Annotated in this window: 66 protein-coding genes, 1 tRNA gene, 4 rRNA genes and 3 pseudogenes (2 of these 74 only partly in view); 57 read left to right on the forward strand and 17 right to left on the reverse strand. The window is 53.2% G+C overall.

Annotated features, from left to right (window positions below; all coding sequences use genetic code 11):
* Nucleotides 1-800 carry the 5' portion of a hydrolase gene (locus ABOC21_RS27380; RefSeq protein WP_426815591.1) on the reverse strand. The gene continues 160 nt to the left of window position 1, outside the view, so 800 of the gene's 960 nt are visible here — the first part of the coding sequence; the start codon lies at nt 798-800; its stop codon lies off the left edge, out of view.
* Nucleotides 801-1062: 262 nt separating this feature from the next.
* Complete coding sequence (locus tag ABOC21_RS27385) at nt 1063-2967, reverse strand: ABC transporter ATP-binding protein (RefSeq protein ID WP_426813971.1); 1905 nt, start codon at nt 2965-2967, stop codon at nt 1063-1065.
* Nucleotides 2968-3139: 172 nt separating this feature from the next.
* Between ABOC21_RS27385 and kefG the strand changes: the two genes are divergently transcribed.
* The 4 genes from kefG to slyD all read left to right on the forward strand — a co-directional run bounded on the left by kefG (nt 3140) and on the right by slyD (nt 6397).
* The gene (gene kefG, locus ABOC21_RS27390) at nt 3140-3706 is read left to right on the forward strand and encodes a glutathione-regulated potassium-efflux system ancillary protein KefG (protein WP_045854058.1); all 567 of its coding nucleotides are present in this window, start codon (nt 3140-3142) and stop codon (nt 3704-3706) included.
* Nucleotides 3693-5498, forward strand: coding sequence for a glutathione-regulated potassium-efflux system protein KefB (gene kefB / locus ABOC21_RS27395; RefSeq protein WP_426813972.1), 1806 nt, complete (start codon nt 3693-3695; stop codon nt 5496-5498). Before kefG ends, kefB begins: the two co-directional genes overlap by 14 nt.
* A gap of 13 nt (nt 5499-5511) precedes the next feature.
* Nucleotides 5512-5712: a YheV family putative zinc ribbon protein gene (locus ABOC21_RS27400; protein ID WP_013364433.1), complete on the forward strand. Its 201-nt coding sequence runs from the start codon at nt 5512-5514 to the stop codon at nt 5710-5712.
* Nucleotides 5713-5806: 94 nt separating this feature from the next.
* Nucleotides 5807-6397 carry a peptidylprolyl isomerase gene (gene slyD / locus ABOC21_RS27405; protein ID WP_426813973.1) on the forward strand — a complete coding sequence of 197 codons (591 nt, stop codon included), beginning with the start codon at nt 5807-5809 and terminating at the stop codon, nt 6395-6397.
* A gap of 81 nt (nt 6398-6478) precedes the next feature.
* Here the strand turns inward: slyD and ABOC21_RS27410 are convergent, their stop codons facing one another.
* Nucleotides 6479-6697, reverse strand: coding sequence for a protein SlyX (locus ABOC21_RS27410; RefSeq protein ID WP_426813974.1), 219 nt, complete (start codon nt 6695-6697; stop codon nt 6479-6481).
* 222 nt (nt 6698-6919) lie between these two features.
* Here ABOC21_RS27410 and fkpA point away from each other — a divergent pair.
* From fkpA to bfr, 11 genes and pseudogenes are all read left to right on the forward strand, one after another.
* Nucleotides 6920-7752, forward strand: a pseudogene (gene fkpA, locus ABOC21_RS27415) (FKBP-type peptidyl-prolyl cis-trans isomerase).
* A gap of 367 nt (nt 7753-8119) precedes the next feature.
* Nucleotides 8120-8842, forward strand: coding sequence for a helix-turn-helix transcriptional regulator (locus ABOC21_RS27420; protein WP_004868391.1), 723 nt, complete (start codon nt 8120-8122; stop codon nt 8840-8842).
* Nucleotides 8842-9228 carry a sulfurtransferase complex subunit TusD gene (gene tusD / locus ABOC21_RS27425; protein ID WP_426813975.1) on the forward strand — a complete coding sequence of 129 codons (387 nt, stop codon included), beginning with the start codon at nt 8842-8844 and terminating at the stop codon, nt 9226-9228. Before ABOC21_RS27420 ends, tusD begins: the two co-directional genes overlap by 1 nt.
* Nucleotides 9228-9587 (forward strand): sulfurtransferase complex subunit TusC, encoded by a 360-nt coding sequence (gene tusC, locus ABOC21_RS27430; protein ID WP_426813976.1) that lies wholly within the window; start codon nt 9228-9230, stop codon nt 9585-9587. Before tusD ends, tusC begins: the two co-directional genes overlap by 1 nt.
* Before the next feature lie 7 nt (nt 9588-9594).
* The gene (gene tusB, locus ABOC21_RS27435) at nt 9595-9882 is read left to right on the forward strand and encodes a sulfurtransferase complex subunit TusB (RefSeq protein WP_426813977.1); all 288 of its coding nucleotides are present in this window, start codon (nt 9595-9597) and stop codon (nt 9880-9882) included.
* Nucleotides 9883-10006: 124 nt separating this feature from the next.
* Nucleotides 10007-10381 (forward strand): 30S ribosomal protein S12, encoded by a 375-nt coding sequence (gene rpsL / locus ABOC21_RS27440; RefSeq protein ID WP_045854063.1) that lies wholly within the window; start codon nt 10007-10009, stop codon nt 10379-10381.
* A 96-nt stretch (nt 10382-10477) separates the two neighbouring features.
* The gene (gene rpsG / locus ABOC21_RS27445; protein WP_004106370.1) at nt 10478-10948 is read left to right on the forward strand and encodes a 30S ribosomal protein S7; all 471 of its coding nucleotides are present in this window, start codon (nt 10478-10480) and stop codon (nt 10946-10948) included.
* 96 nt (nt 10949-11044) lie between these two features.
* Nucleotides 11045-13159: pseudogene (fusA, locus tag ABOC21_RS27450) on the forward strand (elongation factor G).
* A 69-nt stretch (nt 13160-13228) separates the two neighbouring features.
* Nucleotides 13229-14413: an elongation factor Tu gene (gene tuf / locus ABOC21_RS27455; RefSeq protein ID WP_047663733.1), complete on the forward strand. Its 1185-nt coding sequence runs from the start codon at nt 13229-13231 to the stop codon at nt 14411-14413.
* A gap of 179 nt (nt 14414-14592) precedes the next feature.
* Nucleotides 14593-14787 (forward strand): bacterioferritin-associated ferredoxin, encoded by a 195-nt coding sequence (gene bfd, locus ABOC21_RS27460; RefSeq protein WP_071844856.1) that lies wholly within the window; start codon nt 14593-14595, stop codon nt 14785-14787.
* 73 nt (nt 14788-14860) lie between these two features.
* Nucleotides 14861-15337 (forward strand): bacterioferritin, encoded by a 477-nt coding sequence (bfr, locus tag ABOC21_RS27465; protein WP_041142971.1) that lies wholly within the window; start codon nt 14861-14863, stop codon nt 15335-15337.
* On the opposite strand, the gene ABOC21_RS27470 is transcribed toward bfr, so the two are convergent.
* A complete protein-coding gene (locus tag ABOC21_RS27470; RefSeq protein WP_426813978.1) occupies nt 15314-15793 on the reverse strand; it encodes a prepilin peptidase in 480 nt (159 codons plus the stop codon). The genes bfr and ABOC21_RS27470 overlap by 24 nt on opposite strands.
* 377 nt (nt 15794-16170) lie before the next feature.
* Between ABOC21_RS27470 and rpsJ the strand changes: the two genes are divergently transcribed.
* The 31 genes from rpsJ to ABOC21_RS27625 all read left to right on the forward strand — a co-directional run bounded on the left by rpsJ (nt 16171) and on the right by ABOC21_RS27625 (nt 30998).
* Complete coding sequence (rpsJ, locus tag ABOC21_RS27475) at nt 16171-16482, forward strand: 30S ribosomal protein S10 (protein ID WP_001181005.1); 312 nt, start codon at nt 16171-16173, stop codon at nt 16480-16482.
* Nucleotides 16483-16514: 32 nt separating this feature from the next.
* Nucleotides 16515-17144: a 50S ribosomal protein L3 gene (gene rplC, locus ABOC21_RS27480; protein WP_004868374.1), complete on the forward strand. Its 630-nt coding sequence runs from the start codon at nt 16515-16517 to the stop codon at nt 17142-17144.
* Between the two features lie 10 nt (nt 17145-17154).
* A complete protein-coding gene (gene rplD / locus ABOC21_RS27485; RefSeq protein ID WP_015960716.1) occupies nt 17155-17760 on the forward strand; it encodes a 50S ribosomal protein L4 in 606 nt (201 codons plus the stop codon).
* Complete coding sequence (gene rplW / locus ABOC21_RS27490; RefSeq protein ID WP_004868363.1) at nt 17757-18059, forward strand: 50S ribosomal protein L23; 303 nt, start codon at nt 17757-17759, stop codon at nt 18057-18059. Before rplD ends, rplW begins: the two co-directional genes overlap by 4 nt.
* A gap of 17 nt (nt 18060-18076) precedes the next feature.
* Nucleotides 18077-18898 (forward strand): 50S ribosomal protein L2, encoded by an 822-nt coding sequence (gene rplB / locus ABOC21_RS27495; RefSeq protein WP_002919786.1) that lies wholly within the window; start codon nt 18077-18079, stop codon nt 18896-18898.
* 16 nt (nt 18899-18914) lie between these two features.
* Nucleotides 18915-19193: a 30S ribosomal protein S19 gene (gene rpsS / locus ABOC21_RS27500; RefSeq protein ID WP_001138115.1), complete on the forward strand. Its 279-nt coding sequence runs from the start codon at nt 18915-18917 to the stop codon at nt 19191-19193.
* 14 nt (nt 19194-19207) lie between these two features.
* Nucleotides 19208-19540, forward strand: a complete 333-nt coding sequence (gene rplV / locus ABOC21_RS27505) for a 50S ribosomal protein L22 (RefSeq protein WP_002919773.1) — start codon at nt 19208-19210, stop codon at nt 19538-19540.
* A 17-nt stretch (nt 19541-19557) separates the two neighbouring features.
* Entirely contained in the window at nt 19558-20256 is a 699-nt protein-coding gene (gene rpsC, locus ABOC21_RS27510) for a 30S ribosomal protein S3 (protein ID WP_045854067.1), read from the forward strand.
* A gap of 12 nt (nt 20257-20268) precedes the next feature.
* A complete protein-coding gene (gene rplP / locus ABOC21_RS27515; protein WP_002919759.1) occupies nt 20269-20679 on the forward strand; it encodes a 50S ribosomal protein L16 in 411 nt (136 codons plus the stop codon).
* A complete protein-coding gene (rpmC, locus tag ABOC21_RS27520; RefSeq protein WP_002919754.1) occupies nt 20679-20870 on the forward strand; it encodes a 50S ribosomal protein L29 in 192 nt (63 codons plus the stop codon). Before rplP ends, rpmC begins: the two co-directional genes overlap by 1 nt.
* Nucleotides 20870-21124, forward strand: a complete 255-nt coding sequence (gene rpsQ, locus ABOC21_RS27525) for a 30S ribosomal protein S17 (protein ID WP_095105716.1) — start codon at nt 20870-20872, stop codon at nt 21122-21124. Before rpmC ends, rpsQ begins: the two co-directional genes overlap by 1 nt.
* Before the next feature lie 160 nt (nt 21125-21284).
* A complete protein-coding gene (gene rplN / locus ABOC21_RS27530; RefSeq protein ID WP_002919748.1) occupies nt 21285-21656 on the forward strand; it encodes a 50S ribosomal protein L14 in 372 nt (123 codons plus the stop codon).
* A 10-nt stretch (nt 21657-21666) separates the two neighbouring features.
* The gene (rplX, locus tag ABOC21_RS27535) at nt 21667-21981 is read left to right on the forward strand and encodes a 50S ribosomal protein L24 (RefSeq protein WP_041142967.1); all 315 of its coding nucleotides are present in this window, start codon (nt 21667-21669) and stop codon (nt 21979-21981) included.
* Between the two features lie 14 nt (nt 21982-21995).
* Entirely contained in the window at nt 21996-22535 is a 540-nt protein-coding gene (gene rplE, locus ABOC21_RS27540) for a 50S ribosomal protein L5 (RefSeq protein ID WP_041142966.1), read from the forward strand.
* Between the two features lie 14 nt (nt 22536-22549).
* Nucleotides 22550-22855 (forward strand): 30S ribosomal protein S14, encoded by a 306-nt coding sequence (rpsN, locus tag ABOC21_RS27545; protein ID WP_002919667.1) that lies wholly within the window; start codon nt 22550-22552, stop codon nt 22853-22855.
* 33 nt (nt 22856-22888) lie between these two features.
* Complete coding sequence (gene rpsH / locus ABOC21_RS27550; protein ID WP_004106343.1) at nt 22889-23281, forward strand: 30S ribosomal protein S8; 393 nt, start codon at nt 22889-22891, stop codon at nt 23279-23281.
* Between the two features lie 12 nt (nt 23282-23293).
* On the forward strand, nt 23294-23827 hold the full coding sequence (gene rplF / locus ABOC21_RS27555; RefSeq protein ID WP_041142965.1) for a 50S ribosomal protein L6: 534 nt from the start codon (nt 23294-23296) through the stop codon (nt 23825-23827).
* 9 nt (nt 23828-23836) lie between these two features.
* The gene (gene rplR / locus ABOC21_RS27560) at nt 23837-24190 is read left to right on the forward strand and encodes a 50S ribosomal protein L18 (RefSeq protein WP_000358960.1); all 354 of its coding nucleotides are present in this window, start codon (nt 23837-23839) and stop codon (nt 24188-24190) included.
* A 14-nt stretch (nt 24191-24204) separates the two neighbouring features.
* A complete protein-coding gene (rpsE, locus tag ABOC21_RS27565; RefSeq protein WP_004106339.1) occupies nt 24205-24708 on the forward strand; it encodes a 30S ribosomal protein S5 in 504 nt (167 codons plus the stop codon).
* 3 nt (nt 24709-24711) lie between these two features.
* Complete coding sequence (gene rpmD, locus ABOC21_RS27570) at nt 24712-24891, forward strand: 50S ribosomal protein L30 (RefSeq protein ID WP_001140434.1); 180 nt, start codon at nt 24712-24714, stop codon at nt 24889-24891.
* A 3-nt stretch (nt 24892-24894) separates the two neighbouring features.
* A complete protein-coding gene (rplO, locus tag ABOC21_RS27575; protein ID WP_041142964.1) occupies nt 24895-25329 on the forward strand; it encodes a 50S ribosomal protein L15 in 435 nt (144 codons plus the stop codon).
* Between the two features lie 7 nt (nt 25330-25336).
* Complete coding sequence (gene secY, locus ABOC21_RS27580; RefSeq protein WP_132731662.1) at nt 25337-26668, forward strand: preprotein translocase subunit SecY; 1332 nt, start codon at nt 25337-25339, stop codon at nt 26666-26668.
* A gap of 31 nt (nt 26669-26699) precedes the next feature.
* Nucleotides 26700-26816: a 50S ribosomal protein L36 gene (rpmJ, locus tag ABOC21_RS27585; RefSeq protein WP_000868187.1), complete on the forward strand. Its 117-nt coding sequence runs from the start codon at nt 26700-26702 to the stop codon at nt 26814-26816.
* A 146-nt stretch (nt 26817-26962) separates the two neighbouring features.
* Entirely contained in the window at nt 26963-27319 is a 357-nt protein-coding gene (rpsM, locus tag ABOC21_RS27590) for a 30S ribosomal protein S13 (protein ID WP_004106333.1), read from the forward strand.
* Nucleotides 27320-27335: 16 nt separating this feature from the next.
* Nucleotides 27336-27725 (forward strand): 30S ribosomal protein S11, encoded by a 390-nt coding sequence (gene rpsK / locus ABOC21_RS27595; protein WP_004138423.1) that lies wholly within the window; start codon nt 27336-27338, stop codon nt 27723-27725.
* A gap of 33 nt (nt 27726-27758) precedes the next feature.
* On the forward strand, nt 27759-28379 hold the full coding sequence (gene rpsD, locus ABOC21_RS27600) for a 30S ribosomal protein S4 (protein ID WP_004868345.1): 621 nt from the start codon (nt 27759-27761) through the stop codon (nt 28377-28379).
* A gap of 25 nt (nt 28380-28404) precedes the next feature.
* Nucleotides 28405-29394, forward strand: a complete 990-nt coding sequence (locus tag ABOC21_RS27605; RefSeq protein ID WP_002919219.1) for a DNA-directed RNA polymerase subunit alpha — start codon at nt 28405-28407, stop codon at nt 29392-29394.
* Between the two features lie 40 nt (nt 29395-29434).
* On the forward strand, nt 29435-29821 hold the full coding sequence (gene rplQ, locus ABOC21_RS27610; RefSeq protein ID WP_002919206.1) for a 50S ribosomal protein L17: 387 nt from the start codon (nt 29435-29437) through the stop codon (nt 29819-29821).
* A 107-nt stretch (nt 29822-29928) separates the two neighbouring features.
* Entirely contained in the window at nt 29929-30297 is a 369-nt protein-coding gene (locus ABOC21_RS27615) for a DUF1992 domain-containing protein (protein ID WP_426815592.1), read from the forward strand.
* A 2-nt stretch (nt 30298-30299) separates the two neighbouring features.
* A complete protein-coding gene (zntR, locus tag ABOC21_RS27620) occupies nt 30300-30725 on the forward strand; it encodes a Zn(2+)-responsive transcriptional regulator (RefSeq protein ID WP_426813979.1) in 426 nt (141 codons plus the stop codon).
* 57 nt (nt 30726-30782) lie between these two features.
* The gene (locus tag ABOC21_RS27625; protein ID WP_095105708.1) at nt 30783-30998 is read left to right on the forward strand and encodes an alternative ribosome-rescue factor A; all 216 of its coding nucleotides are present in this window, start codon (nt 30783-30785) and stop codon (nt 30996-30998) included.
* On the opposite strand, the gene mscL is transcribed toward ABOC21_RS27625, so the two are convergent.
* From mscL to def, 5 genes and pseudogenes are all read right to left on the reverse strand, one after another.
* Nucleotides 30999-31412, reverse strand: coding sequence for a large-conductance mechanosensitive channel protein MscL (gene mscL / locus ABOC21_RS27630; RefSeq protein ID WP_095105701.1), 414 nt, complete (start codon nt 31410-31412; stop codon nt 30999-31001). It abuts the gene before it with no gap.
* 144 nt (nt 31413-31556) lie between these two features.
* Nucleotides 31557-32934: pseudogene (gene trkA, locus ABOC21_RS27635) on the reverse strand (Trk system potassium transporter TrkA).
* A gap of 13 nt (nt 32935-32947) precedes the next feature.
* On the reverse strand, nt 32948-34243 hold the full coding sequence (gene rsmB / locus ABOC21_RS27640; protein WP_426813980.1) for a 16S rRNA (cytosine(967)-C(5))-methyltransferase RsmB: 1296 nt from the start codon (nt 34241-34243) through the stop codon (nt 32948-32950).
* A 52-nt stretch (nt 34244-34295) separates the two neighbouring features.
* On the reverse strand, nt 34296-35243 hold the full coding sequence (gene fmt / locus ABOC21_RS27645; RefSeq protein ID WP_426813981.1) for a methionyl-tRNA formyltransferase: 948 nt from the start codon (nt 35241-35243) through the stop codon (nt 34296-34298).
* Between the two features lie 14 nt (nt 35244-35257).
* Nucleotides 35258-35767: a peptide deformylase gene (gene def, locus ABOC21_RS27650; RefSeq protein ID WP_041142954.1), complete on the reverse strand. Its 510-nt coding sequence runs from the start codon at nt 35765-35767 to the stop codon at nt 35258-35260.
* 129 nt (nt 35768-35896) lie between these two features.
* On the opposite strand from def, the gene dprA reads away from it, so the two are divergent.
* The 6 genes from dprA to ABOC21_RS27680 are packed head-to-tail and all read left to right on the forward strand — an operon-like array spanning nt 35897 to nt 39688.
* Nucleotides 35897-37021 carry a DNA-protecting protein DprA gene (gene dprA / locus ABOC21_RS27655; RefSeq protein WP_426813982.1) on the forward strand — a complete coding sequence of 375 codons (1125 nt, stop codon included), beginning with the start codon at nt 35897-35899 and terminating at the stop codon, nt 37019-37021.
* Complete coding sequence (gene smg / locus ABOC21_RS27660) at nt 36993-37466, forward strand: DUF494 family protein Smg (protein ID WP_426813983.1); 474 nt, start codon at nt 36993-36995, stop codon at nt 37464-37466. Before dprA ends, smg begins: the two co-directional genes overlap by 29 nt.
* A gap of 26 nt (nt 37467-37492) precedes the next feature.
* Entirely contained in the window at nt 37493-38047 is a 555-nt protein-coding gene (locus ABOC21_RS27665) for a topoisomerase DNA-binding C4 zinc finger domain-containing protein (protein WP_426813984.1), read from the forward strand.
* A complete protein-coding gene (gene tsaC, locus ABOC21_RS27670; protein ID WP_426813985.1) occupies nt 38040-38612 on the forward strand; it encodes an L-threonylcarbamoyladenylate synthase type 1 TsaC in 573 nt (190 codons plus the stop codon). Before ABOC21_RS27665 ends, tsaC begins: the two co-directional genes overlap by 8 nt.
* 3 nt (nt 38613-38615) lie before the next feature.
* Complete coding sequence (gene aroE / locus ABOC21_RS27675) at nt 38616-39434, forward strand: shikimate dehydrogenase (protein WP_426813986.1); 819 nt, start codon at nt 38616-38618, stop codon at nt 39432-39434.
* Nucleotides 39431-39688, forward strand: a complete 258-nt coding sequence (locus tag ABOC21_RS27680; protein ID WP_426813987.1) for a DUF1488 domain-containing protein — start codon at nt 39431-39433, stop codon at nt 39686-39688. The genes aroE and ABOC21_RS27680 overlap by 4 nt, the downstream gene beginning before the upstream one ends.
* Here the strand turns inward: ABOC21_RS27680 and ABOC21_RS27685 are convergent.
* Nucleotides 39664-40218, reverse strand: a complete 555-nt coding sequence (locus ABOC21_RS27685) for a gamma carbonic anhydrase family protein (protein WP_045854074.1) — start codon at nt 40216-40218, stop codon at nt 39664-39666. The genes ABOC21_RS27680 and ABOC21_RS27685 overlap by 25 nt on opposite strands.
* A gap of 470 nt (nt 40219-40688) precedes the next feature.
* Between ABOC21_RS27685 and ABOC21_RS27690 the strand changes: the two genes are divergently transcribed.
* The 5 genes from ABOC21_RS27690 to rrf (ABOC21_RS27710) all read left to right on the forward strand — a co-directional run bounded on the left by ABOC21_RS27690 (nt 40689) and on the right by rrf (ABOC21_RS27710) (nt 45902).
* A 16S ribosomal RNA gene (locus ABOC21_RS27690) occupies nt 40689-42228 on the forward strand.
* 203 nt (nt 42229-42431) lie between these two features.
* Nucleotides 42432-45339: ribosomal RNA gene (locus ABOC21_RS27695) — 23S ribosomal RNA — on the forward strand.
* A gap of 90 nt (nt 45340-45429) precedes the next feature.
* A 5S ribosomal RNA gene (gene rrf, locus ABOC21_RS27700) occupies nt 45430-45545 on the forward strand.
* Nucleotides 45546-45675: 130 nt separating this feature from the next.
* Nucleotides 45676-45751: transfer RNA gene (locus tag ABOC21_RS27705), tRNA-Thr, on the forward strand.
* A 35-nt stretch (nt 45752-45786) separates the two neighbouring features.
* Nucleotides 45787-45902: ribosomal RNA gene (gene rrf / locus ABOC21_RS27710) — 5S ribosomal RNA — on the forward strand.
* The 16S, 23S and 5S rRNA genes sit together here with 1 tRNA gene alongside, the layout of an rRNA operon.
* A gap of 244 nt (nt 45903-46146) precedes the next feature.
* Here rrf (ABOC21_RS27710) and ABOC21_RS27715 read toward each other — a convergent pair.
* From ABOC21_RS27715 to accC, 7 genes are all read right to left on the reverse strand, one after another.
* Entirely contained in the window at nt 46147-46368 is a 222-nt protein-coding gene (locus ABOC21_RS27715; protein WP_041147475.1) for a lipoprotein, read from the reverse strand.
* 806 nt (nt 46369-47174) lie between these two features.
* Nucleotides 47175-47471: a DNA-binding transcriptional regulator Fis gene (gene fis / locus ABOC21_RS27720; protein ID WP_003855228.1), complete on the reverse strand. Its 297-nt coding sequence runs from the start codon at nt 47469-47471 to the stop codon at nt 47175-47177.
* A gap of 25 nt (nt 47472-47496) precedes the next feature.
* The gene (gene dusB / locus ABOC21_RS27725) at nt 47497-48462 is read right to left on the reverse strand and encodes a tRNA dihydrouridine synthase DusB (RefSeq protein WP_041147471.1); all 966 of its coding nucleotides are present in this window, start codon (nt 48460-48462) and stop codon (nt 47497-47499) included.
* Between the two features lie 358 nt (nt 48463-48820).
* Entirely contained in the window at nt 48821-49702 is an 882-nt protein-coding gene (gene prmA / locus ABOC21_RS27730; RefSeq protein WP_426813988.1) for a 50S ribosomal protein L11 methyltransferase, read from the reverse strand.
* 10 nt (nt 49703-49712) lie between these two features.
* Nucleotides 49713-51164 carry a sodium/pantothenate symporter gene (gene panF, locus ABOC21_RS27735; RefSeq protein WP_426813989.1) on the reverse strand — a complete coding sequence of 484 codons (1452 nt, stop codon included), beginning with the start codon at nt 51162-51164 and terminating at the stop codon, nt 49713-49715.
* The gene (locus ABOC21_RS27740; protein ID WP_426813990.1) at nt 51154-51396 is read right to left on the reverse strand and encodes a YhdT family protein; all 243 of its coding nucleotides are present in this window, start codon (nt 51394-51396) and stop codon (nt 51154-51156) included. The genes panF and ABOC21_RS27740 overlap by 11 nt, the downstream gene beginning before the upstream one ends.
* Before the next feature lie 110 nt (nt 51397-51506).
* Nucleotides 51507-52538, reverse strand: the 3' portion of a protein-coding gene (gene accC, locus ABOC21_RS27745; protein ID WP_426813991.1) for an acetyl-CoA carboxylase biotin carboxylase subunit. The gene runs 318 nt beyond the window's last position; 1032 of the gene's 1350 nt are visible here — the last part of the coding sequence; its start codon lies beyond the right edge, outside the window; its stop codon occupies nt 51507-51509.

Below are 52538 nucleotides of genomic sequence, written 5' to 3' on the forward strand. Positions count from 1 at the left end.
GAGTGATGGTCCATGAACGGATCGTCTTTCGCGTGGATGATCAGCGTGGGTTTCGTGATATCGCTCAGGCGCGGCATCGCGCTGCACTGGCGATAGTAGTCCAGCGCATCGGCAAAGCCGTGAATTTTGGCGGTGATGGTATCGTCAAATTCGCGAATGCGCCGCATGCCTTTTAGCTGGCGTAAATCAACCGGCAGCGAGCCCGGGTAGGCTTTTAGCTTGCGCGCGGCGTTGGCTTTTAACAGATTGAGCAGATAGCGCTGGTAGACGCGGGAGAAGCCTTTATCCATATGATAGCTACAGGCTTCCAGCATGAACGGGGCCGACACGATGACCGCCGCGTCGAGCGGGATGCTATCGCCCTCGTTTGCCAGCAGACAGCCGAGCATATTACCGCCCAGCGAATAGCCGACGGCGGCGGTAGGCGCGGGTCCAAATTCGCGCTGCAGCCAGCGCAGGAACCAGGTGCCGTCTTCCGTCTCTCCGGAGTGATAGATGCGGTTATTACGGTTAGGCTCGCCGCTACAGCCGCGAAAATGCATCACCACGCCAAGCCAGCCGCGCTGCATGGCGGCGTGGATCAGACCGTGAGCGTAAGGGCTGTGCAGGCTCCCTTCCAGACCGTGAAAAACGACCAGCCGCGGTTTATTCCGGGCCAGCTCAGGATCTTCGCTCCAGGCCAAATCGATAAAGTCGCCGTCGGGGAGTTCAAGGCGCTGCCAGTGCGGAGTAAAGCCCAGTTTGCGGCGGATCAGCCGCGGCAGCATGGTTTGCAGATGACGATTGCCCACGCCGCGCATCGGGTGAAACTCGCGCGAATCGTCTTCGGGGGGCGTCATTTCTGTGGGGATGATTTCAACCATAGCACCAGAACAATTAAGAATCTTATAAATACTATACCGCGCATGCCGTGCGCAGGTTAGCCAATATGTGGTCTTGTGGCCCGTCGGCAGAGGTTACGCGAAAAGGAGCGGGCGCGATATGGCCTCCGGCGGCATGCAGAGAGGCCCCGAAAGTTCACTGTCTGTGAACCGTCGGGGCCGCGCGCTCAACCAGCAGGGCTTAGCCTTCCTGCAGCATCTGCTCCAGCTGTTCCTGCGCATCCAGCCAGGCCATTTCGCACTCTTCCAGCCCTGATTTCGCGTTGGCCTGCTGCTGCAGACACGCGGTCAGATCCGCTTTGCGGGATGCGTCATACAGGCTGCTGTCGCCTAATGTCTCTTCCGCCTGCGCGAGCTGGGCGTTGAGCTTATCCATCTCTTTCTCAAGACGGGTAATCTCTTTACGCAGCGGCTGCGTCAGGGTGCGCAGCTCCGCTTCCCGGCGCTTCTGGTCCTTGCGGGACTGGGCGCTGTTGCCGTTATCTTTTATCGCCTCGGACGACTGACTCTCCTGCTTCTGCGAGTCGCTCAGCCACTGCTGATAATCTTCCAGATCGCCGTCGAACGGCTCAACTTTGCCGTCGTGGACCAGATAGAGATCGTCGGTGGTCGAACGTATCAGGTGGCGATCGTGCGAGACCACCACCAGCGCGCCTTCGAAATCAATCAGCGCTTCGGTTAACGCCTGGCGCATATCGAGGTCAAGGTGGTTAGTCGGTTCATCGAGCAGCAGGAGATTAGGCCGCTGCCAGACGATAAGCGCCAGCACCAGGCGCGCTTTTTCGCCGCCGGAGAAACGCTGGGTCGCTTCGTTGACCTTATCGCTCTGGAAACCGAAGCCGCCAAGATAGTCGCGCAGCTTCTGCTCCAGCTCCTGCGGCGCCAGGCGCGCCAGGTGCTGCAGCGGCGATTCATCCGCCCGCAGGAACTCCAGCTGGTGCTGGGCGAAGTAGCCAAGCTTAATCCCTTTGGCCAGCCCCACTTCACCCTGCAGCGGCTGCAGCTCGCCGGCCAGCAGTTTGATGAGCGTCGATTTGCCAGCGCCGTTGCGCCCCAGCAGGCCGATGCGCGAACCGGGAACTAAATTCAGCTTGATCGAGTCGAGGATGATGTGTTCACCGTAGCCGGCGCTGACTTTTTCCATCTTCAGCAGCGGGTTGGGCAGGCTTTCCGGCGCGCGGAAGCTAAAGTGGAACGGGTTATCGACGTGGGCCGGGGCGATAAGCTCCATGCGTTCCAGCATTTTAATGCGGCTCTGGGCCTGCTTTGCCTTGGTGGCCTTGGCGCGGAAGCGATCGATATAGCTTTGCAGATGGGCGACGCGCAACTGCTGGCTCTCATACATCGACTGCTGCTGCGACAGGCGGGTGGCGCGCTGGATTTCGAACGAGCTGTAGTTGCCGGTGTACTCGAATATGCTCTGCTGTTCGATATGAATAATTTTATCGACGATCGGATCGAGAAAATCGCGATCGTGCGAGATCAGAATCAGCGTGCCGGTGTAGCTTTTGAGCCACTTTTCCAGCCAGATCACCGCATCGAGATCGAGGTGGTTAGTCGGTTCATCCAGCAGCAGCAGGTCAGAGCGGCAAATCAGCGCCTGCGCCAGGTTCAGGCGCATGCGCCAGCCGCCGGAAAAGTCGCTCACCGGGCGCTCCAGCTGTTCGTTGCTGAAGCCCAGGCCGTGCAGCAGGCTCGAGGCGCGCGAGCGGATGGTCCAGGCGTCAATGGCGTCCAGCTTGCCGTGCACCGTCGCAATGGCGTGACCGTCATTACGCTCGTTGGCCTGATTTAAATCGACCTCGAGCTGGCGATATTCCCGATCGCCGTCAATAACATAATCAATGGCCGGCTGCGCCAGAGCAGGGGTTTCCTGATTAACCCACGCCAGCTGCCAGTTGCCCGGAAAGGTCATACTGCCGCCGTCGGCGCTAATCTCGTTTTTCAAAAGCGCTAGCAGCGTGGATTTACCGCAGCCGTTTTTGCCCACCAGACCGACCTTTTGGCCAGGGTTGATGGTAGCGGTGGCGTTGTCCAGCAGGACGCGTACGCCGCGACGAATTTGTAACGAGGAGAAAACAATCATAAGGCGCCGTATGTTCAGACTATGTTAATTTGTCATTATGATAATGTAATGTGGTAGCAAATTGCTCCACCGGGCCGCAATGGTAGCCCAAAATGAAGACGATACACAAAGTCATTCTGGTTGCGCTGAGGCGCAGCCGTTGTTCAGGCCACCAGAAGACATTGGGAGGGGAATGATGTCTCAGACAGCGAAGGTTTTGCTGCTGTATGCCCACCCAGAATCTCAGGATTCCGTGGCCAACCGGGTTTTGCTTGAACCGGCCTTACAGCTGCCGAACGTCACCGTGCACGATCTGTACGCACACTATCCAGATTTTTTTATCGATATTGCCTGGGAGCAGGATCTCCTGCGTCAGCATGAGGTGATTGTTTTCCAGCATCCGCTCTATACATGGAGCTGCCCGGCGCTGCTAAAAGAGTGGCTGGACAGAGTTCTCAGCCGCGGTTTTGCCAGCGGCGCAGGGGGAAATCAGCTGGCGGGAAAGTACTGGCGTAGCGTGATCACCACCGGCGAGCCGGAAAGCGCCTACCGCCGCGACGCTAACCGCTATCCAATGAACGATATTCTGCGTCCTTTCGAGCTGACCGCCGGCATGTGCCGGATGCACTGGATGAGCCCGATAATTGTCTACTGGGCCCGTCGGCAATCGCCTGCCGATCTGAAAAGCCACGCGCGCGCCTATCGTGACTGGCTGGCCAACCCCATCGCGGCAGGAGGAGTCATAAATGGAGGGAGCTGATCTGCTTTTGGCTGGCGTGCTGTTTCTGTTCGCCGCCGTCGTCGCGGTGCCGCTGGCCGCCCGGCTGGGGATTGGCGCGGTACTCGGCTATCTGCTCGCCGGGATCGCCATTGGCCCGTGGGGGCTGGGGTTCATCAACGACGTTGATGAGATTCTCCATTTTTCCGAGCTGGGCGTGGTGTTCCTGATGTTTATCATCGGGCTTGAGCTCAATCCGTCGAAGCTCTGGCGTCTGCGAAGCTCTATCTTTGGCGTTGGGGCGGCCCAAGTTTTGTGCAGCGCGGCACTTCTCGGCGGCCTGCTGATGGTCACCGGATTTTCGTGGCAGGCGGCGGTTGTCGGCGGGATTGGCTTAGCGATGTCCTCCACGGCGATGGCGCTGCAGCTGATGCGCGAGAAGGGGATGAGCCGCAGTGAATCCGGCCAGCTGGGGTTCTCCGTGCTGCTGTTTCAGGATTTAGCGGTGATCCCCGCGCTGGCGCTGGTGCCGCTGTTGGCCGGATCTGGCGGCGATCGCTTTGATTGGGTCACCATCGGGATGAAGGTATTGGCCTTTGCCGGCATGCTGATCGGCGGTCGTGTTTTGCTGCGGCCGGTGTTCCGCTTCATCGCTGCCTCCGGCGTGCGTGAGGTCTTTACCGCCGCGACGCTGCTGCTGGTTTTGGGCTCGGCGCTCTTTATGGATGCGCTCGGCCTGTCGATGGCGCTGGGGACCTTTATCGCCGGGGTGCTGCTGGCTGAAAGCGAGTATCGCCACGAGCTGGAAATCGCCATTGAGCCGTTTAAAGGGCTGCTGCTCGGCCTGTTCTTTATCTCCGTTGGCATGGCGCTGAATCTCGGCGTTCTCTACACCCATCTGCTGTGGGTGGCCGCCAGCGTCGCGGCGCTGGTGATGGTGAAAGCCCTCGTGCTGTACGTTCTGGCGCGGGTATATGGCCTGCGCAGCTCGGAGCGTATGCAGTTTGCCGGGGTCCTGAGCCAGGGCGGGGAGTTCGCCTTTGTGCTGTTCTCGTTGCCGGCTTCGCTGCGGCTGTTCGAAAACGACCAGATGGCGCTGCTGCTGGTGACGGTTACGCTGTCGATGATGACCACGCCGCTGCTGATGACCCTGATTGATTACGTGCTCTCCCGACGCTTTAACCAGCCGGAGGAGGAGGACGAAGCGCCGTGGGTTGAGGACGATAAGCCGCAGGTGATTATCGTCGGCTTCGGCCGCTTTGGTCAGGTCATTGGCCGTTTGCTGATGGCCAACAAAATGCGCATTACCGTGCTGGAGCGCGATATCAGCGCGGTTAACCTGATGCGCAAATATGGCTATAAGGTCTATTTCGGCGATGCGACGCAGCTGGAGCTGCTGCGCTCGGCGGGCGCGGAAGATGCGCAATCCATCGTGATTACCTGCCACGAGCCGGAAGATACCATGAAGCTGGTTGAGATGTGTCAGCAGCATTTTCCGCATCTGCATATTCTGGCGCGCGCGCGCGGCCGCGTAGAGGCCCATGAGCTGCTGCAGGCCGGCGTAGCGCAGTTCTCGCGCGAAACCTTCTCCAGCGCGCTGGAGCTGGGGCGCAAGGCGCTGATCAGCGTCGGAATGCATCCGCATCAGGCGCAGCGCGCGCAGCTGCACTTTCGTCGTCTGGATATGCGAATGCTGCGAGAGTTAATGCCGGTACATACTGATACTCTGCAGATATCGCGCGTGCGGGAAGCCCGGCGGGAGCTGGAGGAGATTTTTGAGCGTGAAATGCAGAAAGAGAGCAGACAGCTTGACGGCTGGGATGAGTTTGAATAAAGGGTAAATCACTATGGCAGTGCGTAAACGTTTTATCGCCGGAGCAAAATGCCCGGCGTGCCAGGCCCAGGATTCGCTGGCGATGTGGCGTGAGAATAATGTCGATATCGTTGAGTGCGTTAAGTGCGGACACCAGATGCGCGAGGCGGATAAAGAGGCCCGCGAGCACGTACGTAAAGACGAACAGGTTATTGGCATTTTTCATCCGGACTAGCGTTATCCGTCGCCTTTTTTTAAGCTAGAGGGTACACGGCTGCAGAATTCCGCTACAATCTGCGCCACTATTCTTCCCATGCTCAGGAGATATCATGAAAGTAGCAAAAGACCTGGTGGTCAGCCTGGCCTATCAGGTACGTACAGAAGACGGTGTATTGGTTGATGAGTCTCCGGTAAGCGCGCCGCTGGACTACCTGCATGGTCACGGCTCCCTGATTTCCGGCCTGGAAACTGCGCTGGATGGTCATGAAGTGGGCGACAAATTTGACGTTGCGGTCGGCGCCAACGATGCGTACGGCCAGTACGACGAAAACCTGGTTCAGCGCGTTCCTAAAGACGTCTTCATGGGCGTTGATGAGCTGCAGGTCGGCATGCGTTTCCTGGCGGAAACCGATCAGGGTCCGGTACCGGTTGAAATCACCGAAGTTGATGACGAGCACGTTGTTGTTGACGGTAACCACATGCTGGCGGGTCAAAACCTGAAGTTCAACGTTGAAGTTGTGGCGATTCGTGAAGCGACCGCTGAAGAGCTGGAGCACGGCCATGTACACGGCGCGAATGGTCACGATCACGACCATGACCACGATCATGACGGATGCTGCGGTGGCCACGGTCACAGCCATGACCACGGTCACGAACATGGCAAAGGCGGTTGCGATAACGGCGGCTGCGGCTGTCACTAAGACCCGACGTCTTTCAGGCCGCAGGCGCGTTGATTAGCGCTGTCGGCGATAAAAAGCGGGGAAACCCGCTTTTTTTACGCCTCAATAATGGGGCGGCGGCGTTTCTTCAGACTGCGATGCGATATACGATGACTGCGTCGCCTTCAGCTTTTCTACCATCAGACGCATATGTTCACGCATCTTTGCCATTTCGATCTCATGGGCGGTAACGGTCTTGTTGAGGTCTTCAATGGTGATTTCCTGATACGCCAGCCGGCTTTCCAGCTCCGCCAGGCGACTCTCCAGTTTGCTATCGTGCATGAGTAACCTCTTCTGTCTTATCTCGCGGGCGGATTTTACTGAATTTTCAGCATTCGCGCAGCATCGTAACGGCGGACAGGAAACTAATTCATACAAAAATAGTCTCAAAACAGGCGATATTCAGGTACGTCCGTATGTAGATTTGTCCTGCAACGTTCTATAGTACATTTTTTGCTTTTTACGCTAACCCTGGGGTGAGATGCCCCGGCCCTGGAGAAATGGATGAAATCACTGTTTAAAGTAACGCTGCTGGCGACCACGATGGCCGTCGCGCTGAATGCACCGCTGACCTTTGCTGCTGATACCGCAGCAAAGACGGCACCTGCAACGGAAAGCAAATCGGCATTTAAAAATGACGATCAGAAATCTGCTTATGCGCTGGGTGCATCGCTGGGGCGTTACATGGAAAACTCCCTGAAAGAACAAGAAAAGCTGGGCATTAAACTGGATAAAGATCAGCTGATCGCTGGCGTTCAGGACGCATTTGCCGATAAGAGCAAGCTGTCCGATCAGGAAATCGAACAGACTCTGCAAGCGTTTGAAACCCGCGTGAAAACTGCTGCTCAGCAAAAAATGGAAAAAGACGCATCTGAGAACGATGCGAAAGGCAAAGCCTATCGCGACACCTTCGCGAAAGAGAAGGGCGTGAAAACCTCTAAATCTGGCCTGCTGTATAAAATCGAGAAAGCCGGTACCGGTGACGCGCCGAAAGACAGCGATACCGTGGTTGTGAACTACAAAGGGACGCTGATCGACGGTAAAGAGTTCGATAACTCCTATACCCGCGGCGAGCCGCTCTCTTTCCGTCTGGACGGCGTGATCCCTGGCTGGACCGAAGGCCTGAAGAATATTAAGAAAGGCGGTAAAATCCAGTCTGGTCATCCCACCGGATCTGGCCTACGGCAAAACCGGCGTTCCGGGTATCCCGGCTAACTCTACTCTGGTCTTCGACGTAGAGTCTGCTGGATATCAAACCGGCGCCGAAAGCTGACGCGAAGCCTGAAGCTGCCGCTGATGCAAAAGCGGATGCACCGAGCGCAGACGCTAAGAAGTAATGGCATTACTGCCGCCGCCCTCACGGGCGGCGGCTTTTTTATTTGGGGCAGATATAATTAAAACTGGAAAGTGCCTCAAGCGCTGTATTACTTTAGATAGCTTAATCTTATTAATGACGATGAGCCTGCCCTGACAAGCTACACCTCATCCTTCAAGCTGCCTCTGAGCTGGCTGCATTTGCTGACTCCTGCCTCTTACTGGATTCGGCCCTGGGTATCGTTAAGAGACTGCCTGTCTCTTACAGGAGCCAGCCTTCGGCTGGTCAAATTCGCCGTTGACGAATTTGTCTCAGATTTGCCGCCCTGGCGTAACTTGAACGGTTTTGTGTAAAAAATGACAGGCTCCTGAAAAGGAGTGCTTTTTTTCATGTCCAGGTCGCTTTTAACCAACGAAACCAGCGAGCTTGACCTGCTGGATCAACGTCCTTTCGACCAGACCGACTTCGATATCCTAAAATCCTATGAAGCGGTGGTGGACGGGTTAGCGATGCTCATTGGTTCCCACTGTGAAATCGTGCTGCATTCTCTACAGGATCTGAAATGTTCCGCCATTCGCATCGCCAACGGTGAACATACCGGTCGTCAAATCGGCTCGCCAATCACTGACCTGGCGCTGCGTATGCTGCACGATATGACTGGAGCTGATAGCAGCGTTTCCAAATGCTATTTTACTCGCGCTAAAAGCGGAGTGCTGATGAAGTCGGTGACGATTGCGATACGCAACCGTGAGCATCGGGTGATCGGCCTGCTGTGCATTAACATGAACCTCGACGTCCCGTTCTCCCAGATCATGAGCACCTTTATTCCGCCGGAAACGCCGGAAGTGAACTCTCAGGTCAACTTTGCCTCATCGGTTGACGATCTGGTCGCGCAGACCCTCGAGTTTACGATTGAAGAAGTGAATGCCGATCGCAACGTTTCCAATAACGCCAAAAATCGTCAGATCGTCCTGAATCTTTACGAGAAGGGCATTTTTGATATCAAAGATGCCATCAATCAGGTTGCCGATCGCCTGAATATCTCGAAGCACACGGTGTATCTCTACATCCGCCAGTTTAAAAGCGGCGATTTCCAGGGGCTGGATAAGTAATGCGTTTTGCCATTACGGTGACGGGTCCGGCCTACGGTACGCAGCAGGCCAGCAGCGCCTGGCAGTTTGCGCAGGCCGTGCTGGAGGAGGGGCATGAGCTGATTTGCGTCTTTTTCTATCGCGAAGGCGTTTATAACGCGAACCAGTTGACCGCCCCCGCCAGCGATGAGTTTGACCTTGTGCGGGCATGGCAAAAATTGCACGAAGCGCATGCCGTCGCGCTGCATATCTGCGTTGCGGCGGCGCTGCGGCGTGGGGTGACGGACGAGCATGAGGCGCAGCAGCTTGGTTTGCCCGTGCATAATCTGCAGCCCGGATTCACGCTCAGCGGCCTTGGGGCGCTGGCGGAAGCCGCATTAACCTGCGATCGGATGGTGCAGTTCTGATGAAACGCGTGGCCTTTGTTTTTTCCTCCGCGCCTCACGGCTCCGCGGCCGGCCGGGAAGGCCTGGACGCGCTGTTGGCTACCTCGGCGCTGACCGACGAACTCGGCGTTTTCTTTATCGGCGACGGGGTGTTTCAGCTGCTGCCGGAGCAGCGGCCTGGCGCAATCCTGGCCCGGGACTATATCGCCACCTTTAAGCTCCTCTCCCTGTACGATATTGAGCAGCGCTGGATGTGCGCCGCTTCTGCCCGCGAGCGCGGCCTGGCGCCCTCCACGCAGTGGGTCATCGATGGCGAGTGGCTGGAGCCAGAGGCGCTGCGCGCCCGACTCGATGATTTCAACGTAATACTGCGCTTCTGAGGCCACTATGCTCCACACTCTCAGCGTTTCCCCATGGCATGCCGATCTGGCCGCGATGCTGCGTCTGGTAAAGGAGGGCGACGATCTTGTGCTGCTTTCCGATGGCGTCACCGCGGCGGTCGCCGGCGGGCGTTTCCTTGAAATCCTGCTTTCCGCCCCCATAACCATCCATGCGCTGCAGGACGATATCGCAGCCCGCGGCCTGACGGGGCAAATTGCGGACAGCGTCATCAGGGTTGACTATACTGACTTCGTCAGACTGGCGCTCAAACACCCTGGACAGCTGGCCTGGTAATGGCGGGATTGTTGTATATTTCTTGACACCTTTTCGGCACCGCCCTAGAATTCTGCGTCCTCATATTATCTGAGGCGATTTATTACGTGTTTACGAAGCAAAAGCTAAAACCAGGAGCTATTTAATGGCAACAATTAACCAGCTGGTACGCAAACCACGCGCACGCAAAGTTGCAAAGAGCAACGTGCCTGCACTGGAAGCCTGCCCGCAGAAACGTGGCGTATGTACTCGCGTATATACCACCACTCCTAAAAAACCAAACTCCGCACTGCGTAAAGTATGCCGTGTGCGTTTGACCAACGGTTTTGAAGTGACTTCCTACATCGGTGGTGAAGGTCACAACCTGCAGGAGCACTCCGTGATCCTGATCCGTGGCGGTCGTGTTAAAGACCTTCCGGGTGTTCGTTACCACACCGTTCGTGGTGCGCTTGACTGCTCCGGCGTTAAAGACCGTAAGCAATCTCGCTCCAAGTATGGCGTGAAACGTCCTAAGGCTTAATGGTTCTCCGTTAAGTAAGGCCAAACTGTTTTACCTTAATGTCACACTAAACTCTTAGAGTTTTGGACAATCCTGAATTAACAACGGAGTATTCCCATGCCACGTCGTCGCGTCATTGGTCAGCGTAAAATTCTTCCGGATCCTAAGTTCGGATCAGAACTGCTGGCAAAATTTGTAAATATCCTGATGGTAGATGGTAAAAAATCTACTGCAGAAGCTATCGTATACAGCGCGCTGGAGACCCTGGCTCAGCGTTCTGGTAAAAATGAACTGGAAGCTTTCGAAGTCGCTCTCGACAACGTTCGCCCGACTGTAGAAGTTAAGTCCCGCCGCGTTGGTGGTTCTACTTATCAGGTTCCAGTTGAAGTCCGTCCGGTTCGTCGTAATGCCCTGGCAATGCGTTGGATCGTTGAAGCTGCTCGTAAACGTGGTGATAAATCCATGGCTCTGCGTCTGGCGAACGAACTTTCTGATGCTGCAGATAACAAAGGTACTGCAGTTAAGAAACGTGAAGACGTTCACCGTATGGCAGAAGCCAACAAGGCGTTCGCTCACTACCGTTGGTAATCCCTTCGGAGTCATAGTCACCAGACGGGCGCTGCAGATAAGTCGCCCGTTTTGGATAACTTAACTGAACGCCTAAAGAAACAAACGAGGAATCAAATGGCTCGTACAACACCCATCGCACGCTACCGTAATATCGGTATCAGTGCGCACATCGACGCCGGTAAAACCACTACTACCGAACGTATCCTGTTCTACACCGGTGTAAACCACAAAATCGGTGAAGTTCATGACGGCGCAGCAACCATGGACTGGATGGAGCAGGAGCAGGAGCGTGGTATTACTATCACCTCCGCAGCGACTACTGCATTCTGGTCTGGTATGGCTAAGCAGTATGAACCGCACCGCGTCAACATCATCGACACCCCGGGGCACGTTGACTTCACTATCGAAGTTGAACGTTCCATGCGTGTGCTTGATGGTGCAGTAATGGTTTACTGCGCAGTTGGTGGTGTTCAGCCGCAGTCTGAAACCGTATGGCGTCAGGCAAACAAATATAAAGTTCCACGCATCGCGTTCGTTAACAAAATGGACCGTATGGGTGCTAACTTCCTGAAAGTTGTTGGTCAGATCAAATCCCGTCTGGGCGCGAACCCTGTTCCGCTGCAGACTGGCGATTGGTGCTGAAGAAGGTTTCACCGGTGTTGTTGACCTGGTGAAAATGAAAGCCATCAACTGGAACGAAGAAGACGCAGGCGTTACCTTCACCTATGAAGATATCCCGGCAGACATGCAGGACCTGGCTGACGAATGGCACCAGAACCTGATCGAGTCCGCAGCGGAAGCTTCAGAAGAGCTGATGGAAAAATACCTGGGTGGTGAAGAACTGACTGAAGAAGAGATCAAGAAAGCTCTGCGTCAGCGCGTTCTGAACAACGAAATCATCCTTGTAACCTGTGGTTCTGCGTTCAAGAACAAAGGTGTTCAGGCGATGCTGGATGCGGTAGTTGACTACCTGCCATCCCCGGTTGACGTACCTGCGATCAACGGTATTCTGGACGACGGTAAAGATACTCCGGCTGAGCGTCACGCTAGCGATGAAGAGCCGTTTGCTGCTCTGGCATTCAAAATCGCTACCGACCCGTTCGTGGGTAACCTGACCTTCTTCCGCGTGTACTCCGGTGTGGTTAACTCTGGTGATACCATCCTGAACTCCGTGAAAGCTGCACGTGAGCGTTTCGGCCGTATCGTTCAGATGCACGCCAACAAACGTGAAGAGATCAAAGAAGTTCGTGCGGGCGACATCGCTGCTGCAATCGGTCTGAAAGACGTAACTACTGGTGATACCCTGTGTAACCCAGATGCGCCGATCATCCTGGAGCGTATGGAATTCCCTGAGCCGGTAATCTCCATCGCTGTAGAACCGAAAACCAAAGCTGACCAGGAAAAAATGGGTCTGGCTCTGGGCCGTCTGGCTAAAGAAGACCCGTCTTTCCGCGTATGGACTGACGAAGAATCTAACCAGACCATTATCGCCGGTATGGGTGAGCTGCACCTCGACATCATCGTTGACCGCATGAAGCGTGAATTCAACGTTGAAGCGAACGTCGGTAAACCTCAGGTTGCTTACCGTGAAGCAATTCGCGCTAAAGTTACCGATATCGAAGGTAAACACGCTAAGCAGTCTGGTGGTCGCGGTCAGTATGGTCACGTTGTGATCGACATGTACCCGCTGGAGCCGGGCTCAAATCCGAAAGGATATGAGTTCGTCAACGACATCAAAGGTGGTGTAATTCCTGGTGAATACATCCCTGCCGTTGATAAAGGCATCCAGGAACAGCTGAAAGCTGGTCCGCTGGCTGGTTACCCGGTAGTTGATCTCGGTGTGCGTCTGCACTTCGGTTCTTACCATGACGTTGACTCCTCTGAGCTGGCGTTTAAACTGGCCGCTTCTCTTGCCTTTAAAGATGGCTTTAAGAAAGCGAAACCAGTTCTGCTTGAGCCGATCATGAAGGTTGAAGTAGAAACTCCGGAAGAGAACACTGGTGACGTCATCGGTGACCTTAGCCGTCGTCGTGGTATGCTGCGTGGTCAAGAATCCAACGTTACTGGCGTTGTGATTCACGCTGAGGTTCCGCTGTCTGAAATGTTCGGATACGCAACTCAGTGCGTTCTCTGACCAAAGGTCGTGCTTCTTACTCCATGGAGTTCCTGAAGTATGATGACGCGCCGAACAACGTTGCTCAGGCCGTAATCGAAGCCCGTGGTAAATAAGCCGTAGGGTTAAACCAAAATCCCGTGCTCTCTCCTGAAGGGGAGAGCGCTATAGTAAGGAATATAGCCGTGTCTAAAGAAAAATTTGAACGTACAAAACCGCACGTCAACGTCGGTACTATCGGCCACGTTGACCATGGTAAAACTACTCTGACCGCTGCAATCACTACCGTTCTGGCTAAAACCTACGGTGGTTCTGCTCGTGCATTCGACCAGATCGATAACGCGCCGGAAGAAAAAGCTCGTGGTATCACCATCAACACTTCCCACGTTGAATATGACACCCCGACTCGCCACTACGCTCACGTAGACTGCCCGGGCCACGCCGACTATGTTAAAAACATGATCACCGGTGCTGCGCAGATGGATGGCGCGATCCTGGTTGTTGCTGCGACTGACGGCCCGATGCCGCAGACTCGTGAGCACATCCTGCTGGGTCGTCAGGTAGGCGTTCCGTACATCATCGTGTTCCTGAACAAATGCGACATGGTTGATGACGAAGAGTTGCTGGAACTGGTTGAGATGGAAGTGCGTGAGCTGCTGTCTCAGTACGACTTCCCGGGCGACGACACCCCAATCGTTCGTGGTTCCGCGCTGAAAGCGCTGGAAGGCGAAGCTGACTGGGAAGCGAAAATCATCGAACTGGCAGGCTACCTGGATTCTTACATCCCGGAACCAGAACGTGCTATCGACAAGCCGTTCCTGCTGCCGATCGAAGACGTATTCTCCATCTCCGGTCGTGGTACCGTTGTTACCGGTCGTGTAGAGCGCGGTATCATCAAAGTGGGCGAAGAAGTTGAAATCGTTGGTATCAAAGACACCGCGAAATCGACCTGTACCGGCGTTGAAATGTTCCGCAAACTGCTGGACGAAGGCCGTGCGGGTGAGAACGTTGGCGTTCTGCTGCGTGGTATCAAACGTGAAGAAATCGAACGTGGTCAGGTACTGGCTAAGCCGGGTTCTATCAAGCCGCACACCAAATTCGAATCTGAAGTGTACATTCTGTCCAAAGACGAAGGCGGCCGTCATACTCCGTTCTTCAAAGGCTACCGTCCGCAGTTCTACTTCCGTACAACTGACGTGACTGGCACCATCGAACTGCCGGAAGGCGTAGAGATGGTAATGCCGGGCGACAACATCAAAATGGTTGTTACCCTGATCCACCCGATCGCGATGGACGACGGTCTGCGTTTCGCAATCCGTGAAGGCGGTCGTACCGTTGGCGCGGGCGTTGTTGCTAAAGTTCTGAGCTAATTATTTAGTTCTGAATTAAAAAGGGCGCTTCGGCGCCCTTTTTGCTGCCCGTCATTTAGGTCGTAAACGCGAGAGCGGCTAATATAAAAAGTGCCTTATCAGGGTTATTATATAAACAGCCTATTGTAATCATAACTATTCTCATTTACACTTTGAGCATAAATTGAACGGGAGTGAATATGTACGTTTGTTTGTGTAATGGTGTAAACGATAAAAAAATTCGTCAGGCCGTACGGCAATTTCACCCTCAATCTTTTCAGCAGTTGCGTAAGTTTATTCCCGTTGGAAATCAATGTGGTAAATGCGTTCGCGCCGCTCGCGAGATCATGGAAGATGAATTAACTCGCATGCCGGAATATAAAGAGATCGCCTGAGACCTCTGCCTTTTCTTTGACATCTATATAGTGCGAACTACGCTTCAATGAGTGGAAGCGGAGGGACTATATAATGAAAGGTGATGTCAAAGTCATAAGTTATCTCAATAAATTATTGGGAAATGAGCTTGTCGCAATAAATCAGTACTTTCTCCATGCCAGGATGTTCAAGAACTGGGGCCTGATGCGCCTCAACGATGTCGAATACCATGAATCCATTGATGAAATGAAGCACGCCGATAAATATATCGAGCGTATTTTATTTCTTGAAGGGCTGCCCAACCTGCAGGATCTCGGCAAGCTGGGTATCGGTGAAGATGTCGAGGAGATGCTGCAGTCTGATTTAAGACTGGAGCTGGAAGGCGCCAAAGATTTACGAGAGGCTATCGCCTATGCCGACAGCGTCCATGATTATGTCAGCCGCGATATGCTGATCGAAATCCTCGCCGATGAAGAAGGACATATCGACTGGTTGGAAACCGAGCTGGACCTGATCGGTAAAATTGGCCTGCAAAATTATCTCCAGTCACAGATTAAAGTTGCTGACTGACAGCGTTTGCCATCCACAGTAAAAACCCGCTGCAGCCAAAAAAGGGCCAAACGGCAGCGGGTTGTTCAGGACCTCCCGGCGCTTCCAGATAACCACGCGCAGAAGCAGCGCGGCGCAGGCAATTAGCGTCGCCATAAACACCAGCTGTGGCAGCCACTGCCAGCCGTGCCAGGCGCCGAGAGCGGCAAGAAATTTCACGTCGCCATAACCCAACCCCTCATATCCGCGAACCCCTCTGTAAACCCAGTAGACTAAAGCAAATGCCAGATATCCCGCGATAGCTCCCCAGACGGCGTTTTCCAGGCCCATCGGCATGCGACAAAGATAAAACAGCAGGCCAGCCCAGAGCAGGGGGCAGGTCAAGCGATCGGGAAGTAGTCCATAGCGTAGGTCGTGCCAGCAGAGCGCCAGAGAGAACACGCAGTAGAAAAGCAGGAAGGGGAGAGTCATGTACATGGGATACCCCGGCGGATGAATCGTATGCGCCGATTTTGACCCGGCGAGTCGCGAGCGGCAAAGGACGATAGTGGGTTTTGCGCGCGGCGATCCGCTAAGTTTGCTATTTTTCAGCCGGCAACATTGCTCTTCCCGGCAGCCTCGCAAATATAAATGACGATTTTCTACGCAGCCCTTGTGTTGGGTCCGAATTTGCGTATAATGCGCGGGCCCGTCAAAATTGGCGGGCCGGTTCGATATGAACCCTGATAGAGCTTTTAGCTATCAAACAATGTTCCCAATCGGGGAACTATGTAAGAACGGTTACACTCTCCCATCAATCGTAATGGGTATGAGGAGTAATCATTTCGTCTATAAATAATTGGAGCTCTGGTCTCATGCAGAACCAAAGAATCCGTATCCGTCTTAAAGCGTTTGATCATCGTCTGATCGATCAATCAACTGCGGAAATCGTCGAGACTGCTAAGCGCACTGGTGCGCAGGTCCGTGGTCCGATCCCGCTGCCGACCCGCAAAGAGCGCTTTACCGTTCTGATCTCTCCGCACGTCAACAAAGATGCGCGCGATCAGTACGAGATCCGCACTCACAAGCGTCTGGTTGACATCGTTGAGCCAACTGAGAAAACCGTTGATGCTCTGATGCGTCTGGATCTGGCTGCCGGTGTAGACGTGCAGATCAGCCTGGGTTAATCAGGTCATCGAGCGATTGAGAGGTTGAAACAATGATTGGTTTAGTCGGTAAAAAAGTGGGTATGACTCGCATCTTCACTGAAGATGGCGTATCTATCCCAGTAACCGTAATCGAAGTTGAAGCAAACCGTGTTGCACAGGTTAAAGACCTGGCTAACGACGGCTACCGCGCAATTCAGGTTACCACCGGTGCTAAAAAAGCTAACCGTGTAACCAAGCCGGAAGCTGGTCACTTCGCTAAAGCTGGCGTAGAAGCTGGCCGCGGCCTGTGGGAATTCCGTCTTGCCGACGGTGAAGAATTCACCGTAGGTCAGAGCATTAGCGTTGAACTGTTTGCTGACGTTAAAAAAGTTGACGTAACCGGTACCTCTAAAGGTAAAGGTTTTGCTGGTACCGTTAAGCGCTGGAACTTCCGTACCCAGGACGCTACCCACGGTAACTCCTTGTCTCACCGCGTTCCGGGTTCTATCGGTCAGAACCAGACTCCGGGCAAAGTGTTCAAAGGCAAGAAAATGGCAGGTCAGCTGGGTAACGAACGTGTCACCGTTCAGAGCCTGGACGTAGTACGTGTTGACGCTGAGCGCAACCTGCTGCTGGTTAAAGGTGCGGTCCCGGGTGCAACCGGTAGCGACCTGATCGTTAAACCAGCTGTGAAGGCGTAAGGGGATAGCAATGGAATTAGTATTGAAAGACGCGCAGAGCGCGCTGACTGTTTCCGAAACTACCTTCGGTCGTGATTTCAACGAAGCGCTGGTTCACCAGGTTGTAGTTGCTTATGCAGCTGGTGCTCGTCAGGGTACTCGTGCTCAGAAGACTCGTGCTGAAGTAACTGGTTCAGGCAAAAAGCCGTGGCGCCAGAAAGGTACCGGCCGTGCGCGTTCAGGTTCTATTAAGAGCCCGATCTGGCGTTCCGGTGGCGTAACCTTCGCTGCTCGTCCGCAGGACCACAGTCAAAAAGTTAACAAAAAGATGTACCGCGGCGCGCTGAAAAGCATTCTGTCCGAACTGGTACGTCAGGATCGTCTGATCGTTGTCGAGACGTTCTCTGTAGAAGCGCCTAAAACTAAGCTGCTGGCACAGAAACTGAAAGACATGGCTCTGGAAGATGTGCTGATCATCACCGGTGAGCTGGACGAGAACCTGTTCCTGGCTGCGCGCAACCTGCACAAGGTTGACGTACGCGATGCAACTGGTATCGACCCGGTTAGCCTGATCGCCTTCGACAAAGTCGTAATGACTGCTGATGCTGTTAAGCAAGTTGAGGAGATGCTGGCATGATTCGTGAAGAACGTCTGCTGAAGGTGCTGCGTGCACCGCACGTTTCTGAAAAAGCGTCTGCTGCGATGGAAAAAACAAATACCATCGTTCTCAAAGTTGCTAAAGACGCGACTAAAGCAGAAATCAAAGCTGCTGTGCAGAAACTGTTTGAAGTCGAAGTCGAAGTCGTTAACACCCTGGTCGTTAAAGGGAAAGTTAAACGTCACGGACAGCGTATCGGTCGTCGTAGCGACTGGAAAAAAGCTTACGTCACCCTGAAGGAAGGCCAGAATCTGGACTTCGTTGGCGGCGCTGAGTAAGTCGGAGGAGTAATACAATGGCAGTTGTTAAATGTAAACCGACATCTCCGGGTCGTCGCCACGTTGTTAAAGTGGTTAACCCTGAGCTGCACAAGGGCAAACCTTTTGCTCCGTTGCTGGAAAAAAACAGCAAATCCGGTGGTCGTAACAACAATGGCCGTATCACCACCCGTCATATCGGTGGTGGCCACAAGCAGGCTTACCGTATTGTTGACTTCAAACGCAACAAAGATGGTATCCCGGCAGTTGTTGAGCGTCTTGAGTACGATCCGAACCGTTCCGCGAACATCGCGCTGGTTCTGTACAAAGACGGCGAGCGCCGTTACATCCTGGCCCCTAAAGGCCTGAAAGCTGGCGACCAGATTCAGTCTGGCGTTGATGCTGCAATCAAAGCAGGCAACACCCTGCCGATGCGCAATATCCCGGTTGGTTCTACCGTTCATAACGTAGAAATGAAACCAGGTAAAGGCGGTCAGCTGGCACGTTCCGCTGGTACTTACGTTCAGATCGTTGCTCGCGACGGTGCTTATGTCACCCTGCGTCTGCGTTCTGGTGAAATGCGTAAAGTCGAAGCAGACTGCCGCGCTACTCTGGGCGAAGTTGGCAATGCTGAGCATATGCTGCGCGTTCTGGGTAAAGCAGGTGCTGCACGCTGGCGTGGTGTTCGTCCTACCGTTCGCGGTACTGCGATGAACCCGGTCGACCACCCACATGGTGGTGGTGAAGGTCGTAACTTTGGTAAGCACCCGGTTTCCCCGTGGGGCCTGCAGACTAAAGGTAAGAAGACCCGCAGCAACAAGCGTACTGATAAATTCATCGTACGTCGCCGTAGCAAATAATTTTAGAGGATAAGCCATGCCACGTTCTCTCAAGAAAGGTCCTTTTATTGACCTGCACTTGCTGAAGAAGGTAGAGAAAGCGGTGGAAAGCGGAGACAAGAAGCCCCTGCGCACTTGGTCCCGTCGTTCAACGATCTTTCCTAACATGATCGGTTTGACCATCGCTGTCCATAATGGTCGTCAGCACGTTCCAGTCTTTGTTTCCGACGAAATGGTTGGTCACAAACTGGGTGAATTCGCACCGACTCGTACTTATCGCGGCCACGCTGCTGATAAAAAAGCGAAGAAGAAATAAGGTAGGAGGAAGAGATGGAAACTTTAGCTCAACATCGCCATGCTCGTTCTTCTGCTCAGAAGGTTCGCCTCGTAGCTGACCTGATTCGCGGTAAGAAAGTGTCGCAGGCCCTGGATATTCTGACCTACACCAACAAGAAAGCTGCTGTACTGGTCAAGAAGGTACTGGAATCTGCCATTGCTAACGCTGAACACAACGATGGCGCTGACATTGACGATCTGAAAGTTGCGAAAATTTTCGTAGACGAAGGCCCGAGCATGAAGCGCATTATGCCGCGTGCGAAAGGTCGTGCAGATCGCATCCTGAAGCGCACCAGCCACATCACTGTGGTTGTGTCCGATCGCTGAGACTCTGGAGACTAGCAATGGGTCAGAAAGTACATCCTAATGGTATTCGCCTGGGTATTGTCAAACCATGGAACTCTACCTGGTTCGCGAACACCAAAGAATTCGCTGACAACCTGGACAGCGATTTTAAAGTACGTCAGTTCCTGACTAAGGAACTGTCTAAAGCGTCCGTATCTCGTATCGTTATCGAGCGTCCGGCTAAGAGCATCCGTGTGACTATTCACACCGCTCGTCCGGGCATCGTCATCGGTAAGAAAGGCGAAGACGTAGAAAAACTGCGCAAGGTCGTAGCGGATATCGCTGGCGTTCCTGCACAGATCAATATCGCCGAAGTTCGTAAGCCAGAACTGGACGCTAAATTGGTTGCTGACAGCATCACTTCTCAGCTGGAACGTCGCGTTATGTTCCGTCGTGCTATGAAGCGTGCTGTACAGAACGCAATGCGTCTGGGCGCTAAAGGTATCAAAGTTGAAGTTAGCGGCCGTCTGGGCGGCGCGGAAATCGCACGTACCGAATGGTACCGTGAAGGTCGCGTACCGCTGCACACTCTGCGTGCTGACATCGACTACAACACCTCTGAAGCGCACACCACTTACGGTGTAATCGGCGTTAAGGTATGGATCTTCAAAGGCGAGATCCTGGGTGGTATGGCTGCTGTTGAACAACCGGAACCGGCTGCTCAACCTAAAAAGCAGCAGCGTAAAGGCCGTAAATAAGGAGCGTCGCTGATGTTACAACCAAAGCGTACAAAATTCCGTAAAGTGCACAAAGGCCGCAACCGTGGTCTGGCGCAGGGTACGGATGTTAGCTTCGGCACTTTCGGTCTGAAAGCTGTTGGCCGTGGTCGTCTGACTGCACGTCAGATCGAAGCAGCACGTCGTGCTATGACCCGTGCAGTTAAGCGTCAAGGTAAAATCTGGATCCGTGTTTTCCCGGACAAACCGATTACCGAGAAGCCGCTGGAAGTTCGTATGGGTAAAGGTAAAGGTAACGTGGAGTATTGGGTTGCCTTGATTCAGCCGGGTAAAGTCCTGTATGAAATGGACGGTGTTCCGGAAGAGCTGGCCCGTGAAGCCTTCGGCCTGGCAGCAGCGAAACTGCCTATCAAAACCACCTTTGTAACTAAGACGGTGATGTAATGAAAGCAAAAGAGCTGCGTGAAAAAAGCGTTGAAGAGCTGAACGCTGAGCTGCTGAACCTGCTGCGTGAGCAGTTCAACCTGCGTATGCAGGCTGCAAGTGGCCAGCTGCAACAGACTCATCTGCTGAAGCAGGTGCGTCGTGATGTTGCACGCGTTAAGACTTTACTGACTCAGAAGGCGGGTGCGTAATGACCGATAAAATCCGTACTCTGCAAGGTCGCGTAGTTAGCAACAAAATGGAGAAATCCATCGTTGTTGCTATCGAACGTGTGGTGAAACATCCGGTATACGGTAAGTTCATCAAGCGTACGACCAAACTGCACGTACATGACGAGAACAACGAATGCGGTATCGGTGACGTGGTCGAAATCCACGAATGCCGTCCGCTGTCCAAGACTAAGTCCTGGACGCTGGTTCGCGTTGTAGAGAAAGCGGTTCTGTAATAGCGCCGTGTTCTCAACGAATAAACGGCTCAGCGATGAGCCGTTTATTTTTTCTACCCATATCCGATTTCCGGTGTTATAATGCCGCGCCCTCGATATGGGGATATTTAACGGCCCGATTTTGGGTCTCAGTAGTAGTTGACATTAGCGGAGCACTAAAATGATCCAAGAACAGACTATGCTGAACGTCGCCGACAACTCCGGTGCACGTCGCGTAATGTGTATCAAGGTTCTGGGTGGCTCGCACCGTCGCTACGCAGGCGTAGGCGACATCATCAAGATCACCATCAAGGAAGCAATTCCGCGTGGTAAGGTCAAAAAAGGTGATGTGCTGAAGGCGGTAGTGGTGCGCACCAAGAAGGGTGTTCGTCGCCCGGACGGTTCTGTCATTCGCTTCGATGGTAATGCATGCGTTATTCTCAACAATAACAGCGAGCAGCCCATCGGTACGCGTATTTTTGGGCCGGTAACTCGTGAGCTTCGTACCGAGAAGTTCATGAAAATTATCTCTCTGGCACCAGAAGTACTCTAAGGAGCGAATCATGGCAGCGAAAATCCGTCGTGATGACGAAGTTATCGTGTTAACCGGTAAAGATAAAGGTAAACGCGGTAAAGTTAAGAATGTCTTGTCTTCCGGCAAGCTCATTGTTGAAGGTATCAACCTGGTTAAGAAACATCAGAAGCCGGTTCCGGCCCTGAACCAACCGGGTGGCATCGTTGAAAAAGAAGCTGCAATTCAGGTTTCTAACGTTGCACTCTTCAATGCGGCAACCGGCAAGGCTGACCGTGTAGGCTTTAGGTTCGAAGACGGCAAAAAAGTCCGTTTCTTCAAGTCTAACAGCGAAACTATCAAGTAATTTGGAGTAGTACGATGGCGAAACTGCATGATTACTACAAAGACGAAGTAGTTGGTAAACTCATGACTGAGTTTAACTACAATTCTGTCATGCAAGTCCCTCGGGTCGAGAAGATCACCCTGAACATGGGTGTTGGTGAAGCGATCGCTGACAAGAAACTGCTGGATAACGCAGCAGCGGATCTGACAGCAATCTCCGGTCAAAAGCCGTTGATCACCAAAGCACGCAAATCAGTTGCAGGCTTCAAAATCCGTCAGGGCTATCCGATCGGCTGTAAAGTAACCCTGCGTGGCGAACGCATGTGGGAGTTCTTTGAGCGCCTGATCACTATTGCTGTACCGCGTATCCGTGACTTCCGTGGCCTGTCCGCTAAGTCATTCGATGGTCGTGGTAACTACAGCATGGGTGTCCGTGAGCAGATCATCTTCCCAGAAATCGACTACGATAAAGTCGACCGCGTTCGTGGTTTGGATATTACCATTACCACTACTGCGAAATCTGATGAAGAAGGCCGCGCTCTTCTGGCTGCCTTTGACTTCCCGTTCCGCAAGTAAGGTAGGGTTACTTAATGGCTAAGCAATCAATGAAAGCACGCGAAGTAAAGCGCGTGGCTTTAGCTGATAAATTCTTCGCTAAACGCGCTGAACTGAAAGCTATCATCTCTGATGTGAACGCAACCGACGAAGATCGTTGGAATGCGGTTCTCAAGCTGCAGACTCTGCCGCGTGATTCCAGCCCGTCTCGTCAGCGTAACCGCTGCCGTCAAACAGGTCGTCCGCATGGTTTCCTGCGGAAGTTCGGGTTGAGCCGTATTAAGGTCCGTGAAGCCGCTATGCGCGGTGAAATCCCGGGTCTGAAAAAGGCTAGCTGGTAATTGTCACCAATTGAATCACGGGAGTAAAGACAGATGAGCATGCAAGATCCGATCGCGGATATGCTGACCCGTATCCGTAACGGTCAGGCCGCGAATAAAGCTGCGGTCACCATGCCTTCCTCCAAGCTGAAAGTGGCAATTGCCAACGTGCTGAAGGAAGAAGGCTTTATTGAAGATTTTAAAGTTGAAGGCGACATCAAGCCGGAACTGGAACTGACTCTTAAGTATTTCCAGGGTAAAGCTGTTGTAGAAAGCATTCAGCGTGTCAGCCGCCCAGGTCTGCGCATCTACAAACGTAAAGATGAGCTGCCGAAAGTTATGGCGGGTCTGGGTATCGCGGTTATTTCTACCTCTAAAGGTGTTATGACTGATCGTGCAGCGCGCCAGGCTGGTCTTGGTGGCGAAATTATCTGCTACGTAGCCTAATCGGAGGAAAAAATGTCTCGTGTTGCTAAAGCACCGGTCGTTGTTCCTGCCGGCGTTGATGTAAAAATCAACGGTCAGGTTATTACGATCAAAGGTAAGAATGGCGAGCTGACTCGTACTCTCAACGATGCTGTTGAAGTTAAACATGCAGATAATGCACTGACTTTCGGTCCGCGTGATGGTTTCGCTGACGGTTGGGCTCAGGCTGGTACCGCGCGTGCCCTGCTTAACTCAGTAGTTATCGGTGTTACCGAAGGCTTCACTAAAAAGCTTCAGCTGGTTGGTGTAGGTTATCGTGCAGCGGTTAAAGGGGATGTAGTAAACCTGGCTTTAGGTTTCTCTCATCCTGTTGAACATAAGCTGCCGGCCGGTATCACTGCAGAATGTCCGACTCAAACTGAAATCGTGCTGAAAGGCGCTGATAAGCAGGTAATCGGCCAGGTTGCAGCAGATCTGCGCGCCTACCGTCGTCCTGAGCCTTATAAAGGTAAGGGTGTCCGTTACGCCGACGAAGTCGTGCGTACCAAAGAGGCTAAGAAGAAGTAAGGTAACACTATGGATAAGAAATCTGCTCGTATCCGTCGTGCGACCCGCGCACGCCGCAAGCTCCAGGAGCTGGGTGCAACTCGCCTGGTGGTACATCGTACCCCGCGTCATATTTACGCACAGGTAATTGCACCGAACGGTTCTGAAGTTCTGGTAGCTGCTTCTACTGTAGAAAAAGCTATCGCTGAACAACTGAAGTACACCGGTAACAAAGACGCGGCTGCAGCTGTGGGTAAAGCTGTTGCTGAACGCGCTCTGGAAAAAGGCATCAAAGATGTTTCCTTTGACCGTTCCGGGTTCCAATATCATGGTCGTGTCCAGGCACTGGCAGATGCTGCCCGTGAAGCTGGCCTTCAGTTCTAAGGTAGAGGTGTAAGATGGCTCACATCGAAAAACAAGCTGGCGAACTGCAGGAAAAGCTGATCGCGGTTAACCGCGTATCTAAAACCGTTAAAGGTGGTCGTATTTTCTCCTTCACAGCTCTGACTGTAGTTGGTGACGGTAACGGCCGCGTAGGTTTTGGTTACGGTAAAGCGCGTGAAGTTCCAGCAGCGATCCAGAAAGCGATGGAAAAAGCCCGTCGCAATATGATTAACGTCGCGCTGAACCACGGCACCCTGCAGCACCCGGTTAAAGGTGTTCACACGGGTTCTCGTGTATTCATGCAGCCAGCTTCCGAAGGTACCGGTATCATCGCCGGTGGTGCAATGCGCGCCGTTCTGGAAGTTGCTGGAGTTCATAACGTTCTGGCTAAAGCATATGGTTCCACCAACCCGATTAACGTGGTTCGTGCAACTATTGATGGCCTGGAAAATATGAATTCTCCAGAAATGGTCGCTGCCAAGCGTGGTAAATCCGTTGAAGAAATTCTGGGGAAATAAACCATGGCAAAGACTATTAAAATTACTCAAACCCGCAGTGCAATCGGTCGTCTGCCGAAACACAAGGCAACGCTGCTTGGCCTGGGTCTGCGTCGTATTGGTCACACCGTAGAACGCGAGGATACTCCCGCTGTTCGTGGTATGGTCAACGCGGTTTCCTTTATGGTTAAAGTTGAGGAGTAAGAGATGCGTTTAAATACTCTGTCTCCGGCCGAAGGCTCTAAAAAGGCGGGTAAGCGCCTGGGTCGTGGTATCGGTTCTGGCCTCGGTAAAACCGGTGGTCGTGGTCACAAAGGTCAGAACTCTCGTTCTGGCGGTGGCGTACGTCGCGGTTTCGAGGGTGGTCAGATGCCTCTGTACCGTCGTCTGCCGAAGTTCGGCTTCACTTCTCGTAAAGCAATGATCACTGCAGAGATTCGTCTCTCCGATCTGGCTCACGTAGAAGGCGATGTAGTCGACCTGAACACGCTGAAAGCAGCTAACATTATCGGTATTCAGATTGAGTTCGCGAAAGTGATTCTTTCTGGCGAGGTTGCTCGTCCGGTAACTGTTCGTGGCCTGCGCGTGACTAAAGGTGCTCGTGCTGCTATCGAAGCTGCTGGCGGTAAAATTGAGGAATAAGTAGCAGATGGCTAAGCAACCGGGATTAGATTTTCAAAGTGCCAAAGGTGGACTTGGCGAACTGAAACGCAGACTTTTGTTTGTTATTGGTGCGCTGATCGTATTCCGTATTGGTTCTTTTATTCCGATCCCTGGTATTGATGCCGCTGTACTTGCCAAACTGCTTGAGCAACAGCGAGGCACTATCATTGAAATGTTTAACATGTTCTCTGGTGGTGCCCTCAGCCGTGCTTCTATCTTTGCTCTGGGCATCATGCCGTATATTTCGGCATCGATTATTGTCCAGCTGTTGACGGTTGTTTATCAGCCGCTAGCAGAGCTGAAGAAAGAAGGGGAGTCTGGTCGTCGTAAGATCAGCCAGTACACCCGCTACGGTACTCTGGTGCTGGCGATATTCCAGTCGATCGGTATTGCTACCGGTCTGCCGAATATGCCTGGTATGCAGGGCCTGGTGATGAATCCGGGCTTTGCATTCTATTTCACCGCTGTTGTAAGTCTGGTCACAGGAACCATGTTCCTGATGTGGCTCGGCGAACAGATTACTGAACGTGGTATCGGTAACGGTATTTCGATCATTATCTTCGCTGGTATCGTTGCGGGTCTCCCGCCGGCCATCGCCCATACTATCGAGCAAGCGCGTCAAGGCGACCTGCACTTCCTCCTGTTGCTATTGGTTGCAGTATTAGTGTTTGCCGTGACCTTCTTTGTTGTATTCGTTGAACGTGGTCAACGCCGCATTGTGGTGAACTACGCGAAGCGTCAACAAGGTCGTCGCGTCTATGCTGCACAGAGCACACATTTGCCGCTGAAAGTGAATATGGCGGGTGTAATCCCTGCAATCTTCGCTTCCAGTATTATTCTGTTCCCTGCGACCATCGCGTCATGGTTCGGGGGCGGAACCGGTTGGAACTGGCTGACAACAATTTCGCTGTATTTGCAGCCTGGGCAACCGCTTTATGTGTTACTCTATGCGTCTGCAATCATATTCTTCTGTTTCTTCTACACGGCTTTGGTTTTCAATCCGCGTGAAACAGCAGATAACCTGAAGAAGTCCGGTGCATTTGTACCAGGAATTCGTCCGGGAGAGCAAACGGCGAAGTATATCGATAAAGTAATGACTCGCCTGACTTTGGTTGGTGCGCTGTATATTACCTTTATCTGCCTGATCCCGGAGTTCATGCGTGATGCAATGAAGGTGCCGTTCTACTTCGGTGGAACCTCGCTGCTAATTGTTGTCGTTGTGATTATGGACTTTATGGCTCAAGTGCAAACTCTGATGATGTCAAGTCAGTACGAGTCTGCATTGAAGAAGGCGAACCTGAAAGGCTACGGCCGATAACTGGTCGCCCGAGAAGTTACGGAGAGTAAAAATGAAAGTTCGTGCTTCCGTCAAGAAATTATGCCGTAACTGCAAAATCGTTAAGCGTGATGGTGTCATCCGTGTGATTTGCAGTGCCGAGCCAAAGCATAAACAGCGCCAAGGCTGATTTTTTCGCATATTTTTCTTGCAAAGTTGGATTGAGCTGGCTAGATTAGCCAGCCAATCTTTTGTATGTCTGTGCGTTTCCATTTGAGTATCCTGAAAACGGGCTTTTCAGCATGGTGCGTACATATTAAATAGTAGGAGTGCATAGTGGCCCGTATAGCAGGCATTAACATTCCTGATCACAAACATACCGTAATCGCATTAACTGCTATTTTCGGTATCGGCAAGACCCGTTCTAAAGCCATCTGTGCTGACACGGGTATCGCTGAAAATGTTAAGATCAGTGAGCTGTCTGAGGAACAAATTGAATCCCTGCGTGAAGCAGTAGGTAAATTTGTCGTTGAAGGTGATCTGCGCCGTGAAATCACCCTGAGCATCAAGCGTCTGATGGACCTTGGTTGCTATCGTGGTTTACGCCATCGTCGTGGTCTTCCGGTTCGCGGTCAGCGTACTAAGACCAACGCACGTACCCGTAAGGGTCCGCGTAAACCGATCAAGAAATAATCGGGGTGATTGAATAATGGCAAAGGCACCAGTTCGTGCACGTAAGCGTGTAAGAAAACAAGTCTCTGATGGCGTGGCTCATGTCCATGCGTCTTTTAACAACACCATCGTTACCATTACCGATCGTCAGGGTAACGCGCTGGGTTGGGCAACAGCCGGTGGTTCCGGTTTCCGTGGTTCTCGTAAATCAACTCCGTTTGCAGCTCAGGTTGCAGCAGAGCGTTGCGCTGAAGCCGTAAAAGAATACGGCATCAAGAATCTGGAAGTTATGGTCAAAGGTCCGGGTCCGGGTCGCGAATCAACTATTCGTGCTCTGAACGCCGCTGGTTTCCGCATCACTAATATTACTGATGTGACTCCGATCCCTCATAACGGTTGTCGTCCGCCGAAAAAACGTCGCGTATAACGCGCTCGTTTCTAGGATTGTTGGAGAAAGAAAATGGCAAGATATTTGGGTCCTAAGCTCAAGCTGAGCCGTCGTGAGGGCACAGACCTGTTCCTTAAGTCTGGCGTTCGCGCGATCGATACCAAGTGTAAAATTGAACAAGCTCCTGGCCAGCACGGTGCGCGTAAACCGCGTCTGTCTGACTATGGTGTGCAGTTGCGTGAAAAGCAAAAAGTTCGCCGTATGTACGGTGTGCTGGAGCGTCAGTTCCGTAACTACTATAAAGAAGCAGCACGTCTGAAAGGCAACACCGGTGAAAACCTGTTAGCTCTGCTGGAAGGTCGTCTGGACAACGTTGTATACCGTATGGGCTTCGGCGCAACTCGTGCTGAATCACGTCAGCTGGTTAGCCACAAAGCTATCATGGTAAACGGTCGTGTTGTTAACATCGCTTCTTATCAGGTTAAAGCGAACGACGTTGTTAGCATTCGTGAGAAAGCGAAAAAGCAATCTCGCGTGAAGGCCGCTCTGGAGCTGGCTGAGCAGCGTGAAAAGCCAACCTGGCTGGAAGTTGATGCTGGCAAGATGGAAGGTACGTTCAAGCGTCAGCCTGAGCGTTCTGATCTGTCTGCGGACATTAACGAACACCTGATCGTCGAGCTTTACTCCAAGTAAAGCTTAGTACCAAAGAGAGGACACAATGCAGGGTTCTGTGACAGAGTTTCTAAAACCGCGCCTGGTCGATATCGAGCAAGTGAGTTCGACGCACGCCAAGGTGACCCTTGAGCCTTTAGAGCGTGGCTTTGGCCATACTCTGGGTAACGCACTGCGCCGTATTCTGCTCTCATCGATGCCGGGTTGCGCGGTGACCGAGGTTGAGATTGATGGTGTACTGCACGAGTACAGCACCAAAGAAGGCGTTCAGGAAGATATCCTTGAAATCCTGCTCAACCTGAAAGGGCTTGCGGTGAGAGTTCAGGGTAAAGATGAAGTTATCCTTACTTTGAATAAATCTGGCATTGGCCCTGTGACCGCAGCCGACATCACCCATGACGGTGATGTCGAAATCGTCAAGCCGCAACATGTGATCTGCCACCTGACCGATGAGAACGCTGCTATTAGCATGCGTATCAAAGTTCAGCGCGGTCGTGGTTATGTGCCGGCTTCTGCCCGAATTCATTCGGAAGAAGATGAGCGCCCAATCGGCCGTCTGCTGGTCGACGCATGCTACAGCCCCGTAGAGCGTATTGCCTACAATGTTGAAGCAGCGCGTGTAGAACAGCGTACCGACCTGGACAAGCTGGTCATCGAAATGGAAACCAACGGCACAATCGATCCTGAAGAGGCGATTCGTCGTGCGGCAACCATCCTGGCAGAACAACTTGAAGCTTTCGTTGACTTACGTGATGTACGTCAGCCGGAAGTGAAAGAAGAGAAACCAGAATTCGATCCGATCCTGCTGCGCCCTGTTGACGATCTCGAATTGACTGTCCGCTCTGCTAACTGCCTGAAGGCAGAAGCTATCCACTATATCGGTGATCTGGTACAGCGTACCGAGGTTGAGTTGCTGAAAACGCCGAACCTGGGTAAAAAATCTCTTACTGAGATTAAAGACGTGCTGGCTTCACGTGGTCTGTCTCTGGGCATGCGCCTGGAAAACTGGCCACCGGCAAGCATTGCTGACGAGTAACCGGATCACAGGTTAAGGTTTTACTGAGAAGGATAAGGTCATGCGCCATCGTAAGAGTGGTCGTCAACTGAACCGCAACAGCAGCCATCGCCAGGCTATGTTCCGTAACATGGCTGGTTCGCTGGTTCGTCATGAAATCATCAAGACGACCCTGCCGAAAGCGAAAGAACTGCGTCGCGTAGTTGAGCCGCTGATTACTCTTGCCAAGACTGATAGCGTAGCTAATCGTCGTCTGGCATTCGCCCGTACTCGTGATAACGAGATCGTGGCAAAACTGTTTAACGAGCTGGGCCCGCGTTTCGCGAGCCGCGCCGGTGGTTACACTCGCATTCTGAAGTGTGGCTTCCGTGCAGGCGACAACGCGCCGATGGCATACATCGAGCTGGTTGATCGTGCTGAGCCGAAAGCAGAAGCTGCTGCAGAGTAATCTGTAGTAACGTAAAAAAACCCGCTTCGGCGGGTTTTTTTATATCCTCGCCATCTCTGCTTCATTACACTATCTGTATTCTTTTTGTTCATCCCCGGAGCCGTATGATGTGGTTGCTGGATCAGTGGGCAGAACGCCATATCCTTGACGCACAAAATAAAGGTGACTTTGATAATCTTCCCGGCCGCGGCGAACCGCTGACCCTGGATGACGATCTGCACGTGCCACCTGAACTGCGCGTCAGCTACCGTTTACTCAAGAACGCCGGTTGTTTACCTCCTGAGCTGGAACATCGTAGAGAAGCCGTTGCGCTGGTTGATTTGCTTAAAGTCATTCGTCAGGATGACCCACAGTATGTCGAACTGAGCCGAAGGCTTGCGTTGCTTGAGCTGAAGCTGCGCCAGGCTGGGCTAAATACTGATTTTCTCCGCGGCGAGTATTCTGCGAGGCTGCAACACAAGATGAGTGAGGAGTAAGTATGTATCGCATTGGTGAACTCGCAAAGCTAGCGGATGTTACACCCGACACCGTTCGCTACTACGAAAAGCAGCAGATGATGGTCCACGACGTGCGTACTGAGGGAGGATTTCGTCTTTATACCGACAATGACCTTCAGCGCCTGCGTTTTATCCGCTACGCGCGGCAGCTGGGGTTTACGCTTGAATCGATCCGTGAACTGCTGTCGATCCGCATCGATCCGGAGCACCATACCTGCCAGGAATCAAAAGGGATCGTGCAGGCGCGCCTGAGCGAAGTTGAATCGCGTATTAAGGAATTACAAGCAATGCGCCGATCCTTACAGCGACTTAACGATGCATGCTGCGGCAGCGCTCACAGCAGCGTCTACTGTTCCATTCTTGAAGCGCTTGAGCAGGGAGCCAGCGGCAACAATGCAGGGCGTTGATTTTTTGCGCGTGTAGATCTACACTCGCGTCGATCTCATTCACCATCAGGAGTCGCCATGAGTCGCTATCAGCATACGAAAGGGCAAATAAAAGATAATGCCATTGAGGCACTGCTTCATGACCCGCTGTTCAGACAGCGCGTTGAGAAAAATAAAAAAGGGAAAGGAAGCTATCAGCGAAAAGAAAAATATGCAGGACGGAGTGACCGGGAGGCCAGTGGCAAGAGAGTGAATCACTTTTTTACCACTGGCTTTCTGCTTTCTGTAGCCTGATTAAGAACGGTTATTCTGCTCTTTTAACAGGTCACGAATTTCACTCAGCAGCACTTCTTCTTTAGTCGGTGCCGGCGGAGCTGCAGGAGCCTCTGCTTTTTTACGATTCAGATTATTCATCAGCTTAATTGCCATAAAGATGGCAAAGGCTACGATGACGAAGTCAAAAACGTTCTGAATAAACACGCCATAGTGCATCACAACCGCCGGGATATCTCCCTGAGCATCGCGCAGCGTGACGGCGAAGGATTTAAAATCGATTCCACCAATAAGCAGGCCAAGCGGCGGCATAATAATATCGGCAACCAGTGACGATACAATTTTACCGAATGCTGCACCAATGATGACACCCACTGCCAGATCGACCACATTCCCGCGCATCGCGAAATCGCGAAACTCTTTTAAAATACTCATCCTATTCTCCTTGAACCAGCTGACAGAGATAAGTTTATCAAATGTATTTCCATTTTCCATTATTGTTGAATAATTGCATAAAAATATTATCCATTTCTAAATAAAGGTTAATGGACATGGGCGCGTTACCGGCGCCCAAATAAATTACAGGAAGAAAGGGCTTGGCTGGAACAGACGTTCGACATCGGAGATAAATTTTTTGTCGGTCAGAAACATGATTACGTGGTCGCCCTGCTCAATACGTAAATTATTATTGGCGATCATCACGTCATTTCCGCGAACCACGGCGCCAATGATCGTCCCCGGGGGGAGCTTGATCTCATCGATCGAACGACCCACGACCCGTGAGGTGCTTTCATCCCCGTGGGCGACGGCTTCGATCGCTTCAGCTACGCCGCGGCGCAGGGAAGAGACGCCAACGATATCGGCTTTACGAACATGGCTGAGCAGCGCTGAAATGGTCGCCTGTTGCGGGGAGATAGCGATATCAATAACGCTGCCCTGAACCAGATCGACGTAGGCTTTTCGCTGGATAAGCACCATGACCTTTTTGGCGCCCATCCGCTTGGCGAGCATTGCCGACATGATATTGGCTTCGTCATCATTGGTAACGGCAATGAAGAGGTCGACCTGATCAATATGCTCTTCTGCGAGAAGCTCCTGGTCCGAGGCGTCACCATAAAAGACGATGGTGTTTTGTAGCTTTTCCGCCAGCTCGGCGGCGCGCTGCTGATCGCGTTCAATTAGCTTCACGCTATAGTCTTTTTCCAACCGATGAGCCAGACCCGCGCCGATATTTCCGCCGCCAACCAGCATGATGCGCTTATAGGGCTTCTCCAGGCGCTGCAGCTCGCTCATTACGGCGCGGATATGCTGAGATGCGGCGATAAAGAACACTTCATCGCCGGCTTCAACAATGGTGGAACCCTGGGGCCGGATAGGGCGATCGTGGCGGAAAATAGCCGCCACGCGCGTGTCGATATGCGGCATGTGTTCACGCATCGTCGAGAGCGCGTTGCCTACCAACGGACCACCGTAGTAGGCTTTAACAACCGCCAGACTCACTTTCCCTTCGGCAAAGTTTACGACCTGCAGCGCGCCTGGATACTCAATCAGACGGTAAATATTGTCGATAACAAGCTGTTCCGGCGCGATGAGATGGTCAATCGGCACGGCTTCTGAGTGGAAAAGCTTATCGGCGTCACGCACGTAGTCCGGAGAACGAATACGGGCAATGCGATTAGGCGTATTAAACAGGGAATAGGCGACCTGGCAGGCCACCATATTGGTTTCATCAGAGTCTGGTGACGGCAACCAGCATATCTGCATCATCGGCTCCGGCCTCGCGCAGTACCCGCGGATGAGAGCCATGCCCCTGAACAACACGCAGGTCAAACTTATCCTGCAGGCTGCGCAGGCGGTCACCGTTGGTATCGACCAGGGTAATATCATTGTTCTCTCCGACGAGGTTTTCCGCGAGAGTTCCGCCAACCTGTCCGGCGCCCAGAATAATAATCTTCATCAGCAGCGATCCATTATTTCCGATGTTTGATCAGCTTAGCGTAAAAGAACCCATCACCCTCTTCCGCGCCGGGCAGATTTTGCTGTCCAGGCTGCTCAGGCGTCCCGCTAATGCTAAGTTCTGCGTCAGGCGTGCGCGTCAGGAATGCCGCAATTTGCTGACTATTCTCTTCCGGCAGAATTGAGCAGGTCGCATAGACCAGGGTGCCGCCGGGTTTTAAATGTTCCCAGATAGCATCAAGAATCTCAGCCTGAAGCTGCGCCAGCTCCGCGATATCGCGATCGCGGCGCAGCCATTTAATATCCGGATGGCGGCGAATGACGCCAGTTGCAGAGCAGGGCGCATCGAGCAGAATACGATCGAATTTTTCATCATCGCACCACTGCATTGGATATCTGCCGTCACCCTGTTTTACCTGAGCTTTCATCCCCAGACGCTTCAGGTTGTCGTAGACGCGGGATAACCGCAGATCATCGATGTCGACTGCCAGTACGCTGGCCTGCGGCGCGACTTCCAGAATATGGGTTGTTTTACCGCCGGGCGCGGCGCAAAGGTCGAGGATCCTTTCACCATTTTCCGGGGTCAGATAGCGCATACAACCCTGGGCGGAAGCATCCTGAACGGTGACCCAGCCCTGCTCAAAGCCGGGCAGGGCATGTACAGGCGCCGGCGTCGCCAGACGGACGGCATCCGGATAGTCCGGGTGAGAGAACCCCTGCATGCCCGCCTCTTCAAGGAGCGCCAGCCATTCATCGCGCGAGTGGTGGTTGCGATTAACGCGTAGCCACATCGGTGGACGCTGGTTGTTGGCATCCACAATGGCCTGCCACTGCTGCGGCCAGGCTTTTTGGATGCGTTTGAGTAGCCATGCGGGGTGCAGGAAGCGGCTGTCGCTTTCGGCGAATTCGTTAAGCAATTCTTCCTGTTGGCGTTGGAACTGGCGCAGCACGCCGTTGATCAGCCCTTTGAGCTGCGGACGCTTAATAGCTATCGCACCTTCAACTGTTTCCGCCAGCGCCGCATGGGCGGGGATACGGGTGTGCAGCAGCTGATAAAAGCCGACCATAATTAAGTAGTGAACGGTACGCTGTTTTCCCGTCATCGGGCGAGCCATCAGCTTATTGATCAGCCATTCCATCTGACTCAGGGTGCGCAGGACGCCAAAGCACAGCTCCTGCAGCAGCGCTTTATCTTTTTCACCGACTTTCTGCTGCAACGGCGGCAGAACGTTGCTTAACGACTGCCCCTTCTCGACAACTTGTTCAACGGCTTGGGCCGCCAGACTACGTAAATTAAGATTTTTTTTCATAACCGTGAAAATAAAAAGGCCCGGTAGATCCGGGCTTTAGAAGTGACTACCGTCAGGAAAGACGGTTACCTGGGATAAACCACTCCCGGCGAGAATTGAGCAAATCCTGGGCACTCATCGCTTTTTTGCCCGCCGGCTGCAGGGATTCCAGATTCAGAATGCCATCGCCGGTTGCCACCTGAATACCTTGCTTGCTGGCAGCCACAATGGTGCCTGGTTCAGCTGAACTTGTTTCGGCGATAGCCGATGCCTGCCAAACCTTCACCGGCTGTTCGTCAATATCCAGCCAGCTCATCGGCCACGGATTGAAGGCGCGAATACACCGTTCGAGCTGTTCGGCAGAAAGCGACCAGTCAATACGGGCTTCTTCTTTGCTGAGCTTCTCAGCGTAGGTGGCTAAGGCTTCATCCTGGGCCTCAGGTTGAGTGGTTGCGTTAGCTAACTGAGCCAGGGTGTTCAGCAGCCCTTGCGGGCCAAGGTCGGCCAGCTTGTCGTACAGGCTGGCGCTGGTATCTTCTGCGGCGATCGGGCAGGAGAGCTTATACAGCATATCGCCGGTATCGAGACCGACATCCATCTGCATAATCGTTACGCCTGTTTCCGTATCGCCGGCCCATAGAGAGCGCTGAATGGGGGCGGCGCCGCGCCAGCGAGGCAGAAGAGAACCGTGGACGTTAATACAGCCAAGACGCGGCATATCCAGAACCGGTTTGGGCAGAATCAGCCCATACGCGACGACGACCATGACATCGGCATTAAGCGAGGAGACCAGCTCCTGGTTTTCCTGTGGACGCAGGGATGCCGGCTGGAAGACCGGCAAATTGTTAGCTTCAGCCAGCACTTTTACCGGGCTCGGCATGAGCTTTTTACCGCGGCCAGCGGGGCGATCGGGCTGAGTAAAAACGCCAACGATCTGGTGCTCAGACGACAACAGCGCGTCAAGATGACGCGCTGCAAAATCGGGTGTACCCGCAAAAATAATACGTAATGATTGTGACACGTTAATCTTTGTCCTCAGGCACGCGTACGCAAACGATCCAGTTTTTCAACTTTCTGACGAATGCGCTGTTGTTTGAGCGGCGACAGATAATCGATGAACAGTTTGCCTACCAGATGATCCATTTCATGCTGAATACAGATGGCCAGCAGGCCGTCTGCATCCAGTTCGAATGGCTTGCCTTCGCGATCCAGCGCGCGGATTTTCACGGTTTCGGCACGTGGTACCAGCGCACGCTGTTCCGGAATGGACAGGCAGCCCTCTTCAATACCGGTTTCACCGTCTTTTTCCAGCAGTTCAGGGTTAATTAACACCAGCTGACCTTCACGGTTCTCCGACACATCAATAACAATAATGCGCTGATGGATATCAACCTGGGTTGCCGCCAGACCAATACCTTCTTCCGCGTACATCGTCTCGAACATATCATCGACGATACGCTGAATTTCTGCATTGACTTCTTTTACCGGCTCGGCGACTTTGCGAAGGCGCTCGTCCGGAATATGTAACACTTGCAAAACTGCCATAAAGATCCAGAGTCGTATTCAGGAGTGGATAAGATTATTACCTCTATTCTAGACAAAACCCCCTCTAATTGACAGTCTCACTGTCCAATCGCAAGGATTGTTAAAGCCGCTTATGGCAGGGGAGTATGGATGGTACCCGCAGAGATTTGGCTACGCCTGATGAGGGTCAACGGCCTGTATGGTGAGGCGATGGTGAACGCCGCTCGCCGGATAGGCGCTGCAGCCGGGCTTAATAGCGAAGTTTTACGTCTCTGCGGCCTGAGTGCGGCGCAGTCGAGGCAGTTTTTGACCTTTGGCCAGCGGGATATCGACGCCACTCTGGAATGGCTGGAACAGCCAGAACATCATCTGCTGTCGGCCGACACTCCTCTTTATCCACCGCAGCTGCGCGCAGCCGCTGATTATCCCGGCGCGCTTCTGGTTAAGGGGGACCTCGCTATTTTGCACAGCCGGCAGCTAGCGGTTGTCGGGAGCCGCGCGCATTCCTGGTACGGTGAACGCTGGGGGAGAGTGTTCTGCGAAGCCCTGGCACGCTATGGCATTACGATTACCAGCGGTCTGGCGATTGGTATTGACGGCGTGGCCCATCGCGGCGCGCTTGCCGCGAATGGAAAAAGCGTTGCGGTGCTCGGGAATGGGTTAGGCGATATTTACCCGCGTCGGCATGCCGCTTTAGCAAGCCAGATTGTGGATAGCGGAGGGGCGCTGCTTTCGGAGTTCCCTCTTGCCACGCCGCCATTACCGGGAAATTTCCCTCGCCGTAATAGGATTATCAGCGGCTTAAGTATTGGGGTATTGGTTGTTGAGGCCGCATTGAGAAGCGGCTCGTTGGTTACCGTTCGCTGCGCGCTTGAACAGGGAAGAGAGGTGTTTGCGCTGCCCGGGCCGATAGGCAGCCCGGGTTCAGAGGGGCCGCACTGGCTTATCAAACAGGGAGCTGTCCCCGTCACGGCGCCCGAGGATATCGTCGAATACTGGCAGCATGAACTGCTATGGCTGGGTGATACGCCATACGACATAAATAATTGCACGGATCGTCCCCCCGTAGCATTGCCATTTCCTGAGCTCCTGGCTAACGTAGGAGATGAGGTAACACCTGTTGACGTTGTCGCTGAACGTGCCGGCCAATCTGTACCAGTGACCGTAGCTCAGCTACTTGAACTGGAGTTAGCAGGCTGGATCGCAGCTGTACCCGGCGGCTATGTCCGATTAAGGAGGGCAAGCCATGTTCGACGTACTCATGTATTTGTTTGAGACTTACATCCATAACGAAGCAGAAATGCGCGTAGACCAGGATAAGCTGACTCGGGATCTCACCGACGCCGGTTTTGAACGGGAAGATATTTACAACGCGCTGATGTGGCTCGAGAAACTGGCTGACTATCAGGAAGGCCTTGTCGAGCCCATGCAGCTGGCTTCTGACCCACTCTCTTTACGGATTTACACCGAAGAAGAGTGTCAGCGTCTGGATGCTAGTTGCCGAGGATTTTTATTATTCCTTGAGCAAATTCAGGTGTTGAACCTCGAAACGCGAGAAATGGTAATAGAGCGCGTTTTGGCGCTGGATACGGCAGAGTTCGAACTGGAAGACCTTAAATGGGTGATCCTGATGGTGCTGTTTAATATTCCGGGCTGTGAAAACGCCTACCAGCAGATGGAAGAATTACTCTTCGAGGTAAATGAAGGTATGCTGCATTAATCTTTTTGCAGCAACGTCGAGTATTTATGACCAAATCAGCACTGTTTCAGGTGCGTAAAAATGAGCCCTGTCCACAGTGCGGGGCTGAACTGGTAATCCGCTCCGGGAAGCATGGACCGTTTCTTGGCTGTTCGCACTATCCGGACTGTAACTACGTCCGTCCCCTGAAAAGTCAGGCAGACGGACATATCGTTAAAGTGCTGGAGGGACAGGAGTGCCCATCCTGTGGCGCCGTGATGGTGCTACGCCAGGGACGCTTCGGTATGTTTATTGGCTGCAGCAGCTATCCGCAATGTCAGCATACTGAACTTATTGATAAGCCTGATGAAACGGCTATCGCGTGCCCGCAGTGTGGTCAGGGGCATTTAGTTCAGCGTCGCTCTCGTTTCGGCAAAACTTTTCACTCCTGCGATCGCTACCCCGATTGCCAGTTCGTCATTAACTTCAAACCGATAGCGTGCGAGTGTCCTGAATGCCACTATCCGCTATTAATTGAAAAGAAAACCGCGCAGGGCGTTAAACGCTTTTGTGCCAGTAAACAATGTGGAAAGCCGATATCGGCGGAACAAATCAGTGAATAATAACCTGCAATCAGAAGCCGTCACCCATGCAGTGGCAGTTCTGAATAATGAACACGTCATAGCCTATCCCACAGAAGCCGTTTTTGGCGTTGGCTGCGATCCTGACAGCGAAACCGCCGTTATGCGCCTGCTGGACCTCAAACAGCGGCCGGTCGAGAAAGGCCTGATTCTTATCGCCGCCAGTTTTGAACAGTTACGCCCTTATATAGATGATTCTCAGCTTAGCGCGGCGCAGCTGGCGGCGATTTTTAGCTGCTGGCCAGGACCGGTGACGTTTGTCTTCCCGGCGCGTAAAACCACCCCACGCTGGTTGACCGGGCGCTTTGACTCGCTGGCGGTACGGGTTACCGATCACCCGCTGGTGGTGGAGCTATGCGAGGCCTATGGAAAACCGCTGGTCTCGACCAGTGCGAATTTATCCGGTCAGCCTCCCTGCCGTACCACGGCTGAAGTTCACGCCCAGTTTGGCGCCGATTTTCCGGTGGTTAATGGGGTCACCGGCGGCCGTCAGAATCCGTCTGAAATTCGCGACGCCCTCTCGGGCGAACTGTTTCGCCAGGGGTAAGTGATGGAAAGCTACGCAGTCTTTGGAAATCCGATCGCCCACAGCAAATCGCCAGCCATCCATCGGCTTTTTGCGCAGCAGCTGCAGATTGCACATCCCTACGGGCGTATCCTGGCGCCACGGGATGAATTTATCAGTACCCTGAATGCCTTCTTTAATGAAGGGGGGTTAGGCGCCAACGTTACCGTTCCGTTTAAAGAAGAAGCGTTCGCTCGCGCCGATGAACTCACCGAGCGGGCCGCGCTGGCCGGGGCCGTGAATACCCTCAAACGTCTGGAAGATGGCCGTTTGCTGGGGGATAACACCGATGGCATCGGGCTATTGAGCGATCTGGAGCGGCTCGGTTTCATTAAACCTGGCATTCGTGTCCTGCTTATCGGGGCGGGAGGCGCATCGCGAGGCGTGCTGTTACCGCTTCTGTCCCTCGATTGCGCCGTGACGATTGTCAATCGTACCAGCTCCCGCGCGCATGAACTGGCGGCGCTGTTTTCGCATACCGGCAGTATTCGTGCGCTGGAAATGGATGCGCTGGCTGAACATGAGTTCGATCTTATTATTAATGCGACCTCCAGCGGTATTGGCGGTGAGGTCCCTGCGATACCCGCTTCATTAATTAACACGCACGTCTATTGCTACGACATGTTTTATCAGCAGGGCAGTACGCCGTTTCTGATCTGGTGCCAGCAGCATGGGGCGAAACAGTGCGCTGATGGTTTAGGTATGCTGGTGGCCCAGGCCGCTCATGCCGTTCTGCTGTGGCATGGCGTACTGCCAGACATTACCCCGGTGATTCAAATCTTGCATAAGGAATTGAATCCATGAACCAGGCGATTCAGTTTCCTGACAGGGAAGAGTGGGATGCTGAAAAACAGTGCATTACTTTTCCCGCCTTGGTTCATGGTATGCAGCTGACTTGTGCAATGAGCAGCATAACGCTAGAGAAACGGTTTGGTGGAAAAGAGCCAGCGCATTGGCTGGCTGCATTTCGCGAACATCGCTGGGATCTGGAAGAAGAGGCGGATGAGATGATCCGCGATCGGCAGGAAGACGATCAGGGCTGGGTTTGGTTTTCCTGATCCAGGTAATCGTTCTTCCATTTCACATAGTTATTTGCTGAATAGATCAGCCCCGCTATTTCCGCCTCCGTCAGGGGGCGGATTTGTTTTACCGGATTGCCAAAATAAAGATAGCCGCCTGCCAATCGCTTATTTTGCGGTACCAGACTACCGGCACCAATCATGACGTCATCCTCTATTACTACGCCATCCAGCAGAATTGATCCCATCCCGACCAGCACCCGGTTACCAATAGTGCAGCCGTGCAGCATCACTTTATGGCCGATGGTGACATCTTCGCCAACGATCAGGGGATTCCCCTGTGGGTTATAGGATGATTTATGGGTGACATGCAGCACGCTACCGTCCTGGATATTGGTGCGAGGACCAATTTGCACATAGTTAACGTCGCCGCGAATGGCAACCAGCGGCCAGATGCTGACATCATCAGCCATCCTGACATCGCCGATCGCTACGCTGGTGGCATCGATCATCACGCGCAGGCCTGTTTGTGGGAATAAATCTTTATAGGGGCGTAAATTTGCGGACATGCTTACCTCGATAATTCAGGGTCGTGCGAAGACTTTGGTTGCTTTCTCCGCCGCCTGCAACCCTTTATTGTGGTAAAAACTGAGCAGATCGAACAATAACGCTGCGAAAAGGGCAAAAAAACATCATATGGAAAAAAAGATCGATAAAAGACTTGTGCAATAAAATGGGATCCCTATAATGCGCTCCCACTGACACGGCGGATGTGAATCACTTCACAGCAGATAGCCGGGTCGGAAGAGAAAAATCCTGAATTAAAGGGTTGACTCTGCAAGAGGAAGGCGTATTATACGCCACCTCGCAACGGTGAGCGAAAGCCGCGTTGTACTGCTCTTTAACAATTTATCAGACAATCTGTGTGGGCACTCAAAGTGACATGGATTCTTAACGTCTTCGGACGAAAAATGAATACCAAGTCTCTGAGTGAACATACGTAATTCATTACGAAGTTTAATTCATGAGCATCAAACTTAAATTGAAGAGTTTGATCATGGCTCAGATTGAACGCTGGCGGCAGGCCTAACACATGCAAGTCGAACGGTAGCACAGAGAGCTTGCTCTCGGGTGACGAGTGGCGGACGGGTGAGTAATGTCTGGGAAACTGCCTGATGGAGGGGGATAACTACTGGAAACGGTAGCTAATACCGCATAACGTCGCAAGACCAAAGTGGGGGACCTTCGGGCCTCATGCCATCAGATGTGCCCAGATGGGATTAGCTTGTAGGTGAGGTAACGGCTCACCTAGGCGACGATCCCTAGCTGGTCTGAGAGGATGACCAGCCACACTGGAACTGAGACACGGTCCAGACTCCTACGGGAGGCAGCAGTGGGGAATATTGCACAATGGGCGCAAGCCTGATGCAGCCATGCCGCGTGTATGAAGAAGGCCTTCGGGTTGTAAAGTACTTTCAGCGAGGAGGAAGGTGTTGAGGTTAATAACTTCAGCAATTGACGTTACTCGCAGAAGAAGCACCGGCTAACTCCGTGCCAGCAGCCGCGGTAATACGGAGGGTGCAAGCGTTAATCGGAATTACTGGGCGTAAAGCGCACGCAGGCGGTCTGTTAAGTCAGATGTGAAATCCCCGGGCTCAACCTGGGAACTGCATTTGAAACTGGCAGGCTTGAGTCTTGTAGAGGGGGGTAGAATTCCAGGTGTAGCGGTGAAATGCGTAGAGATCTGGAGGAATACCGGTGGCGAAGGCGGCCCCCTGGACAAAGACTGACGCTCAGGTGCGAAAGCGTGGGGAGCAAACAGGATTAGATACCCTGGTAGTCCACGCTGTAAACGATGTCGACTTGGAGGTTGTTCCCTTGAGGAGTGGCTTCCGGAGCTAACGCGTTAAGTCGACCGCCTGGGGAGTACGGCCGCAAGGTTAAAACTCAAATGAATTGACGGGGGCCCGCACAAGCGGTGGAGCATGTGGTTTAATTCGATGCAACGCGAAGAACCTTACCTGGTCTTGACATCCACGGAATTCAGCAGAGATGCTTTAGTGCCTTCGGGAACCGTGAGACAGGTGCTGCATGGCTGTCGTCAGCTCGTGTTGTGAAATGTTGGGTTAAGTCCCGCAACGAGCGCAACCCTTATCCTTTGTTGCCAGCGGTCCGGCCGGGAACTCAAAGGAGACTGCCAGTGATAAACTGGAGGAAGGTGGGGATGACGTCAAGTCATCATGGCCCTTACGACCAGGGCTACACACGTGCTACAATGGCATATACAAAGAGAAGCGACCTCGCGAGAGCAAGCGGACCTCATAAAGTATGTCGTAGTCCGGATCGGAGTCTGCAACTCGACTCCGTGAAGTCGGAATCGCTAGTAATCGTGGATCAGAATGCCACGGTGAATACGTTCCCGGGCCTTGTACACACCGCCCGTCACACCATGGGAGTGGGTTGCAAAAGAAGTAGGTAGCTTAACCTTCGGGAGGGCGCTTACCACTTTGTGATTCATGACTGGGGTGAAGTCGTAACAAGGTAACTGTAGGGGAACCTGCGGTTGGATCACCTCCTTACCTGAAAGAACCTGCCTTTGTAGTGCTCACACAGATTGTCTGATGAATGATAAATTTCAAAATGTACTGTTAAGTGCATTGTGAAATTTTGCTCTTTAAAAATCTGGATCAAGCTGAAAATTGAAACGACACACTGTTAAGTGTGTTCGAGTCTCTCAAATTTTCGCAACGCGACTGTTTTACGAAACAGCTTCGGGTTGTGAGGTTAAGCGACTAAGCGTACACGGTGGATGCCCTGGCAGTCAGAGGCGATGAAGGACGTGCTAATCTGCGATAAGCGTCGGTAAGGTGATATGAACCGTTATAACCGGCGATTTCCGAATGGGGAAACCCAGTGTGTTTCGACACACTATCGTTAAGTGAATACATAGCTTAACGAAGCGAACCGGGGGAACTGAAACATCTAAGTACCCCGAGGAAAAGAAATCAACCGAGATTCCCCCAGTAGCGGCGAGCGAACGGGGAGCAGCCCAGAGTCTGAATCAGTTTATGTGTTAGTGGAAGCGTCTGGAAAGTCGCAGGGTACAGGGTGATACTCCCGTACACTAAAATGCACATACTGTGAACTCGAAGAGTAGGGCGGGACACGTGGTATCCTGTCTGAATATGGGGGGACCATCCTCCAAGGCTAAATACTCCTGACTGACCGATAGTGAACCAGTACCGTGAGGGAAAGGCGAAAAGAACCCCGGCGAGGGGAGTGAAAAAGAACCTGAAACCGTGTACGTACAAGCAGTGGGAGCATCCTTCGGGGTGTGACTGCGTACCTTTTGTATAATGGGTCAGCGACTTATATTCTGTAGCAAGGTTAACCGAATAGGGGAGCCGCAGGGAAACCGAGTCTTAACTGGGCGTTAAGTTGCAGGGTATAGACCCGAAACCCGGTGATCTAGCCATGGGCAGGTTGAAGGTTGGGTAACACTAACTGGAGGACCGAACCGACTAATGTTGAAAAATTAGCGGATGACTTGTGGCTGGGGGTGAAAGGCCAATCAAACCGGGAGATAGCTGGTTCTCCCCGAAAGCTATTTAGGTAGCGCCTCGTGAACTCATCTTCGGGGGTAGAGCACTGTTTCGGCTAGGGGGTCATCCCGACTTACCAACCCGATGCAAACTACGAATACCGAAGAATGTTATCACGGGAGACACACGGCGGGTGCTAACGTCCGTCGTGAAGAGGGAAACAACCCAGACCGCCAGCTAAGGTCCCAAAGTCATGGTTAAGTGGGAAACGATGTGGGAAGGCCCAGACAGCCAGGATGTTGGCTTAGAAGCAGCCATCATTTAAAGAAAGCGTAATAGCTCACTGGTCGAGTCGGCCTGCGCGGAAGATGTAACGGGGCTAAACCATGCACCGAAGCTGCGGCAGCGACGCTTATGCGTTGTTGGGTAGGGGAGCGTTCTGTAAGCCGTTGAAGGTGGCCTGTGAGGGTTGCTGGAGGTATCAGAAGTGCGAATGCTGACATAAGTAACGATAAAGCGGGTGAAAAGCCCGCTCGCCGGAAGACCAAGGGTTCCTGTCCAACGTTAATCGGGGCAGGGTGAGTCGACCCCTAAGGCGAGGCCGAAAGGCGTAGTCGATGGGAAACAGGTTAATATTCCTGTACTCGGTGTTACTGCGAAGGGGGGACGGAGAAGGCTATGTTAGCCGGGCGACGGTTGTCCCGGTTTAAGCATGTAGGCGGAGGCTCCAGGTAAATCCGGAACCTTTTTAACGCTGAGGTGTGATGACGAGGCACTACGGTGCTGAAGTAACAAATGCCCTGCTTCCAGGAAAAGCCTCTAAGCATCAGGTAACAACGAATCGTACCCCAAACCGACACAGGTGGTCAGGTAGAGAATACCAAGGCGCTTGAGAGAACTCGGGTGAAGGAACTAGGCAAAATGGTGCCGTAACTTCGGGAGAAGGCACGCTGATGGTAAGTGAAGCGACGTGCTCGTGGAGCTGAAGTCAGTCGAAGATACCAGCTGGCTGCAACTGTTTATTAAAAACACAGCACTGTGCAAACACGAAAGTGGACGTATACGGTGTGACGCCTGCCCGGTGCCGGAAGGTTAATTGATGGGGTTATCCTTAGGGAGAAGCTCTTGATCGAAGCCCCGGTAAACGGCGGCCGTAACTATAACGGTCCTAAGGTAGCGAAATTCCTTGTCGGGTAAGTTCCGACCTGCACGAATGGCGTAATGATGGCCAGGCTGTCTCCACCCGAGACTCAGTGAAATTGAACTCGCTGTGAAGATGCAGTGTACCCGCGGCAAGACGGAAAGACCCCGTGAACCTTTACTATAGCTTGACACTGAACACTGGTCCTTGATGTGTAGGATAGGTGGGAGGCTTTGAAGTGTGGACGCCAGTCTGCATGGAGCCATCCTTGAAATACCACCCTTTAATGGCTGGTGTTCTAACGTGGGCCCCTGATCGGGGTTGCGGACAGTGTCTGGTGGGTAGTTTGACTGGGGCGGTCTCCTCCCAAAGAGTAACGGAGGAGCACGAAGGTTAGCTAATCCTGGTCGGACATCAGGAGGTTAGTGCAATGGCATAAGCTAGCTTGACTGCGAGCGTGACGGCGCGAGCAGGTGCGAAAGCAGGTCATAGTGATCCGGTGGTTCTGAATGGAAGGGCCATCGCTCAACGGATAAAAGGTACTCCGGGGATAACAGGCTGATACCGCCCAAGAGTTCATATCGACGGCGGTGTTTGGCACCTCGATGTCGGCTCATCACATCCTGGGGCTGAAGTAGGTCCCAAGGGTACGGCTGTTCGCCGTTTAAAGTGGTACGCGAGCTGGGTTTAGAACGTCGTGAGACAGTTCGGTCCCTATCTGCCGTGGGCGCTGGAGAATTGAGGGGGGCTGCTCCTAGTACGAGAGGACCGGAGTGGACGCATCACTGGTGTTCGGGTTGTCATGCCAATGGCATTGCCCGGTAGCTAAATGCGGAAAAGATAAGTGCTGAAAGCATCTAAGCACGAAACTTGCCCCGAGATGAGTTCTCCCTGACTCCCTGAGAGTCCTGAAGGAACGTTGAAGACGACGACGTTGATAGGTCGGGTGTGTAAGCGTAGCGATACGTTGAGCTAACCGATACTAATGAACCGTGAGGCTTAACCTTACAACGCCGAAGCTGTTTTGGCGTGAGACGATAATCAGCTTGATACAGATTAGCTGACAGGCCTTGTGGCGTGTTGGTAAACAGAATTTGCCTGGCGGCAGTAGCGCGGTGGTCCCACCTGACCCCATGCCGAACTCAGAAGTGAAACGCCGTAGCGCCGATGCTAGTGTGGGGTCTCCCCATGTGAGAGTAGGGAACTGCCAGGCATCAAATTAGCAGTATGGCACTGATCTTTGAGGCAGTTCACTACTCGACAGAGAGTAGGACAAAAGCGAATGCTTTGAACGTTGCGGAGCAACGGCCCGAAGAGTTATTGCCCGGTACCAAATTAAGCGTGCTGATATGGCTCAGTTGGTAGAGCGCACCCTTGGTAAGGGTGAGGTCCCCAGTTCGACTCTGGGTATCAGCACCAGTTTTTAAGCTAGATAAAGTATTTTAAAGAATTTGCCTGGCGACGAGAGCGCGGTGGTCCCACCTGACCCCATGCCGAACTCAGAAGTGAAACGCCGTAGCGCCGATGGTAGTGTGGGGTCTCCCCATGTGAGAGTAGGGAATTGCCAGGCATCAAATAAAGCAGAAGGCCCAGTCGAAAGACTGGGCCTTTTTGCTTGTCTGCTTTCGCTTACTGAACAACGGCGGCCTAAACTGTTGAAGAACGGCCAAAAATTCCAGCGCGCACCGGATTTGCGCTCATAGATCACTCTTTATAACCTGCCGTCCACGCAAAAAGGGCCCGGTCTCTCGACCAGGCCCTTTCTTGTTCTACTCCTCGTTGGGGAGTGCCGCCGGCCACTGGACCGACCGGGATTAACGGGTCAGCGCTACAATCCCCAGCGTTAATCCAGCCACCGCCGCCGCACCGCCGGCAATTGCCCCTGCCGTTTCCCAGTTATCCTGAGTCGTGCCTTTCATACAGGTATTGGTATGAACTAACCTGCCTTCAGAATCATAGACCGGCACGCAGGGAGAGTCATGCGCGCAGCCGGCGAGTAGAGTTGCCAGCAGCGTCACTAAAATAAATTTCTTCATGATATTACCTCTGAATAATCCGTTTTACTGCATCGGGTGAGATACACGACGGAATAGCCTATTTTACCATCGCTAATACGGAGGCTGGATAAAGGAAATCATCTCAATTTATGAGCTACGTAAATATCATGGAGATAAGCAGGGAATTGCGTAGAAAAAATGCAGAACAAAATAATGAAATAAATCCGGTGGCGGTCGATTTTATAATTACTTAATGTAACGTATTGGTTTTTATAGGTTAAAATAAAACTGTAAGAGCGGAATCTTTGCCCGTATTCATTAGATCCTTAGCCCAGGCGACGATCGGAGCGGCATTTTTGGCCGACAGGCCCGTCGCTATGAATAAGCCAGGTTGAAAATAAACGTCATTATTGAGCTCGCAAAATAACGCTGCCGACAACCCCCTCAAGGATCGCCCTCTTTCATAGCACACAGGTGCCTGGGTGAGCGAACGATAACCGGGACGAGGGTAAGCCCGTGCGGATCCCGTACACGCCTCGAAGAAACATTGCCGTGATGACAGCGAGCGCTCGCAGAGCCGCTGGCAGAGGATTTCTATATCAGGTTGCCCGTCCCCACATTCTGTTCGATAGCCTGCGTCAGGGCATCCTGTGCGGTCTGAGCACCTGTGCCGGGATAAGGGGCGGATACTGCGCAGCGGGCAGCTACATCATCGTGCTGCTGGTAGATTACAGGGATCGGTTAATTCAGAGGGAGGATGCGGGAAGGGAATAAACGCGAGGCAGTAAAAAGGCGCTTCCCCATGCCGAAGAGCGCCTTTTATTCAAGCAATTAACTGACTAGTATCAGTTCATGCCGTATTTTTTCAATTTTTTACGCAGCGTACCGCGGTTGATGCCCATCATCAGGGCAGCACGGGTCTGGTTACCGCGGGTGTATTGCATCACCATGTCCAACAGGGGCTGTTCTACTTCAGCCAGTACCAGCTCATACAGGTCACTAACGTCTTGACCGTTCAGTTGAGCAAAATAGTTCTTCAGTGCCTGTTTAACCGAGTCACGCAGGGGTTTTTGAGTTACCTGATCCTGAGAGTTAACGGTAGAAACGGTCAGTACGTCAGAATTTACGCGTTGTTCGAACATAGTTCTGTCAGCTCTTTATTTCTGTTTACGCAAAATTTTCGAAGTATGCCTCCAACGCCTCCAGCTGATCGCTGGCATCCTCTATGGCGTTGAATGTGCGCCGAAACTGGTCATTTGGAGCGTGCTCCTGGAGATACCAGGAAACGTGTTTACGCGCAATTCGGTACCCTTTTGCCTGACCGTAAAAGTCATGCAATTCCCGAACGTGAGCGCAAAGCAAGCGCTTAACCTCTGCCAGCGGCAGGGGGGGCAGCAGCTCTCCAGTGTCCAGATAATGCTGGATTTCCCGAAAGATCCAGGGTCTTCCCTGAGCCGCGCGGCCTATCATAAGGGCATCTGCCCCCGTATAGTCGAGCACAGCTCTGGCTTTAAGCGGGTCAGTAATGTCACCATTCGCGATAATCGGAATGGAAACTTTCTGCTTAACTGCCCGAATACTGTCGTATTCAGCGTCTCCGTTAAACAAACAGGCGCGCGTGCGTCCGTGAATAGTCAGAGCCTGAATGCCACACTCTTCGGCCAGTTGGGCAATCTCTACGCAGTTACGGTGTTCCGGCTCCCAACCGGTGCGAATCTTGAGCGTCACGGGAACGTCCACTGCCTTGACGACCGCCGTCAGGATTAACTTCACCTGCTCGGGATGCTGCAAGAGGGCTGAACCTGCGAGCTTGCGATTCACCTTTTTCGCCGGGCACCCCATATTAATATCAATAATTTGGGCGCCGCTTTCCACGTTAATACGGGCGGCTGCGGCCATCTCTTCCGGTACGCTACCGGCGATTTGCACGGTACGAATACCGGGCTCATCAACGTGCACCATCCGTAAACGGGACTTGTCGCTCTCCCAAACCTGCGGGTTGGAGGACATCATCTCGGAAACGGTTAAACCTGCTCCCATCTCATAGCACAGCGTCCTGAATGGTCTGTCAGTAATGCCAGCCATAGGTGCTGCGATCAGGCGATTTCTAAGCTGGTAGTGTCCGATGCGCATGAGTTAAGAAATGACCATACTGTGACTGCAAGGCGGCGTATATTACGCATTTTTTGCACGAGATGAAAGGCCAAACTTTGAGCAATCCCCTGTCACAGATCAATGAATCCAGGGGTAACGAAAATGCGTTGAATAAATTATCATATTAATCATTGTGTTAATTCGATGTGGGTAATTTGTGTCCAATTATAAAATCGTAAAACTTATCTATTTTTCTTAGAAAAAGAGGCTCATTGGCGGCATAAAACGCTGTTTTTGTAGCCAAAAAAGCGCTTCGTAATGCGATCTGGCTCCCATTTCTTGACGTCATTCGGCGGCTACTGGAAACAAAAATGCGGCCCGCAGGCCGCATTGGCGCTTACTTCCGCTGGCCGGTAATCCGGCACCACTCTTCTTTTTCAACCACCGGGTCGAGATTAAAGCGATCGGCGTAGGCTTCGCAGACGCCGTCAGCCTGGCTGGCAAGGATCCCGGAGAGGCCCAGCAGGCCGCCTGTAACGGGCAGCACGCTGATTAACGGAGCCAGCTCGCGTAACGGGCCGGCCAGGATGTTGGCGACCACGACGTCGGCGCTGAGAGCCTCTGGCTGATCCTGGGGTAAATAGAGCTCCAGACGCTCTGAGACGCCGTTACGTTCGGCGTTATCGCGGCTGGCCTGAATCGCCTGCGGGTCGATATCGATGCCGATGGCCTTCGCCGCGCCGAGCTTCAGGGCGGCAATTGCCAGGATCCCGGAACCGCAGCCGAAATCAATAATCGTTTTACCCGCCAGATCCAGCCCGTCCAGCCACTGCAGGCATAGGGAGGTCGTCGGGTGGGTACCGGTACCGAAGGCGAGGCCCGGATCGAGCATCACGTTCACCGCGTTGGCATCCGGCACTTCACGCCAGCTTGGGCAAATCCACAGCCGCTCGCCGAAACGCATCGGGTGGAAATTATCCATCCATTCGCGCTCCCAGTCTTTGTCTTCCAGCTGCTCGATTTTGTGCGCGAAGCCGGTGCCCAGAAGAGGGTGCTGCTCAAGGATGGCGACGACTTCGTTCATATCGCTCTCCGCGTCGAACAGGCCGATAACGTCGGTGTCTCCCCACAGGCGGGTTTCCCCCGGCAGCGGTTCGAATACCGGCGTATCGTGGGTATCCTGGAAGGTGATAGAGACGGCACCGGCCTCCATCAGCGCATCGCTTAACTCTTCAGCGTGCGCGCCGGTCGTGTTCAGTTTCAGTTGGATCCAAGGCATGGCAAACTCTTTATTTATCAGTAGTCATAATAGGGGCTGGTGGAATGGGCTGACCGAAACGGTTGCCAATCACAAAAGCCAGCAAGCTTAACAGCAGCGAGGGCACAATCGGATGAAAGCCCAGGTACTGAATATTGAATGTCGCCAGCACGGCGTAAAGCACGCCGCCAACGATCATGGCGCTGAGGGCGCCGGTCGCGTTGGCGCGCTCCCAGTACAGGCCCATAACCAGCGGCCATAAGAACACCGCTTCCAGGCCGCCGAAGGCCAGCAGGTTGAGCCAGATGATCATCTCCGGCGGCCGCCAGGCTGCCAGCATCATCAGGATCCCGATAACCAGGGTGGTGGCGGTGGAGATCCTTTTCAGCTTTTGCTCATTATGCCTTTTGGCAGGCCGGGCGCTGAGCCAAAGATCCTTAACGATCGTAGCCGATGCCTGCAATAAATGGGCGTTAACGTTCGACATAATCGCCGCCATCGGCGCCGCCAAAAACAGGCCCGCGGCCCACGGCGGCAGCACCTGGACCATCAGAGTTGGGATCACCCGATCGGGAACGGTGAGATGCGGCAGCACCGCGCGGCCCAGGGCGCCGGCGAGGTGCATACCAAACATCAGTAGAGCGATGACCACGGTACCAATGATGATCCCGCGGTGAACGGCTTTGCTGTCTTTATAGGAAATGCAGCGTACGGCGGTATGCGGCAGGCCGATCACGCCGAAGCACACCAGTACCCAAAATGAGGTCATAAAGGTCGGGGTAAGGATACCGTCGACGCCGTGCGGCGATACCAGCTGCGGATCGATCTTTTGTAAGGTATCAACGGCGTGATGCAGACCGCCCGCAGCGTGGACAACCCCTACCAGCAGCACGATAGTGCCAATCAGCATCACCAGGCCCTGCATGGTGTCATTGAGCACGCTGGCGCGAAAGCCGCCGAACGCGGTGTACAGGGCGATAGTGATGCCGAAGATCAGCAGGCCGTGTTCATATTTAATCCCAGCCGCGGTCTCCAGCAGGCGCGCGCCGCCGATAAACTGCACGGCGATCGCCCCAACGAAGGCAACCAGCAGGCTTATGCTGGCGATCCAGACGACGGCGCGGCTTTGGTAGCGAGCCTGCAGCATGTCGTTGAGGGTGATGGCGTTGTAGCGTCGCGCCAGAATGGCGAACTTCTTGCCGAGGATCCCCAGCGAAAGCCAGATCGTCGGCACCTGGATCATCGCCAGCAGCACCCAGCCGAGCCCGTACTTGTAGGCGGCCCCAGGCCCGCCGATAAACGAACTGGCGCTGATGTAGGTGGCGGTGAGCGTCATGGCCAGCACGAAGCCCCCCATGGAGCGGCTGCCGAGGAAATATTCGCTGAGAAAGCTGCCGCTGCTGCGTTTGCGCATGGCGTAAAGCGACAGGCCGAAGACCACGAACAGATAGGCAATCAGGATGACGACGATTTCAAGCTGCATCGCGATCCTCCAGCGGAATATCGCGGAATATGAAACGCACCATCGCCCAGCACAGCAGGATAAATACCAGCGGCACCAGCAGGCAGGCCATTTCGAACCAGTGCGGCAGCCCGGTGATGCCGATTGCGCTGTCCGGGAGATAGGCCGCAGCCAGCCAGGCGGCAAGATAGAGAAGGGTCAGCCACAGCGCCCAGCGCGCTTCTTTGTGGGCCTGAACAAAACGATTGTCCATTTTTTAGTCCCAGGAGGATGAAGAAAGCGGGGATTGTACCGCATGGAAAAGAGGAGAGGAGAGAAAAAGAAAAAAGGCCGGATTATCCGGCCTTTTGCTGCGATACAGGATTATTTTTCCTGCATACCGAGCTTTTTCTCCAGATAGTGGATATTGGTCCCACCGTGCTGGAAGTGCTCGTCGTTCATGATGCGAATCTGCAGATCGACGTTAGTTTTGATGCCGTCGATGATCAGCTCCTGCAGCGCATTTTTCATGCGTGAAATCGCCACATCACGGTTTTCGCCGTAGCAGATAAGCTTGCCGATCATTGAGTCATAGTACGGCGGCACGGTATAGCCGGCGTAGATATGAGACTCCCAGCGCACGCCGAAACCGCCCGGCGCGTGGAAGCGGGTAATTTTACCCGGGCTCGGCAGGAAGGTATTCGGGTCTTCGGCGTTAATACGGCATTCAACCGCATGGCCGCGGACCTGAACTTCTTCCTGCTTGATGGATAGCGGCTGACCTGCGGCAATCCGCAGCTGCTCTTTAATCAGGTCCACGCCGGTGATCATTTCTGTTACCGGGTGTTCAACCTGAATACGGGTGTTCATTTCAATGAAGTAGAACTCGCCGTTTTCGAACAGGAACTCGAAGGTACCCGCTCCGCGATAGCCGATATCAACGCAGGCCTTGGAGCAGCGCTCGCCGATGTAGCGACGCAGTTCCGGAGTAATGCCCGGCGCCGGCGCTTCTTCGACAACTTTCTGGTGACGGCGCTGCATGGAGCAGTCGCGCTCGGCCAGATAGATCGCGTTACCCTGGCCGTCAGCCAGCACCTGGATCTCGATATGACGAGGATTTTCCAGGTATTTCTCCATATACACCATGTCGTTGCTGAAAGCGGCTTTCGCTTCAGCTTTGGTCATGGAGATGGACTGCGCCAGCTCGGCGTCGCTGCGCACAACGCGCATGCCGCGACCGCCGCCGCCGCCGGAGGCCTTGATGATAACCGGATAGCCGATGCGCTTCGCATGGGCGCGGTTAGCTTCCATGTCGTCGCCCAGCGGGCCATCGGAACCAGGAACGGTCGGCACGCCGGCTTTCTTCATGGCGGTGATCGCCGACACTTTATCGCCCATCAGGCGAATGGTGTCGGC

The sequence above is a fragment of the Klebsiella sp. WOUb02 genome (assembly GCF_050058015.1).
In the GTDB taxonomy this organism is placed as follows: domain Bacteria; phylum Pseudomonadota; class Gammaproteobacteria; order Enterobacterales; family Enterobacteriaceae; genus Klebsiella.

What these genes read in the sequence shown, in the direction of transcription:
- rplR (WP_000358960.1), top strand. Translation starts at nt 23,837, where the DNA reads ATGGATAAGAAATCTGCTCGTATCCGTCGTGCGACCCGCGCACGCCGC.
- rpsK (WP_004138423.1), top strand. Translation starts at nt 27,336, where the DNA reads ATGGCAAAGGCACCAGTTCGTGCACGTAAGCGTGTAAGAAAACAAGTC.
- bfd (WP_071844856.1), top strand. Translation starts at nt 14,593, where the DNA reads ATGTACGTTTGTTTGTGTAATGGTGTAAACGATAAAAAAATTCGTCAG.
- rpsQ (WP_095105716.1), top strand. Translation starts at nt 20,870, where the DNA reads ATGACCGATAAAATCCGTACTCTGCAAGGTCGCGTAGTTAGCAACAAA.
- ABOC21_RS27400 (WP_013364433.1), top strand. Translation starts at nt 5,512, where the DNA reads ATGGCAGTGCGTAAACGTTTTATCGCCGGAGCAAAATGCCCGGCGTGC.
- kefG (WP_045854058.1), top strand. Translation starts at nt 3,140, where the DNA reads ATGATGTCTCAGACAGCGAAGGTTTTGCTGCTGTATGCCCACCCAGAA.
- rplO (WP_041142964.1), top strand. Translation starts at nt 24,895, where the DNA reads ATGCGTTTAAATACTCTGTCTCCGGCCGAAGGCTCTAAAAAGGCGGGT.
- rpsH (WP_004106343.1), top strand. Translation starts at nt 22,889, where the DNA reads ATGAGCATGCAAGATCCGATCGCGGATATGCTGACCCGTATCCGTAAC.
- zntR (WP_426813979.1), top strand. Translation starts at nt 30,300, where the DNA reads ATGTATCGCATTGGTGAACTCGCAAAGCTAGCGGATGTTACACCCGAC.
- dprA (WP_426813982.1), top strand. Translation starts at nt 35,897, where the DNA reads ATGGTACCCGCAGAGATTTGGCTACGCCTGATGAGGGTCAACGGCCTG.
- tusD (WP_426813975.1), top strand. Translation starts at nt 8,842, where the DNA reads ATGCGTTTTGCCATTACGGTGACGGGTCCGGCCTACGGTACGCAGCAG.
- panF (WP_426813989.1), bottom strand. Translation starts at nt 51,164, where the DNA reads ATGCAGCTTGAAATCGTCGTCATCCTGATTGCCTATCTGTTCGTGGTC.
- ABOC21_RS27680 (WP_426813987.1), top strand. Translation starts at nt 39,431, where the DNA reads ATGAACCAGGCGATTCAGTTTCCTGACAGGGAAGAGTGGGATGCTGAA.
- ABOC21_RS27715 (WP_041147475.1), bottom strand. Translation starts at nt 46,368, where the DNA reads ATGAAGAAATTTATTTTAGTGACGCTGCTGGCAACTCTACTCGCCGGC.
- ABOC21_RS27740 (WP_426813990.1), bottom strand. Translation starts at nt 51,396, where the DNA reads ATGGACAATCGTTTTGTTCAGGCCCACAAAGAAGCGCGCTGGGCGCTG.
- mscL (WP_095105701.1), bottom strand. Translation starts at nt 31,412, where the DNA reads ATGAGTATTTTAAAAGAGTTTCGCGATTTCGCGATGCGCGGGAATGTG.
- smg (WP_426813983.1), top strand. Translation starts at nt 36,993, where the DNA reads ATGTTCGACGTACTCATGTATTTGTTTGAGACTTACATCCATAACGAA.
- rpmC (WP_002919754.1), top strand. Translation starts at nt 20,679, where the DNA reads ATGAAAGCAAAAGAGCTGCGTGAAAAAAGCGTTGAAGAGCTGAACGCT.
- rplV (WP_002919773.1), top strand. Translation starts at nt 19,208, where the DNA reads ATGGAAACTTTAGCTCAACATCGCCATGCTCGTTCTTCTGCTCAGAAG.
- rplX (WP_041142967.1), top strand. Translation starts at nt 21,667, where the DNA reads ATGGCAGCGAAAATCCGTCGTGATGACGAAGTTATCGTGTTAACCGGT.
- rpsL (WP_045854063.1), top strand. Translation starts at nt 10,007, where the DNA reads ATGGCAACAATTAACCAGCTGGTACGCAAACCACGCGCACGCAAAGTT.
- ABOC21_RS27685 (WP_045854074.1), bottom strand. Translation starts at nt 40,218, where the DNA reads ATGTCCGCAAATTTACGCCCCTATAAAGATTTATTCCCACAAACAGGC.
- ABOC21_RS27615 (WP_426815592.1), top strand. Translation starts at nt 29,929, where the DNA reads ATGTGGTTGCTGGATCAGTGGGCAGAACGCCATATCCTTGACGCACAA.
- ABOC21_RS27420 (WP_004868391.1), top strand. Translation starts at nt 8,120, where the DNA reads ATGTCCAGGTCGCTTTTAACCAACGAAACCAGCGAGCTTGACCTGCTG.
- kefB (WP_426813972.1), top strand. Translation starts at nt 3,693, where the DNA reads ATGGAGGGAGCTGATCTGCTTTTGGCTGGCGTGCTGTTTCTGTTCGCC.
- rpsN (WP_002919667.1), top strand. Translation starts at nt 22,550, where the DNA reads ATGGCTAAGCAATCAATGAAAGCACGCGAAGTAAAGCGCGTGGCTTTA.
- rplD (WP_015960716.1), top strand. Translation starts at nt 17,155, where the DNA reads ATGGAATTAGTATTGAAAGACGCGCAGAGCGCGCTGACTGTTTCCGAA.
- tusB (WP_426813977.1), top strand. Translation starts at nt 9,595, where the DNA reads ATGCTCCACACTCTCAGCGTTTCCCCATGGCATGCCGATCTGGCCGCG.
- dusB (WP_041147471.1), bottom strand. Translation starts at nt 48,462, where the DNA reads ATGCGCATCGGACACTACCAGCTTAGAAATCGCCTGATCGCAGCACCT.
- ABOC21_RS27605 (WP_002919219.1), top strand. Translation starts at nt 28,405, where the DNA reads ATGCAGGGTTCTGTGACAGAGTTTCTAAAACCGCGCCTGGTCGATATC.
- aroE (WP_426813986.1), top strand. Translation starts at nt 38,616, where the DNA reads ATGGAAAGCTACGCAGTCTTTGGAAATCCGATCGCCCACAGCAAATCG.
- ABOC21_RS27665 (WP_426813984.1), top strand. Translation starts at nt 37,493, where the DNA reads ATGACCAAATCAGCACTGTTTCAGGTGCGTAAAAATGAGCCCTGTCCA.
- ABOC21_RS27385 (WP_426813971.1), bottom strand. Translation starts at nt 2,967, where the DNA reads ATGATTGTTTTCTCCTCGTTACAAATTCGTCGCGGCGTACGCGTCCTG.
- rplB (WP_002919786.1), top strand. Translation starts at nt 18,077, where the DNA reads ATGGCAGTTGTTAAATGTAAACCGACATCTCCGGGTCGTCGCCACGTT.
- rpsD (WP_004868345.1), top strand. Translation starts at nt 27,759, where the DNA reads ATGGCAAGATATTTGGGTCCTAAGCTCAAGCTGAGCCGTCGTGAGGGC.
- rplP (WP_002919759.1), top strand. Translation starts at nt 20,269, where the DNA reads ATGTTACAACCAAAGCGTACAAAATTCCGTAAAGTGCACAAAGGCCGC.
- rpsJ (WP_001181005.1), top strand. Translation starts at nt 16,171, where the DNA reads ATGCAGAACCAAAGAATCCGTATCCGTCTTAAAGCGTTTGATCATCGT.
- rpmD (WP_001140434.1), top strand. Translation starts at nt 24,712, where the DNA reads ATGGCAAAGACTATTAAAATTACTCAAACCCGCAGTGCAATCGGTCGT.
- rplC (WP_004868374.1), top strand. Translation starts at nt 16,515, where the DNA reads ATGATTGGTTTAGTCGGTAAAAAAGTGGGTATGACTCGCATCTTCACT.
- rpmJ (WP_000868187.1), top strand. Translation starts at nt 26,700, where the DNA reads ATGAAAGTTCGTGCTTCCGTCAAGAAATTATGCCGTAACTGCAAAATC.
- rsmB (WP_426813980.1), bottom strand. Translation starts at nt 34,243, where the DNA reads ATGAAAAAAAATCTTAATTTACGTAGTCTGGCGGCCCAAGCCGTTGAA.
- rplW (WP_004868363.1), top strand. Translation starts at nt 17,757, where the DNA reads ATGATTCGTGAAGAACGTCTGCTGAAGGTGCTGCGTGCACCGCACGTT.
- rplQ (WP_002919206.1), top strand. Translation starts at nt 29,435, where the DNA reads ATGCGCCATCGTAAGAGTGGTCGTCAACTGAACCGCAACAGCAGCCAT.
- rplE (WP_041142966.1), top strand. Translation starts at nt 21,996, where the DNA reads ATGGCGAAACTGCATGATTACTACAAAGACGAAGTAGTTGGTAAACTC.
- rpsS (WP_001138115.1), top strand. Translation starts at nt 18,915, where the DNA reads ATGCCACGTTCTCTCAAGAAAGGTCCTTTTATTGACCTGCACTTGCTG.
- fis (WP_003855228.1), bottom strand. Translation starts at nt 47,471, where the DNA reads ATGTTCGAACAACGCGTAAATTCTGACGTACTGACCGTTTCTACCGTT.
- secY (WP_132731662.1), top strand. Translation starts at nt 25,337, where the DNA reads ATGGCTAAGCAACCGGGATTAGATTTTCAAAGTGCCAAAGGTGGACTT.
- ABOC21_RS27470 (WP_426813978.1), bottom strand. Translation starts at nt 15,793, where the DNA reads ATGTACATGACTCTCCCCTTCCTGCTTTTCTACTGCGTGTTCTCTCTG.
- bfr (WP_041142971.1), top strand. Translation starts at nt 14,861, where the DNA reads ATGAAAGGTGATGTCAAAGTCATAAGTTATCTCAATAAATTATTGGGA.
- rplN (WP_002919748.1), top strand. Translation starts at nt 21,285, where the DNA reads ATGATCCAAGAACAGACTATGCTGAACGTCGCCGACAACTCCGGTGCA.
- rplF (WP_041142965.1), top strand. Translation starts at nt 23,294, where the DNA reads ATGTCTCGTGTTGCTAAAGCACCGGTCGTTGTTCCTGCCGGCGTTGAT.
- tusC (WP_426813976.1), top strand. Translation starts at nt 9,228, where the DNA reads ATGAAACGCGTGGCCTTTGTTTTTTCCTCCGCGCCTCACGGCTCCGCG.
- rpsG (WP_004106370.1), top strand. Translation starts at nt 10,478, where the DNA reads ATGCCACGTCGTCGCGTCATTGGTCAGCGTAAAATTCTTCCGGATCCT.
- prmA (WP_426813988.1), bottom strand. Translation starts at nt 49,702, where the DNA reads ATGCCTTGGATCCAACTGAAACTGAACACGACCGGCGCGCACGCTGAA.
- rpsC (WP_045854067.1), top strand. Translation starts at nt 19,558, where the DNA reads ATGGGTCAGAAAGTACATCCTAATGGTATTCGCCTGGGTATTGTCAAA.
- rpsE (WP_004106339.1), top strand. Translation starts at nt 24,205, where the DNA reads ATGGCTCACATCGAAAAACAAGCTGGCGAACTGCAGGAAAAGCTGATC.
- def (WP_041142954.1), bottom strand. Translation starts at nt 35,767, where the DNA reads ATGGCAGTTTTGCAAGTGTTACATATTCCGGACGAGCGCCTTCGCAAA.
- ABOC21_RS27625 (WP_095105708.1), top strand. Translation starts at nt 30,783, where the DNA reads ATGAGTCGCTATCAGCATACGAAAGGGCAAATAAAAGATAATGCCATT.
- slyD (WP_426813973.1), top strand. Translation starts at nt 5,807, where the DNA reads ATGAAAGTAGCAAAAGACCTGGTGGTCAGCCTGGCCTATCAGGTACGT.
- ABOC21_RS27410 (WP_426813974.1), bottom strand. Translation starts at nt 6,697, where the DNA reads ATGCACGATAGCAAACTGGAGAGTCGCCTGGCGGAGCTGGAAAGCCGG.